Origin of the sequence: Jeotgalibacillus salarius (assembly GCF_004405125.1) — a bacterium.
GTDB classification, from domain to species: Bacteria; Bacillota; Bacilli; order Bacillales; family Jeotgalibacillaceae; genus Jeotgalibacillus; species Jeotgalibacillus salarius.
The window spans coordinates 173,015-230,685 of the sequence record NZ_SORX01000006.1 but is presented as its reverse complement, the minus strand read 5'-3'; the positions used below and the strand labels follow the sequence as shown (position 1 = coordinate 230,685).

At 37.9% G+C, this 57,671-nt stretch carries 60 protein-coding genes, 4 pseudogenes and 1 riboswitch (2 of these 65 running past the window's edge); of the genes and pseudogenes, 44 read left to right on the top strand and 20 right to left on the bottom strand.

Annotated elements, in window-relative coordinates:
- The 7 genes and pseudogenes from E2626_RS12075 to E2626_RS12055 form a co-directional block, all read left to right on the top strand.
- Positions 1-101, top strand: partial view of a hypothetical protein gene (locus tag E2626_RS12075; RefSeq protein ID WP_166786813.1) — the 3' portion only. Its footprint begins 70 nt before the window's first position; the window shows 101 of its 171 coding nt (coding positions 71-171); its start codon lies off the left edge, out of view; the stop codon is at positions 99-101.
- Complete coding sequence (locus E2626_RS12070) at positions 101-652, top strand: ABC-three component system protein (RefSeq protein ID WP_166786812.1); 552 nt, start codon at positions 101-103, stop codon at positions 650-652. The genes E2626_RS12075 and E2626_RS12070 overlap by 1 nt, the downstream gene beginning before the upstream one ends.
- A complete protein-coding gene (locus tag E2626_RS17555; RefSeq protein WP_424955132.1) occupies positions 636-875 on the top strand; it encodes an ABC-three component system middle component 6 in 240 nt (79 codons plus the stop codon). Before E2626_RS12070 ends, E2626_RS17555 begins: the two co-directional genes overlap by 17 nt.
- Positions 872-2,668 carry a DUF2326 domain-containing protein gene (locus E2626_RS12065; protein ID WP_134382017.1) on the top strand — a complete coding sequence of 599 codons (1,797 nt, stop codon included), beginning with the start codon at positions 872-874 and terminating at the stop codon, positions 2,666-2,668. The genes E2626_RS17555 and E2626_RS12065 overlap by 4 nt, the downstream gene beginning before the upstream one ends.
- Positions 2,669-2,828: 160 nt before the next feature.
- A pseudogene (locus E2626_RS17235) lies at positions 2,829-2,960 on the top strand (hypothetical protein); the annotation flags it as partial.
- A gap of 206 nt (positions 2,961-3,166) precedes the next feature.
- Positions 3,167-4,957 carry a hypothetical protein gene (locus E2626_RS12060; RefSeq protein WP_134382016.1) on the top strand — a complete coding sequence of 597 codons (1,791 nt, stop codon included), beginning with the start codon at positions 3,167-3,169 and terminating at the stop codon, positions 4,955-4,957.
- A 318-nt stretch (positions 4,958-5,275) separates the two neighbouring features.
- Entirely contained in the window at positions 5,276-5,737 is a 462-nt protein-coding gene (locus tag E2626_RS12055; RefSeq protein WP_134382015.1) for a hypothetical protein, read from the top strand.
- Between the two features lie 354 nt (positions 5,738-6,091).
- Here E2626_RS12055 and E2626_RS12050 read toward each other — a convergent pair whose 3' ends face one another.
- The 4 genes from E2626_RS12050 to E2626_RS12035 form a co-directional block, all read right to left on the bottom strand.
- Positions 6,092-6,502: an ABC transporter permease gene (locus tag E2626_RS12050; RefSeq protein WP_134382014.1), complete on the bottom strand. Its 411-nt coding sequence runs from the start codon at positions 6,500-6,502 to the stop codon at positions 6,092-6,094.
- A gap of 294 nt (positions 6,503-6,796) precedes the next feature.
- A complete protein-coding gene (locus E2626_RS12045) occupies positions 6,797-7,561 on the bottom strand; it encodes an SDR family NAD(P)-dependent oxidoreductase (protein WP_134382013.1) in 765 nt (254 codons plus the stop codon).
- Positions 7,562-7,743: 182 nt separating this feature from the next.
- Positions 7,744-8,004, bottom strand: coding sequence for a hypothetical protein (locus E2626_RS12040; RefSeq protein ID WP_134382012.1), 261 nt, complete (start codon positions 8,002-8,004; stop codon positions 7,744-7,746).
- A gap of 213 nt (positions 8,005-8,217) precedes the next feature.
- Positions 8,218-8,886 (bottom strand): DNA alkylation repair protein, encoded by a 669-nt coding sequence (locus tag E2626_RS12035; protein ID WP_134382011.1) that lies wholly within the window; start codon positions 8,884-8,886, stop codon positions 8,218-8,220.
- 348 nt (positions 8,887-9,234) lie between these two features.
- Between E2626_RS12035 and E2626_RS12030 the strand changes: the two genes are divergently transcribed.
- The 7 genes from E2626_RS12030 to E2626_RS12000 all read left to right on the top strand — a co-directional run bounded on the left by E2626_RS12030 (position 9,235) and on the right by E2626_RS12000 (position 15,765).
- On the top strand, positions 9,235-10,296 hold the full coding sequence (locus E2626_RS12030; protein ID WP_134382010.1) for a bifunctional transcriptional activator/DNA repair enzyme AdaA: 1,062 nt from the start codon (positions 9,235-9,237) through the stop codon (positions 10,294-10,296).
- A gap of 140 nt (positions 10,297-10,436) precedes the next feature.
- The gene (locus E2626_RS17230; RefSeq protein WP_166786811.1) at positions 10,437-10,574 is read left to right on the top strand and encodes a hypothetical protein; all 138 of its coding nucleotides are present in this window, start codon (positions 10,437-10,439) and stop codon (positions 10,572-10,574) included.
- An 812-nt stretch (positions 10,575-11,386) separates the two neighbouring features.
- Positions 11,387-12,079: a response regulator transcription factor gene (locus tag E2626_RS12020; protein WP_134382008.1), complete on the top strand. Its 693-nt coding sequence runs from the start codon at positions 11,387-11,389 to the stop codon at positions 12,077-12,079.
- Between the two features lie 83 nt (positions 12,080-12,162).
- Positions 12,163-13,086 carry an ATP-binding cassette domain-containing protein gene (locus E2626_RS12015; RefSeq protein WP_134382007.1) on the top strand — a complete coding sequence of 308 codons (924 nt, stop codon included), beginning with the start codon at positions 12,163-12,165 and terminating at the stop codon, positions 13,084-13,086.
- Positions 13,079-13,828, top strand: a complete 750-nt coding sequence (locus tag E2626_RS12010) for an ABC transporter permease (RefSeq protein ID WP_134382006.1) — start codon at positions 13,079-13,081, stop codon at positions 13,826-13,828. Before E2626_RS12015 ends, E2626_RS12010 begins: the two co-directional genes overlap by 8 nt.
- A 20-nt stretch (positions 13,829-13,848) precedes the next feature.
- A complete protein-coding gene (locus E2626_RS12005) occupies positions 13,849-14,745 on the top strand; it encodes a sensor histidine kinase (RefSeq protein ID WP_134382005.1) in 897 nt (298 codons plus the stop codon).
- Between the two features lie 168 nt (positions 14,746-14,913).
- Positions 14,914-15,765 carry a DegV family protein gene (locus tag E2626_RS12000; RefSeq protein WP_134382004.1) on the top strand — a complete coding sequence of 284 codons (852 nt, stop codon included), beginning with the start codon at positions 14,914-14,916 and terminating at the stop codon, positions 15,763-15,765.
- Positions 15,766-15,868: 103 nt separating this feature from the next.
- Here E2626_RS12000 and E2626_RS11995 read toward each other — a convergent pair whose 3' ends face one another.
- From E2626_RS11995 to E2626_RS11980, 4 genes are all read right to left on the bottom strand, one after another.
- On the bottom strand, positions 15,869-16,468 hold the full coding sequence (locus E2626_RS11995) for a hypothetical protein (RefSeq protein WP_134382003.1): 600 nt from the start codon (positions 16,466-16,468) through the stop codon (positions 15,869-15,871).
- 321 nt (positions 16,469-16,789) lie between these two features.
- Positions 16,790-17,359 (bottom strand): CotY/CotZ family spore coat protein, encoded by a 570-nt coding sequence (locus E2626_RS11990; RefSeq protein WP_166786810.1) that lies wholly within the window; start codon positions 17,357-17,359, stop codon positions 16,790-16,792.
- A gap of 407 nt (positions 17,360-17,766) precedes the next feature.
- The gene (locus tag E2626_RS11985; RefSeq protein WP_134382001.1) at positions 17,767-18,489 is read right to left on the bottom strand and encodes a cytochrome c biogenesis CcdA family protein; all 723 of its coding nucleotides are present in this window, start codon (positions 18,487-18,489) and stop codon (positions 17,767-17,769) included.
- Positions 18,490-18,904: 415 nt separating this feature from the next.
- The gene (locus E2626_RS11980; protein ID WP_244094311.1) at positions 18,905-19,867 is read right to left on the bottom strand and encodes a TRM11 family SAM-dependent methyltransferase; all 963 of its coding nucleotides are present in this window, start codon (positions 19,865-19,867) and stop codon (positions 18,905-18,907) included.
- 168 nt (positions 19,868-20,035) lie between these two features.
- On the opposite strand from E2626_RS11980, the gene E2626_RS11975 reads away from it, so the two are divergent.
- Complete coding sequence (locus tag E2626_RS11975) at positions 20,036-21,265, top strand: DUF418 domain-containing protein (RefSeq protein ID WP_166786809.1); 1,230 nt, start codon at positions 20,036-20,038, stop codon at positions 21,263-21,265.
- Positions 21,266-21,631: 366 nt separating this feature from the next.
- On the top strand, positions 21,632-21,844 hold the full coding sequence (locus E2626_RS11970; protein ID WP_134381999.1) for a hypothetical protein: 213 nt from the start codon (positions 21,632-21,634) through the stop codon (positions 21,842-21,844).
- A 150-nt stretch (positions 21,845-21,994) separates the two neighbouring features.
- On the opposite strand, the gene E2626_RS11965 is transcribed toward E2626_RS11970, so the two are convergent.
- The 4 genes from E2626_RS11965 to E2626_RS11950 all read right to left on the bottom strand — a co-directional run bounded on the left by E2626_RS11965 (position 21,995) and on the right by E2626_RS11950 (position 25,182).
- Entirely contained in the window at positions 21,995-22,324 is a 330-nt protein-coding gene (locus tag E2626_RS11965) for a hypothetical protein (protein ID WP_244094310.1), read from the bottom strand.
- 128 nt (positions 22,325-22,452) lie between these two features.
- Positions 22,453-22,755, bottom strand: a complete 303-nt coding sequence (locus E2626_RS11960; protein WP_134381997.1) for a hypothetical protein — start codon at positions 22,753-22,755, stop codon at positions 22,453-22,455.
- Positions 22,756-22,978: 223 nt separating this feature from the next.
- Positions 22,979-24,367: an L-cystine transporter gene (locus E2626_RS11955; RefSeq protein WP_134381996.1), complete on the bottom strand. Its 1,389-nt coding sequence runs from the start codon at positions 24,365-24,367 to the stop codon at positions 22,979-22,981.
- Between the two features lie 83 nt (positions 24,368-24,450).
- A riboswitch (SAM riboswitch) is annotated at positions 24,451-24,554 on the bottom strand.
- Positions 24,555-24,876: 322 nt separating this feature from the next.
- Positions 24,877-25,182, bottom strand: a complete 306-nt coding sequence (locus tag E2626_RS11950) for a hypothetical protein (protein ID WP_134381995.1) — start codon at positions 25,180-25,182, stop codon at positions 24,877-24,879.
- A 175-nt stretch (positions 25,183-25,357) separates the two neighbouring features.
- On the opposite strand from E2626_RS11950, the gene E2626_RS11945 reads away from it, so the two are divergent.
- From E2626_RS11945 to E2626_RS11885, 13 genes and pseudogenes are all read left to right on the top strand, one after another.
- Positions 25,358-26,587, top strand: coding sequence for an acyl-CoA dehydrogenase (locus tag E2626_RS11945; protein ID WP_134381994.1), 1,230 nt, complete (start codon positions 25,358-25,360; stop codon positions 26,585-26,587).
- Positions 26,584-27,357: an SDR family oxidoreductase gene (locus E2626_RS11940; protein WP_134381993.1), complete on the top strand. Its 774-nt coding sequence runs from the start codon at positions 26,584-26,586 to the stop codon at positions 27,355-27,357. Before E2626_RS11945 ends, E2626_RS11940 begins: the two co-directional genes overlap by 4 nt.
- Positions 27,358-27,409: 52 nt before the next feature.
- Positions 27,410-27,973 carry a TetR/AcrR family transcriptional regulator gene (locus E2626_RS11935; RefSeq protein ID WP_134381992.1) on the top strand — a complete coding sequence of 188 codons (564 nt, stop codon included), beginning with the start codon at positions 27,410-27,412 and terminating at the stop codon, positions 27,971-27,973.
- A gap of 237 nt (positions 27,974-28,210) precedes the next feature.
- Positions 28,211-29,089 carry a 3-hydroxyacyl-CoA dehydrogenase family protein gene (locus tag E2626_RS11930; RefSeq protein WP_134381991.1) on the top strand — a complete coding sequence of 293 codons (879 nt, stop codon included), beginning with the start codon at positions 28,211-28,213 and terminating at the stop codon, positions 29,087-29,089.
- Positions 29,090-29,104: 15 nt separating this feature from the next.
- The gene (locus tag E2626_RS11925) at positions 29,105-29,518 is read left to right on the top strand and encodes an acyl-CoA thioesterase (protein ID WP_134381990.1); all 414 of its coding nucleotides are present in this window, start codon (positions 29,105-29,107) and stop codon (positions 29,516-29,518) included.
- On the top strand, positions 29,515-30,570 hold the full coding sequence (locus E2626_RS11920; protein WP_134381989.1) for a phosphotransferase family protein: 1,056 nt from the start codon (positions 29,515-29,517) through the stop codon (positions 30,568-30,570). Before E2626_RS11925 ends, E2626_RS11920 begins: the two co-directional genes overlap by 4 nt.
- Positions 30,571-30,589: 19 nt before the next feature.
- Positions 30,590-32,365: an acyl-CoA dehydrogenase family protein gene (locus E2626_RS11915; protein ID WP_134381988.1), complete on the top strand. Its 1,776-nt coding sequence runs from the start codon at positions 30,590-30,592 to the stop codon at positions 32,363-32,365.
- 163 nt (positions 32,366-32,528) lie between these two features.
- Positions 32,529-33,380: pseudogene (locus E2626_RS11910) on the top strand (DegV family protein).
- 248 nt (positions 33,381-33,628) lie between these two features.
- Complete coding sequence (locus E2626_RS11905; protein ID WP_134381987.1) at positions 33,629-34,264, top strand: hypothetical protein; 636 nt, start codon at positions 33,629-33,631, stop codon at positions 34,262-34,264.
- A gap of 44 nt (positions 34,265-34,308) precedes the next feature.
- Positions 34,309-35,919: an SIR2 family protein gene (locus tag E2626_RS11900; RefSeq protein ID WP_134381986.1), complete on the top strand. Its 1,611-nt coding sequence runs from the start codon at positions 34,309-34,311 to the stop codon at positions 35,917-35,919.
- A gap of 315 nt (positions 35,920-36,234) precedes the next feature.
- Complete coding sequence (locus E2626_RS11895) at positions 36,235-37,044, top strand: methylamine utilization protein MauJ (protein WP_134381985.1); 810 nt, start codon at positions 36,235-36,237, stop codon at positions 37,042-37,044.
- Positions 37,045-37,240: 196 nt separating this feature from the next.
- Positions 37,241-37,798, top strand: coding sequence for a hypothetical protein (locus tag E2626_RS11890; RefSeq protein ID WP_134381984.1), 558 nt, complete (start codon positions 37,241-37,243; stop codon positions 37,796-37,798).
- Between the two features lie 5 nt (positions 37,799-37,803).
- Positions 37,804-38,121 carry a hypothetical protein gene (locus tag E2626_RS11885; protein ID WP_134381983.1) on the top strand — a complete coding sequence of 106 codons (318 nt, stop codon included), beginning with the start codon at positions 37,804-37,806 and terminating at the stop codon, positions 38,119-38,121.
- 159 nt (positions 38,122-38,280) lie between these two features.
- On the opposite strand, the pseudogene E2626_RS11880 reads toward E2626_RS11885, so the two are convergent.
- Both E2626_RS11880 and E2626_RS11875 read right to left on the bottom strand, forming a co-directional pair.
- Positions 38,281-38,893, bottom strand: a pseudogene (locus tag E2626_RS11880) (GntR family transcriptional regulator).
- 163 nt (positions 38,894-39,056) lie between these two features.
- Positions 39,057-39,509 (bottom strand): hypothetical protein, encoded by a 453-nt coding sequence (locus tag E2626_RS11875; RefSeq protein WP_134381982.1) that lies wholly within the window; start codon positions 39,507-39,509, stop codon positions 39,057-39,059.
- A 342-nt stretch (positions 39,510-39,851) separates the two neighbouring features.
- Between E2626_RS11875 and E2626_RS11870 the strand changes: the two genes are divergently transcribed.
- Both E2626_RS11870 and E2626_RS11865 read left to right on the top strand, forming a co-directional pair.
- Positions 39,852-40,655 (top strand): N-acyl homoserine lactonase family protein, encoded by an 804-nt coding sequence (locus E2626_RS11870; RefSeq protein WP_134381981.1) that lies wholly within the window; start codon positions 39,852-39,854, stop codon positions 40,653-40,655.
- A 14-nt stretch (positions 40,656-40,669) separates the two neighbouring features.
- The gene (locus tag E2626_RS11865) at positions 40,670-41,137 is read left to right on the top strand and encodes a MarR family winged helix-turn-helix transcriptional regulator (protein ID WP_134381980.1); all 468 of its coding nucleotides are present in this window, start codon (positions 40,670-40,672) and stop codon (positions 41,135-41,137) included.
- A gap of 434 nt (positions 41,138-41,571) precedes the next feature.
- On the opposite strand, the gene E2626_RS11860 is transcribed toward E2626_RS11865, so the two are convergent.
- Together E2626_RS11860 and E2626_RS11855 are read right to left on the bottom strand one after the other, a co-directional pair.
- Complete coding sequence (locus E2626_RS11860) at positions 41,572-41,784, bottom strand: hypothetical protein (protein ID WP_134381979.1); 213 nt, start codon at positions 41,782-41,784, stop codon at positions 41,572-41,574.
- 37 nt (positions 41,785-41,821) lie between these two features.
- Positions 41,822-42,907 carry a type I restriction endonuclease gene (locus E2626_RS11855; protein WP_134381978.1) on the bottom strand — a complete coding sequence of 362 codons (1,086 nt, stop codon included), beginning with the start codon at positions 42,905-42,907 and terminating at the stop codon, positions 41,822-41,824.
- Between the two features lie 188 nt (positions 42,908-43,095).
- On the opposite strand from E2626_RS11855, the gene E2626_RS11850 reads away from it, so the two are divergent.
- The 9 genes and pseudogenes from E2626_RS11850 (at position 43,096) to E2626_RS11810 (ending at position 49,942) form a co-directional block, all read left to right on the top strand.
- On the top strand, positions 43,096-43,806 hold the full coding sequence (locus E2626_RS11850; RefSeq protein WP_134381977.1) for a multinuclear nonheme iron-dependent oxidase: 711 nt from the start codon (positions 43,096-43,098) through the stop codon (positions 43,804-43,806).
- A 492-nt stretch (positions 43,807-44,298) separates the two neighbouring features.
- Entirely contained in the window at positions 44,299-44,745 is a 447-nt protein-coding gene (locus E2626_RS11845) for a YndM family protein (protein ID WP_134381976.1), read from the top strand.
- Between the two features lie 283 nt (positions 44,746-45,028).
- Positions 45,029-45,202: pseudogene (locus tag E2626_RS11840) on the top strand (GntT/GntP/DsdX family permease); the annotation flags it as partial.
- Positions 45,203-45,439: 237 nt separating this feature from the next.
- The gene (locus tag E2626_RS11835; protein ID WP_166786808.1) at positions 45,440-46,258 is read left to right on the top strand and encodes a multinuclear nonheme iron-dependent oxidase; all 819 of its coding nucleotides are present in this window, start codon (positions 45,440-45,442) and stop codon (positions 46,256-46,258) included.
- A 324-nt stretch (positions 46,259-46,582) separates the two neighbouring features.
- On the top strand, positions 46,583-47,011 hold the full coding sequence (locus tag E2626_RS11830; RefSeq protein ID WP_134381973.1) for a hypothetical protein: 429 nt from the start codon (positions 46,583-46,585) through the stop codon (positions 47,009-47,011).
- A gap of 46 nt (positions 47,012-47,057) precedes the next feature.
- Positions 47,058-47,342, top strand: coding sequence for a hypothetical protein (locus tag E2626_RS11825; RefSeq protein WP_134381972.1), 285 nt, complete (start codon positions 47,058-47,060; stop codon positions 47,340-47,342).
- 223 nt (positions 47,343-47,565) lie between these two features.
- Positions 47,566-47,988, top strand: a complete 423-nt coding sequence (locus tag E2626_RS11820) for a VOC family protein (protein WP_134381971.1) — start codon at positions 47,566-47,568, stop codon at positions 47,986-47,988.
- Positions 47,989-48,270: 282 nt separating this feature from the next.
- Positions 48,271-49,245 (top strand): LacI family DNA-binding transcriptional regulator, encoded by a 975-nt coding sequence (locus tag E2626_RS11815; RefSeq protein ID WP_134381970.1) that lies wholly within the window; start codon positions 48,271-48,273, stop codon positions 49,243-49,245.
- Between the two features lie 142 nt (positions 49,246-49,387).
- Positions 49,388-49,942 (top strand): GNAT family N-acetyltransferase, encoded by a 555-nt coding sequence (locus tag E2626_RS11810; RefSeq protein WP_134381969.1) that lies wholly within the window; start codon positions 49,388-49,390, stop codon positions 49,940-49,942.
- A gap of 70 nt (positions 49,943-50,012) precedes the next feature.
- On the opposite strand, the gene E2626_RS11805 is transcribed toward E2626_RS11810, so the two are convergent.
- The 3 genes from E2626_RS11805 to E2626_RS11795 all read right to left on the bottom strand — a co-directional run bounded on the left by E2626_RS11805 (position 50,013) and on the right by E2626_RS11795 (position 52,563).
- Complete coding sequence (locus tag E2626_RS11805) at positions 50,013-50,645, bottom strand: type 1 glutamine amidotransferase family protein (RefSeq protein ID WP_134381968.1); 633 nt, start codon at positions 50,643-50,645, stop codon at positions 50,013-50,015.
- A gap of 72 nt (positions 50,646-50,717) precedes the next feature.
- Positions 50,718-51,680 carry a helix-turn-helix transcriptional regulator gene (locus tag E2626_RS11800; protein ID WP_134381967.1) on the bottom strand — a complete coding sequence of 321 codons (963 nt, stop codon included), beginning with the start codon at positions 51,678-51,680 and terminating at the stop codon, positions 50,718-50,720.
- Positions 51,681-51,747: 67 nt separating this feature from the next.
- Complete coding sequence (locus E2626_RS11795) at positions 51,748-52,563, bottom strand: MBL fold metallo-hydrolase (protein ID WP_134381966.1); 816 nt, start codon at positions 52,561-52,563, stop codon at positions 51,748-51,750.
- A 148-nt stretch (positions 52,564-52,711) separates the two neighbouring features.
- Between E2626_RS11795 and E2626_RS11790 the strand changes: the two genes are divergently transcribed.
- Complete coding sequence (locus tag E2626_RS11790; RefSeq protein ID WP_134381965.1) at positions 52,712-52,915, top strand: NUDIX hydrolase; 204 nt, start codon at positions 52,712-52,714, stop codon at positions 52,913-52,915.
- A 91-nt stretch (positions 52,916-53,006) separates the two neighbouring features.
- Here E2626_RS11790 and E2626_RS11785 read toward each other — a convergent pair whose 3' ends face one another.
- Positions 53,007-53,198 (bottom strand): aspartyl-phosphate phosphatase Spo0E family protein, encoded by a 192-nt coding sequence (locus E2626_RS11785; RefSeq protein ID WP_134381964.1) that lies wholly within the window; start codon positions 53,196-53,198, stop codon positions 53,007-53,009.
- A gap of 407 nt (positions 53,199-53,605) precedes the next feature.
- Between E2626_RS11785 and E2626_RS11780 the strand changes: the two genes are divergently transcribed.
- From E2626_RS11780 to E2626_RS11770, 3 genes are all read left to right on the top strand, one after another.
- Entirely contained in the window at positions 53,606-54,427 is an 822-nt protein-coding gene (locus E2626_RS11780) for a helix-turn-helix domain-containing protein (protein WP_134381963.1), read from the top strand.
- 303 nt (positions 54,428-54,730) lie between these two features.
- Complete coding sequence (locus tag E2626_RS11775) at positions 54,731-56,092, top strand: cobyrinic acid a,c-diamide synthase CobB (RefSeq protein ID WP_134381962.1); 1,362 nt, start codon at positions 54,731-54,733, stop codon at positions 56,090-56,092.
- Between the two features lie 471 nt (positions 56,093-56,563).
- Positions 56,564-57,671, top strand: the 5' portion of a protein-coding gene (locus E2626_RS11770) for a cache domain-containing sensor histidine kinase (protein WP_166786807.1). The gene runs 689 nt beyond the window's last position; only the first 1,108 of its 1,797 coding nucleotides appear in the window; its start codon is at positions 56,564-56,566; the stop codon falls past the right edge of the window.

Below are 57,671 nucleotides of genomic sequence, written 5' to 3'. Positions count from 1 at the left end.
ATCAAGTTGTCAAAATAACAAATAACTTAACTCAAGATAATTCAAGGAAACAAACAGTATTTGGTAGAGATAATAAAACTGCAGGGAATGACATAAAATAATGTTTTCTAAAATTATGCAAGCAATTGTTGGAAGAGATAACAAATCAGCAGGTAGGGACATAAATGAAATTAATCACATATACAATTATAATCCTCATCCTATAAGGTTTTATGAAGATGATCTTAAGGAAATTATATGTGTGTTCTCAGACGACGTTGAGGTTATTAGTGATATTGTGGAAAATACAAGAGATTTAGAAAGACCTCACATAGAAATGAAAAATGATTTAAACAATTTATCCGAAAAATACTTCGAACACATAAAACAAGATAATCTAGCCTACTTTGATAAGGTAACCATTTTTCTCCAAGACCCAAGGAATAAAGGGTTTCTAGAAATGTATTTAAGCACTACAAGAGAAATAAATCGTAAAATTGTTTGTAACAGAGATGACTTTGAGCGTTTTGAAGTAATCTTCGATGCTATTTACACTTATGTAGTAGAAAAGGCAAGCAATGATTTACCTTTTGATAAAGATTTGATTTGGGTATTTCTCCATTTTATGTATTATAACTGTGATATAGGTGAAAAATATGATAAGACCTCATAAATATATGGATTTAAAACTTTCGATTTTTAACCTCAGCTACATTATAATTCACAAACTTAAAGAAAAAAACAAGTATCCATATGAAGATTTATACAGATCTGTTTCCAGGGAAATCGAAGAAGAAGGACTCATGGAACTTTTCAATCTGTCATTAACTTTTTTGTATGCATTAGGTAAAATTCATTATAATAAGGACTTAGACGTTGTGGAGCTGCTATTATGAAAATTTCAAAGATATATTCAAATAATAAAAAATTTAGAGAGCTAGATTTTAGTGACGAGTTAAATATAATTATGGGAAAAGTAATTAATAAGGAAAATTTAGAATCCGATTCCCATAATCTTGGTAAAAGCACTTTAATTAGTTTAATTGACTTTATGTTTTTAAAAGAAATCAAAAAGGGGAATTTTTTAAAAGATCATTTTGATAAATTTCAAAATCATATCTTTTTTATGGAGCTTAAGAAATCTGAAGATGATTTTATAACAATAAAACGAAAAGTTAAAAGTAATACCAAAGTTTCTTTTAAATTTCATTCTAAAGGTAAACAAGATTTTCGTTACGAAACTAATTGGGATCATAAAGATTTACCTTTAACTACAGAGGACAAGGAGAGAAATCCTAAGGAAGTTTTAAATAGGTATTGGGGGTTTGATGAGTTATTTCACTATAATTATAGACAGTATTTAAATTATTTTCTAAGAACACAGTATGATTATGATGAGGTTTTTAAATTAACAAAATTTAAAGGTTCAGACTCAAATTGGAAACCAGCAATTGCAGACTTATTTGGTTTCAATGGGTCTTTTTTGAAAGAAAAATATCTATTGGAATCTGAAATTGCCAGTTGTCAGCGTCAGTTAACTGAATTGCAAACTAACTTGAATTTAAATATTAACGAACTTGATCAAATACAATCACTGTTAGATATTAATTATTTGAAAAAAGAACAACTTGAAACTAAGATAGATAATTTTGACTTTTATTTAAAAGAGCGAGATCTAAATAGAGAATTAATCGAAGACATAGAGGCTAAAATATCTAATTTAAACAGCAAAGAATATAAAATTAAATATGAACTTGAGAAAACGGAAGATTCAATTAAAAATAGCATACCATTTGATATGAAAAAAGTTTATGATTTGTTCAGCGAAATGGAAATACTATTTCCCGGTCATTTGAAAAAAGATTATGATGCATTAATTAAGTTTAACCAAGATATTACAGAAGAAAGAAACCGTTATTTAATACAAAATTTAGCGGATTTAAAAAACCAACTTAACAAAGTTAACCAAGAACTAATTCTAGAAAATAGAAGAAGGAACGAAATTTTATCAGTATTAAAAGAAAAGGACTCTTTTGCTAAATTTAAGAAGTATCAAATGACTTTGGTAGAATTAGATAACGACATTAGCAATCTATTGAGCAAAATTGACAACTACGACATACTTAAAGATATAGACAATGATATTAGAGAAAAGTCTGATGTCTTAAAAAAATTGATTCAAAAAATTGAAAGCCATATAAATAATGGTAGTGATTTATTTAAAGCTATCAAAAAAGACTTTTCTCAATTGGTTTTAGAAATATTAGGTGAAACAGCTATCTTATTTTATGAAATCAATGGTTCAAATAATATTGATTTTAAAGTGAAAATTGTTGGTTTAGATGAAAATCAATTGACATCTAAATCTGATGGATATTCCTATAGAAAAATGCTCTGTGTTTGTTTTGACTTAGCAGTGTTAATTAACTATCCAACTAATAGATTCTACCAATTTGTTTACCATGATGGAAGTATGGAATCAATGTCGGATACAAAAAAAATCAAATATATAAATAAAGTAAGAGAATTGTGTAAAACTAAAAATATTCAATACATATTTACAGCTTTAGAAGAAGATATACCAAGAAATTCTAAAGATGAATTATTTAGCATAAAGGATGATGAAATAACAATAACTTTAGATGATAGAGAAAACAATGAAGGAAGGTTGTTTGGTACTAGTTTTTAATGCTTTATAGTCGCTCTTTTTCTTGAAAATGATTTTAATATTTATTTAAATAAATATTAAAATGTGAGCCTCTGCTGCACACAATTCCCTCATAATTCAAGGTATTTATATAATTGAACTAAATTGTATGGGATTTTTATCTGACACAGGGAACGCTTTAAAGGTTACACACTCAGCACTTCAAAACGCTGCATCAGTAGCAGCAATGTTCCTGACAACAGAAGCTGTCGTAGCAGACATTCCAGAACAGGAAAGCGGCGGCGGAATGCCTGATATGGGCGGAACGATGTAAGTCACAATTCTCATACAAGAGCGTCAAACTCTGTTTTATAGGGGGGGGACGCTTTTTTAATTTCTGTTTAATTAGAAAACTCATATAGTTAGTCTTATGAAGAATTGCTAATATCATGTTATGAATCAGTTTCTTATTGAATCATTAATACAGTTCGAAGAAAATATACATAGTTGGAATAGGTTGGGGTTGAAAGGAGAAATTTTATGACATATTGTGTTGCATGGAAAAAGAACGAACATGTATTTTTACTAGCGGATTCTATAACTTCAACTTTATTGGAGGAAGACTTTTTAACTGGAACATCCTCATTTGGTGAAATAGAAGGTTTGTATACCAATTATTGGGTTCGAGAAACTTCACAGAAAATAATTAAAGTAAATGAGAATACAGCTGTTGCTTATAGTTGTAATGATGAAAAATTAGCTTTAGATGTGATAAATAATTTTTATTATATAGATACAGTTAGTATTAAAGAAATTCTATATATGATTTGCAACTCATATACTAGCGATGAATTCGAACTTATTGTAATTTCCAAAACTGAAGATAAAAATAGAATATTTCACTTGAAAAATTCAAAGTTTAAAGAAATAGAAGAATTTATAAGTATCGGCTCAGGTAACTTAATTCCAAATTTGTCATCAGCTATAAAAGAAGTTATCAATGAGTATGATAATGAAAATCAAAACGACAATGGGATTTATTTAGCTAATGTAATCAGCACATTACAGTGTATGTCCTTAAAACATCATTATATTCAATATGGAGTTGGAGGGGCATATTTTGGTTTATATTTGGGGGATGACATAAAATGGTGTAAAGATCTTATGTATCATTTCTCAAATAATATTGAAAATAAAAATGTAATTTCGTTACTTTGTAGATACGATACAATCTTTTATGCTTCTAGTTACAATGGTGATTATAGATACTTCTTTGATAAAGCTATTCAAAAAAAATTAAAGGAAAATAAGTATGTCCTTGAATCTATTGTGAAGACTTTAAATACTGTAATCCCCCATTATGTAGTGTTTTATGATTTTCAGACTAATTCTAGAGTTTTTATAACTATTAATGCTTTCAGTGTAACAGATCAAATAAAACTGTGGATCAAAAGATGTGCAAACGAAGTTAAATATGCAATACTTCCTTCTTTGAATATTGCTACGTTTTTAAGAGATTGCTCTGCTAGTAATGAATTAATTCCTTTAAGATACATGATTAATTCTTCCCCAACTACCTTTATCCCTAGGGAAGAATTTATTATAGAAAACGGTTTAGAGAGTTTGGTTTTAGATTTAGATTTATTATATGATTTTGACTTTAAATATATAAGGCTAAGAAGTGACGCTCTTATTAAGAAAAGATTAGAAGGATCAATTTCACAATATAGGAATATTATTATTATTGATGCTCATTATTTAGATACATTAATCAATGAGAAAATTACTTACTATAGGCAAGCAAATATTGAAATGAAATTAGGATTAGATTTGAACTTAAGATTAGAACCAATAGTTAAAAAGTTTGCTACACAGATTGCTTCAGACCGATTTGAAGATTACTCAATACAATTACTAGTTAATAAGAGAATTAGTTCATATTTGAAAACAATAATTGTTGACTGGAAATTAAGGTATCATAATTTTTTTATAACTGAAGATAATAATGAGAATTATTTAACTAAGAATATAGTATCTACTATCAAGGACTTTTATAAAAATGAATCCTTTTTCCATATAGATAAAATTATTCTATTTTGCGAGGATCCAAGAGTAAATGAAATCCTCCAGTTAGTGCCAGAATCCAATTTTGAAATGGAAAACGTAGATATATTACTAATAAGGGAAATTAACCTTTTGACAAATATGGATGGGAGATTTAGATATATAATGTCGGATTGGTTAATTGGTGAAATGTATGACTTGCCCTACGATGCTATTGGTTATTCAGAAATGCTAATAGAAAAAACTCTAATTGCAAACGAAGAATAGTAAATTACACGGAGACAAAATCAAGAAATTTTTAATATAAACAAAGATACTCTTTAATGGTTGATAATATGGAGTGGATGGTGTAATCCCAATTTACATAAAAACACTTTTCGCAGATTGGTAACTTTAGTGACCGTGACCCTGTGTCGAACACAATTCTCACACAATTTAATTCATTTATATAAGTCGACGAAATTGTGTGGAAGTTGTTTCTGTCACAGGGAACGCTGTAAAGGAGTTGGCTTTACCACAAGTACTTCGAGTTACAACTGGCTATGTTGATCTTGCCACTTCAGTAAAATTATAAGGAGTGATTTTTTGAAATTAAAAGCAATATTAACTTTGCTGGTAGTACTTATTATTCCAATATCAGTCTACTTTATCATTGATAATGATAACCTAAATAAAGAAGTAGAGTTTTATGAAGAGATCAGTGTAAGCTTAACAACTCATTACAAAACTCAATTGCAGAATTTGAACGTTCAACAGCAGGAACTTATGAACAATGCAGAAGTGGAGTCTATGACTTTAAATGCTCAATATACAACCAGTCTGATTGATCACGGACAATCAATCCTGGGTATTTTGTTAAACGATCAAAGTCTGTCCAGAGAGTTTGAAGAATTTACAAGAAGAGTGATTGATAATTTTCAACAATTCAATTCAGCCTCTACGATTGAAGAGAAAACTGAAGTCAATCAGGAATTGCAGCAAATTTTATCAGAGTATAATGTGTTACTGTCAGAGGTAGAAGAAAAACTTGATGTTGAAGAAATTTGATTTTTAGATCCAATAAAGTAGCCTTCCATTCATAAATGGAAGGCTTTTTCTAAATGGTTGTGTAGATGTGTCCCTGTCCTGGACGATTCTCACACAATTTCATTTAGATCGTTAACGAAATTTTGTAGGAGTTTTAACTGATACAAGAAACATTTTAAGAGACAACCTGGCTCCAGAGAAATGATGATACATTTTAAAATATTTTGATCAATGATTGTGTCGGAACACAACTCAAAGTACGTTAATATGATTGAATATGTTGAAAGTTAATCTTGTTCTTTTGCAGCCTCTTCAACTAGCGTAAACTGTTGACTTAAGTGAAATATTTCGCAAATTGACCAGTACAGTATGTATTTAATCAACATTTCTTCCACGCATAGTACTGCTAATGCTATAAAATGCTGTGATTATAAGAGCGATAACGATTGGGTAGCCAAAATAAACTGTTGGGTTCATATATTCAAGCAAGCTATATTCGCCCCACTCAAGCCACAATCTCCAACCCATTCCAAGGCTACTTAATAGCAAGCCAATCATTAGAACTAACCATACTCTCTCTTTGAATAGACCGACAAAGATATTCGCTACCAGAAAGTACATCAATAGCGCTAAAATCATAAAGTATAGACTAAACCCCTTCAGTCCAGGAATGCTGAATGTAAATGTGATTCCAGAGAAAAATAGAATCGCTATAAAAGAGTATATTAAAAATACCTTAGGTGATTTTGCTACTTTATTATAAAACTGTTCCATTTCTTTTAACATTTATTTTATCCCCTATCCGTTATAAACCAGCCTATTTAGTAGAGTATGACATATGATTACTTTTGTAATTTAGACAACTTTAGCTTGAAAATTTGCCTTTGTACTCAAAACTTTGTACCTGACACGGGAACAAGCCCCAAAAACACACAAAGCCCTGTAACGTATCATACGACACGCTACAAGGCTTCTAACACAAAGACGTAATGTAATTCAATTGAACAACAGAACTACTTCAGCTTTACAAACATAATTATATCACTAATGTTAAAGTAATTTAAATGTTAAATGAAAAAATCAATCCGCCTTCTTCTTCGAAGTATACCCAAAAACCGGATCCATCAACTCAAACTCATAACTCTCACTATTTACCTTCCCCAGAACCTTCTCACTATCATAAAGCTCCAGCATAAACCCAGCCATCTCTTTCGCAGTATGGAATTTCTGCACGTTCTCACTGTAACTGAACTCATCAATCTCCCGTGCAGTCTTCACGAATTCGGTTTCTGTCATGGAAGGCGCCAGGATTTTCACTTTCAGGGCAGCTCCGTTATCCTGAAGCTCCTGTGCAAGTCCTTCTGTAAATGCGCTTACGTAAAATTTGGTTGCGGCGTATGTAACTGCATTTGGCACGATTCTGTACCCTAAGTCAGAGGAAACGTTGATGAGTTGTGCACCATCCCGGTCAGCATAATCATGTGCGTAAAGGGTGGAAAGGGTTGTGAGTGCTTCAACGTTTACACGGAGCATCTTTTCAGTTTTCTTTACATCCTGCTCAGCAACTGCCGCGCTGTTTCCAAAGCCGGCGTTGTTAACAAAGGTTTCAATATCGTATTCTTTGAGACTCTCGTAAAACGCATGAACCTGTTCACTTTCAGAAAGGTCTATTGTGCTAATGATGACGTCGAGATCAGCGTTCATACTTTGAATTTTCTCTTTAAGATTATTGAGCTCGGCTTCGCGTCTTGCCACAAGAATCAGGTTTTTGTCGCGAGATGCGAAAGCGAGTGCAGCTTCGTAGCCAATTCCCGAGCTTGCGCCTGTGATCACTGTATACTTCATCTGAATTCCTCCATTGAAATGTATTATGATGCTTCTCTTATCGTACTGTTAACTTTAACCAGGAAGCAAATGATGTGAAAGACAGCTTGAATTTTTTCCATGTGTTGATTTGTAAAACATAGGTTTAGCGGATTGTTTTATGTCACATCGGCCACACATCATAACCTGATCCACGATAAATTTTATGAGTTTGAGGAACGCTCTTGCAATAAACTCACCCAAACTTTATATCTTGTATCATTATTTATTGTCGTTTCTGTATGAACTCTGAATTCATTCACCTCAGCGAGTCTGAAGGCTAAGGCATAAGCTATTTTATAATCCCGCGTATCATAACCATCATACAGTCTTGCATACATTTCATTCCCAATCGAATCAGCCCATACATCTGCTTCGTATAAACTATCGAATAGTATATCTTCTCGTTTCCATCTAAGCGGCATCCTTTTTCCTCTCTTTCTATCTTTTAAATTTATTTTACTATACATTTAAAAGGGAGCATTCAGATGGAACGGGTATTTACTTAACAATGAATCCATCCGTATTCTATATGGTAAAATGATGTGATCGAAATTTTAAGAATAGTTGTACTGCACAGCTAATCCTATTACAATTTTCATTTTTTGCATTAAACCCTAATATGTTTTCAGAGGTAACTATTTATTAAGTCGTTTGTTAACTTCAATCGTAATGAACTCCGGTAAATAGTTGGGCGTACATCCTTTTGATACAAATTCATCTTTGTAAAGACCCGTTTTCTCACCAAGTTTAGTACAACGTGCACGATACTTTTCATCATAAACGCCTATCCAGCCTGCCGTGAAATTCATGGCCCATTGAACTTCCGGTTCTTCCTGCGCAATATTAGCTTCTATCGCAGCTAGCAAGTCTGCGGTGTTTTCAGGCGGTGTTTGTCCAGTCCATCTCAATCGCCCTTGATAATACCAGAAAACTCGCCTTTGAAGAGCAGAAGGGCTATTTTCCCATGACTCCATCAATGCAATTTTCTTCTTGTCTTTGGTGAGTTGATTAGCCATAAACCAATCGATTAAATGATTTCGTTCATCAAAAGTGTGAGTCTGCATATCCTGATCAAGCTTATTTATCACATCTTGTGAAAGAAGCTTTTTGTCCATAATTAAGATTGCTAATAGTCTGGGCAGAAACAATTCGGATGACCACAGTTCCATAGCTAGTTCGTGATCTTTTTTAATATCCTTCGCGATTTTTCGCAGGTCGCCTAGCTTAGTTTTATTATTGATCTGATGGAGAATGTTTTCTGCTTTCGAAGAGCGTTTTATTTCAGTACCTTTATTTTCATTCATTCTACCCAACTCCTTTATTAAAGTACTGTTTCAAACTAAGTCCTTAACAGATATACCAAGAACATAATGTGGATATAAGTCTCATGCCAGTGGTGTGTCTCCAATGTTTACCTTTTTTAATATTGTAGCATATATCGTATCAATGCTTTTTCTATTTATAGTAGAAGAGACACCGTCCTTAATATAATGATAAACAACTACCATAGCCAATCTTTAAGAGGGGATTTCTTATATATCTGTCTCAGTTACTGTTGAGGAAAGAATAAAATCAATGCCTGATTTCCGGCTGCGAAAGTTTTTGTTCTGATTATAATAGAGATAAGAATACGTAAAGATTGAGGTGTTCAGATGATGACTGGAGATAGAAAGCAGGAGTTTTATGATGCGTTGCTTGAGAGAAATACAGAGTACGAGGGCTTTTTCTTTGTTGGTGTAAAAAGTACCGGTGTTTTTTGCCGGCCGACTTGTCCTGCCAGAAAGCCGAAGTTTGAGAACTGTGAGTTTTATTACACTGCTGAGGAGGCGCTTCTGGCTTCATTTCGTCCGTGTAAAAGGTGTTCTCCGCTTTCTCATCCGAACCAGGTGTCTGAACTTGTGCAAACCCTGGTGCAGGCTGTGGAGGAAAATCCAGAGAAGAAGTGGAGGGAGAAGGACTTCCGGGAATTAGCTGTGGATGAATCAACGGCGCGCCGGCAATTCAAAAAGCGTTTTGGGATGACGTTTGTACAGTATGCGCGTGCAAGAAGAATGGGTCTTGCAATGAAGGAAATCAGATCTGGTAAGCCAATGATTGATGCCCAGCTGACCACAGGATATGAATCGAGCAGCGGTTTCAGAGATGCATTTTTACGAATAATGGGAGAGGCTCCTTCGTCAGTTCAGGAGGATCATATTCTAAAAGCATCCTGGTTAGATACAAGAGTAGGCCCCATGGTTGCCATTGCAGATGAAACACAGTTATTTCTCCTGGAATTTGTGGATCGGCGCGGTCTTGAAAAAGAGATTGAAGTACTCAGGAGCAAAACCCGTTCAGCGATTATTCCGGGAAAGACCAGCCCGATTGAATTAATCGAAAGAGAGCTCGATCTGTATTTCAAAGGTGAATTGTTCAAATTTAATACACCAGTCAGGCTGCTGGGAACGCCTTTTCAAATGATGGTATGGGACAAGCTGAAGAAAATACCTGCAGGTGAAACCCGGTCCTATACTGATATTGCCTGCGAAATCGGAAAGCCCACCGCTGTACGTGCGGTTGCCAGAGCCAACGGTGCTAATCAACTCGCACTCGTGATTCCCTGTCACCGGGTGATCCTCAGCGACGGTTCAACAGGAGGATACGCTGGGGGAAGTATAAGAAAGAAATGGCTGTTAGACTTGGAAAGTAAGAGTAACTACCAGGTAAATGAATAGGTATTTCTAAAAGAAGTTAAGGAGCGTTTGATCTTTAGCTTCTTTTTATATGGGTGGAACACCTTGAAAATTTTTTGTCAGGTCATGAGGGGTATGGTTTGGTAAACATTTATACAAATAAGGAGGGGGACTCAAGTCAATTGAAAAACACTTTAATTATCTCATTCGCCGCATTCCTATTCATAACAGGCTGCTCTTCAAACGAACAGGTTGAAGAAGGATCTGTACCTGATCAGGACATAGAAGTGATCGCAGAAAATCTTGAGATTCCATGGTGAATTGATAAACAGGATAATATGGTGTCCCCACTGTTTACTTCCGGAGATGATGCGACCTGGGCACCATCTGGAATGGGATATCATGAGGGGGAAATTGTATGTAGCAGCCTTAAGAGGAACGGCAATTTTGGAATTTAACCCTGAAACAAATGAACAGCAAACCCTCATATCCGCTCTGGGTAGAATACGTAATTTGTTCATTGAGGGAGATACGCTTTAATTTATTAGCAATAACACTGACGGCAGAGGAAATCCTGAGGAAAATGATGATCAGTTGTATAGAGTTTTGCTGTCTGAATCCGATTAAATAAACACTTTGCAGCAAAGTTGTATATATCAGAACAGTTCGCTATTTAAGAAAGAACTCTCTCAAAATTTGAGGGAGTTCTTTGTGTTATGATAGAAAAAATCCCAATAATCTTCCTATAATTGATTGAAACCTTCTTATCTTTATCCCCCACCACGGTCATTTTTGTACTTTTAAATACCATTACTTTTCTCTATATATCAGCAATTGGCGGATTAACACAGCCTGAAATTTTATACGATTTAGGTGGAATCTCATCAGAGTATATACGTAAAAAAGAGTATGACCGTTTACTTGCCTCAGTTTTTATTCACGATGGACTGATTCATAAAGACGGGATGAATGCTTCAGCTATTCGTGCGAATTCGGTTATGACAACGGGAAGTTTATTTTCACATTACTAAACCAGTGATTTCTTGTATAGTTGAAGCAGAATGCAACTTTGTGACAAGTATCCGAAATATGTCTCAGACACGGTAACATTTTATTAAAAAAGGGTGATGGTATGAATGAATCAATAGACATACTAATAATTGAAGATGACGAAGCGATTAACCGTTTACTTTGCAGTATTGTTAAAAGAAGCGGTTATCATCCTAAGCCGGCTTATTCAGGTACTGAAGCGATGATTTACCTTGAACAGAGAAGGTGGGACATGGTGCTTATTGATTTAATGCTTCCAGGCATGTCAGGAGAAAGAATTCTGGAAGAAGTGACTGCCGCTGGTGATTGTCCGGTGATCATTATATCTGCAAAGCTTGAAACACAATCCAAAATCAATGCTTTGAGGGGCGGTGCTGATGATTACATAACAAAACCTTTTGATGTTGAGGAGGTTTCAGCCAGAATAGATTCCTGCCTAAGAAGATATGGTGGCAGAACTGTTGAAAAACAACCTGCTGAAATTAATTATAAGGACATTAGAATAGTGCCTGAGGCAAAACAAGTCACAGTGAATAATAAGACAGTTAAGCTTACTGCCAGAGAATACGACATCTTATATTTACTGGTCTCTTCTCCGGGCAAAGTATATGCTAAAGCAGATTTATTCGAGCGGGTATGGAATGAACCTTATTATGGAGATGACAACACAATTAATGTTCATTTGAGTCATGTCAGAAATAAGCTTTATGAAGCTAATCCTGATGAAACTTATATTGAAACGATATGGGGCATGGGATATAAAATGAATTCTTAAGCTTTTCTTAAGGTTTGATTTAATAATTTCTTATGGTTTCCTTCTTATAATAAAGAAGTCGAATATATGAAGGGGGAAGCCGAATGAGTGATTATATACTGAAGACAAATCAGTTATCAAAAAAGTACAAAAATAAAATGGCGGTAGATAAAGTAAGTATGTCTATTAAAAGTGGGTCAATTTATGGTTTTATTGGACAAAATGGTGCTGGGAAATCCACTTTAATCAGGTTAATTACAGGATTGGCATATCCAACTGATGGCACATTTGAGTTATTTGAAAAAAAGAGCGGACAAGAGTTAATTGCCACCAGAAAAAGAATCGGCACAATTATTGAAGGGCCGGCATTATATCCTCAAATGACAGCTGTAGAAAATTTGGAAGCGCATCGTCTGCTTAAAGGAATTCCCGGAAAAGAAGGAATCATTAAGACACTTGAAATAGTTAATTTGCAGGATACGGGAAGAATAAAAGTGAAGAACTTTTCACTGGGCATGAAGCAGCGCCTAGGTCTTGCAATTGCATTATTAGGTGATCCGGAGTTTTTAATTCTCGATGAGCCTATTAATGGGTTAGATCCTATGGGCGTAGTGGAAATCCGTGAGTTGCTGAAAAAACTAAACCATGAATACGGGATAACAATTCTGATCTCCAGTCATATCTTAAGCGAGCTGCATCTGTTAGCTACCCATTATGGCATCATTCACAATGGAGAGTTAATTGAACAGCTGTCGGCAAAAGAACTCAACGAAAAATGTCAGTTATACATTCATATAAAAGTGGACGACCTTAATAAAGCTACGGCTGTTATTGAAACCCAATTAGCCACACGGGCATTTGAAGTCATGCCGGACGGAACGTTAAAGTTATTCGCCTTTACTGATACCCCAGGTAAAGTATCAAAAATCTTAACGGATGCAGGGCTGATTATCGAAGAATTTATGCCAATGGGGGAAGATTTGGAAACTTATTTCAGCCATCTTATAGGGGGTGTGAAGAATGGGTAACCTGATCAAAACCGAATGGTATAAATTGAAAAAAGACCGCTCGTTCAGATTTCTCACTTTGATGCTTCTTGCCTTGTCAGTCCTGTTTCCCCTCATTGAATTCGATAATGGAGGTCCGAATCTGCCACTGGTTAAGGATTACTATCTGGAAAGTATATTGGCGACACACAATAATATTGTAAAACTGATCCCGAGTATTCTTGCAGGATTTTATATATCAGCGGAATATGCAATGGGTACGATGAAAAGTATTGCCTCTTCCGGCAATAACAGAATTAAAATTTATTTTGCTAAACTGATTGTATTCTCGATTGGCACTGTCATTATTTCGTTAATCCTGCCAATATTTATGACTGGAACAAGTGCAATTTACTTTGGATTTGAAGAACTTCCGGCATGGTCATTTTATTTCGGAACGATCGGGTTAATTGTATTGTATGGTGCTGCTTTCGCTTCAATTATGGCCTTTTTTTCTATCATCTTTACGGATAGCGGAAAAACAATCGGTTTCCTGCTCATGTTTTTTATTTTTATTGACTGGCCTCTCCAGGTGCTGGCTGCAAAAGTTCCAATCTTTGAACCTGTGGTAAATCACTCAGTTTTTAAATTAATCTATGATATCAGTATTGTAAGCAGTCTCGGGGGTAGTGAGTTATTTAAACTCGTTCTCGTTCCAATTGTTACATTTTTTGTGTTTGGCATTTTAGGGAGCTTTATATATCTCAGAAAAGAAATTAAGTAAGCAGAAAGCGGTGAGGATATATGCTTTATCTACTTATATTGATAACAGTCCTTTTAATTTATGTCCTCATCCGTTTTCATTTGCTGAAAAAAGAAATGAAAGAGACCACCAATCAATTGCGATTGCTCAATCAAAAAGAATCTTCAAAAAAAGTTGATATTCATTTTTACGATCGGGATTTTGAAGCTTTAGCAGTAGAAATAAACCACCAGATTGACCACACAAAAAAAGCAATAGCAGAAAAACGGGCTTCGGAAAATGAATTAAAACAGGCAATCTCTCATATTTCTCATGATATTCGGACGCCTATGACATCAATCATGGGATACATTCAATTTCTTGAGTCTGATGCGATCAGTGAGGAAATGAAAGCGGAGTATATAGATACGATCAAAACAAGCGCTGTAAGACTGAAGGAATTACTTGAAGATTTCTTTGAACTTTCGATCGTTGAACAAGAAGATTATCCATTAAAACCCGAGAGAATTAAATTGAATGAAACCGTAATTGAAGTATTGTTAGGCTTCTACGAAGAATTTAAAAATAGAAATATAGAACCGGTTGTCCAAATACCAGATCACGATGTAGTGGTCCTTCTGGATTCATCAGCTGTGAAGAGAGTAATAGAAAATCTATTACTAAATGCGATAAAACATTCAAGTGGAGAGGTCACAGTCAGTATTCGTGTGGAAGAATCGGTCACTCAGTTTGAGGTTACAAATGCAATCCATACACTAAATGGGTTTGATGTTGATCACATGTTTGACCGTTTTTATAAGGCTGATCAGACAAGAATGGGAACAGGAACGGGATTAGGACTTCCTATTGCGAAAAGTCTGATGAAAAAAATGAATGGAACCATTTCAGCTGAATTAAATGATGGCGTTTTGAAGATGGTGTGTGAATGGAAAGCATGATCTTAACTTTATATAATTAAAGAGGAAGAACTCCTTCTCACATTGTGAGTAGGAGTTCTTTCAATATAATTAATTATACTTGTCACATTACTAAACCAGTGATCTCCTGTATAGTTAAGCATAATACTGGAAAAGTAAGCGCTTTAAAAAAACCAAGGGGGATTTAACATGAAAAAAATTATCTTTTCAACCGAAAGCGGTGCGGACTTACCGAAGGACTTAGTTGAAAAGTACAACCTGCAAGTCGTTCCCATGCACATCATTATGGATGGAAAAGATTATTTAGACGGTTCTTTACCAGTCCAGGACATCTATGATTACTACGACCGCACGAAGAAAATACCCTCCACGACAGCCACAAACATTCATGAGTACCAGGAGTTTTTTACATCCATCAAAGAAAAGTTTCCTGATTGCACGATTGTACATATCGGTTATACATCAAAAGCATCTTCATCATTTCAAAACGCTGTGATTGCTGCAGAAGAATTTGAAGATCTTTACCTGATCGACGCGCTAAACGTGACGGGAGGATTAGCTGCGGTTGTATTGTACGCAGCTGACTTATTGGAAAAAGAACCTGGCATCGAACCGGAAAGCTTAGTCGGAAAAATAGAAGCAGTCGTTCCAAAATCAAGACTCGCTTTCATCCCAGGCAGCCTGGAGTTTCTAAAAGCAGGAGGCCGGGTCAGCAACATGGCTTCTCTGATTGGTACTTTGCTGAAAATAAAGCCATGTATAGAATTGAAGGATGGAAAGTTGATGTCTACAAAGAAGTACCGCGGGAAAATGAGCGGAGCTACTGAGAAGCTATTTAGTGATTACTTACAGGAATTCGATATTGATCGAGAACAGCTTTATTTGATTTACTCGATTGGTTTTGATGAAGGGATCAAGCAGCGGATGGATGAAGTTGCGAAGGAGAATGGATTTAAGAATGTGAGATGGATTCAGGCTGGCGGGATGATTTCGACGCATTCGGGGCCTGGGGGATTTGGGGTTGCTGGGTTGGAGAAGTAGAAAAGCTTAAACCTTTCTCTGTGTAAAATACAACTCCCATACTATTCGCTTATATCATCAAAGTGAATAGTATGGGAGTTGTGTCTATTACAGGGTTCACAATTCAAACCGGTTTCCTTGCCCAAATGTTTATATATAAATCAGTCACTACTATATCAATCGTTCCGTTTTCTTCAAGGTCAGTCATGATATCGTTTGGCAATGCCAGATGAAAGCCAAACTCATCCTGGTCACTCTCGGTTAAGCCTGTATATGCTGAAGGGGTTAAATCATAGGTTTCACCTTGATGCACTGCTTCTGCTTTTGCTTGAAAATCACTCGTTAACCCATCATGATGCTGCGTGTGTTCCACACCTGATATGATGGTGGCACCTCCCAAATCAGAAACGCCGTTTGCCCTAAAGAAGAATTCATATTCCCCTGTCCGGGAAGAAGTTACTTCCGACACAATAATTTGGTTTTCCCCGTCGTCAAAAAGCACTTTACCTTTATTATTTTCCAGATGACTCAGATCAATCTCAATTGTATATTCACCCTCAAGAGCATGTGCGTTTTGATGATAATTTTCATCGTGTTCAATAAAATAATTGATTCCTTCTGTCTGAAAATCGATTTTATCAAAAATACGCGGAACGAATAAAATACTGAGGGCAATGATTGCTAATGCTATGTAAAACGTATTCAGATTAAAAAACTTTTTCATTATATTCCTCCTGCCAATTATGGGATGACTCTATGCATGAAATTCGTTCAGCCTTTTTAACAATTTAAAGTCTGATTGTTTTGTAAAATTAGGTACATTTATATTAACATAGATACTTATAATTGGGGTTCAATTTCCTTTTTTCTTACACTTTTATGTAATAAGCCATACGTGTGAAATGAAAAAGCAAAACTCGAAATCTACTAGCACTAGTAATCATGAAATTTCATAGATTAAGGTTTACTAGAATAAAAAGGAGCAAAAAGGTAATAAGTTGCCCCTTTTTGCTACCCCATTTCAGTCTTTGTAACGCTTTAGTACTTAGTCCTCGTCATCCATATTAAATTCAGATGCAGGTCGAGGTGTCAGTGGATCCAGACATACGATACCGCAGAAGCAATTCAAGTCGACAGTCAGGCAGATGCCAGTTGCTTGCAGGTTTCTGATGCTGTTACCCGGGAAAAAGTCACAAATTTGCGTCCCGTCGCCAGATGGTCCAGGAGTAGATCCTCCCATTGTAATTGGAAGCAGCAGCTCCAGCTGGACACAGCACTTATCTTTCTCTCTGTCTTTGTCTTTATCCACAAACTTTTTCGCACGAAAGATTGGTGTTTTGACACATCTTAAAGCGGTCATTCCTGATCCGCCGACAGGAGATCTGAACACGCCGCTTCCGATAAACGGTTCACAATCCCCCTTACAATAAAGCGCAAATGGGATGGTAGTGGGACCATTTCCATTCCCATTAGCCATCATTGGTGATAGCAAGTTTCTCAATGACTGATCACAGCCTGTTACACAGCATCCATTAGCTTCAGCTACCTCATCTTGCACGCGCACAATCTCTTGAACCGTATGACATACACATGAATCTTTTTTTCCGCAACTCAAAATCAATCTCTCCTTTTCATAATAGTAGTTGCATTAATACTATATGAAGGAGAGTGACTAAATGCCTGTACAATAGCCTTATAGAAAAGTAATAGATGAGATAACTTTTGAGAAGTGAGAATTAAACAGAGAAGTTAGAAGTTGGATGTTAGCTTTCTCTTATAATCCTTAAATCGTTGTGATAGTAAGATATGAAAAAAGGTTCCTGTGTTAAACACAACTATATTCGTTTATATAACAAAAATTATATATTTACCTCTGTTCTGAAAACGAATTTGAGTAATCACTGTAAATTTATATCTAGAAGTAAAAAACACTAAAATTTTAGCGCTTTTTATTTTTCTTACATATCTTAAACGCTGACTAAGCTCAAATACTTGAGCTTCTTTATAAAGTTGCTCCTAGAATTATTGGTTTAATAAGGATTCCAGAAAGAACTGAATTTCAGATGTCCATATATTTAAATAAAACATCTTATCGAAATAAATCATAACTCCTAGGATTACAATAATCGCCCCACCAAGTTTCATTAGCATTTCTGAATATTTTAAAATGAACTTGGTTTTTCCGATAAAAAAAGCCATCAGAATAAATGGAATACAGAATCCTAAAGAGTAAGCTGTAACAACTGCCATAGTTTGTGCAGGATTGACTAAACTACCGTACGTTATAATGGACCCAAAAATTGGACCGATACATGGAGTCCATCCTGCCGAAAAGATAAAACCAACGATGAAAGAGTTTAGATACGTTGCTGATCTTTTTGGATAATTAAAACGTTTTTCACTGAACATGAACTCTGGTTTGATAATACCCATCATAAATAATCCCATGAGTACAAGAAATATGCCACCTAACATTTGTATTAGCGTTTGATTAGCTGTGAATAAATTTCCAACAGCACTCAAAGAAAATCCTAGAATGTAGTAAACAAGAGAAAATCCGGCTGAAAAAAATAGAGAATGAATTAACGTTTTTTTCTTAAAAGAATTTCCTTTATTATCTTTCAATTCATTTATTGAAATACCTGTTATGTAAGAAATAAATGATGGGTATAGCGGCAAACAACATGGAGAAATGAAGGCTAATAAACCACCAGCAAAAGCTAAAAATATTGTAACGTTTTCCATAAAAACCACCTCTAGGGTAATATAACACAGAGAATAATCTAAAATTTCCCTATTTATTACGAATATATGAATAAGGCGTCAATTAAATAGATAAGAAAGTGGTTTCTCCCTGAAAACGATTTTAAACATTAACTACAATTGAATATTTAATAGTGTGAAGCAAGTAATATAGTTGGGCTTTTGAATGATAATTATTTGCAGTAAATATTAATAAATATGTCTTAGCCAGTGCGGTTTTCATAGCGGGAAATGAGTAAGGGGCCTTGATAGAGATTTGTCTTTTGAGTTTTTTGTGGAAGAAGATTTATTTTCGAATGTAATTTAAGGTCAATAAGTTTATTACTCAACGATTTACATAGATCAGGGCCAGTCGTCACCCGGCAGCAAACATTTCGCCGGAGGACTGGCCCTTAGTTTATTCACAAACGAGTATTTCTCTTGAAAACGCAGAGGCTTTTCCTTTTTTAGCGATGCAGCGGTCTTTGACGGTGAAGCCTGCCTGAGTGATCATGTGATCGATGTTTTCGATGGTGACCAGCACGAGTTTTCTGGTAAAATGCCGTGCATTTTTAAGGATGGCGAGCTGATCTTCTGGTGTTGCATGGGTGTAGAGATTGTATGGCAGGTCGATGATGGTGGCGTCGTAGGTGTCCTGGACGTCAGCGATTGCACCGAGTGTAACGTTGCCTGTAAAACCAAAATATTTTATGTTTTCGCGGGAACCTTCGACGACTAGCGGGTTGATGTCGCGACCGTCGATATTGATGCCCATCGAGAGTGCTTCGACCAGGACGGTGCCGATGCCGCAGCATGGATCAATCGCTTTTTTGCCTGCTGGATCAGGAACCGCGATGTTCGCGATGGCTCTCGCTGTGCGGGTGCCGAGGGCGGTTGAGTATTCACGCGGTTTTTTGACATGATTCAGCCAGACGGGTTCCGCTTTTGTGTAAATACCGAGATACCAGCGATCCTCGTATGGCACTAAGCCGAATGTGATGTCAGGCTCGTGAAGATCGAGTTCTCCTGTGATATGCATACCTGTATCGCGTTCGATTTGCCTTTTTTCATCGTATTCCACTTTGCCTGGCCCGGTTTGGTCATTTATTTTCACAAAGAGGACTTTGAACGTGTCATCCTGCATATTGATGAGGTGTAATTGATCGTATAAGTCCTGGAGGTCGTTGCCTTCAAAAAGGACTTCGATCCGTTCCTTGATAAACGGACTTCTGCTGGGATCAATATTGACGTCAGTTTTGAGGGTTTTTCCTTGCGTATGTGTTCCGAAAAGTGCACGCATTTCCATGTGGCAAAGCGGTGCATCTTCACTGTTATAGGCATATGTGTAAATTGATTGGGTTGTTTGTGGCAGCTGTTTCAACAGAATATCCAACTTTCTTGAGTACTTATTTTATGTATTTAGTATAGCAGGAGATGAGGTTTAGTTGTTTAAAGAAAAGAGTGTTATCGGGATTTCCAGAATTTGATTGTTTAATCAGACAGGTTGAATTAAGATAAATTTAGAAAGATCATTTAGGGGGATGGCATGATGAGTTCGGTTTCATTGAAAGAAAGGATTCATACACTGGATATCATTCGGGGGTTTGCGCTGTTTGGGATTTTGATTGCGAATATGATTGCGTTTAAGACGCCTGTTTTTACAAATATTAGTGATTTAGTAGAGGGAAGCAGTCTGCCGGAGGGCGGGATGAATGCGGCTTTGACACTGCTCACAGCAATTTTTGTGGATGGAAAATTCTATCCGATGTTTTCGATGTTGTTTGGACTTGGATTTTATATTTTTTACAGCAGGCTGATGAAGCGGGGACTGCCGGCGAAAAAAATGTTTATGCGTCGTCTGGTGTTTTTGCTACTGATTGGACTTGTTCACCTTATATTTATTTGGACAGGAGATATTTTACATACGTATGCGATTACAGGCTTTTTACTTCCATTGTTTATTGAACGTTCCGTAAAAGTAATCAGAATCTGGGCGATATCTTTGCTCGTTTTTAGCACTTTTTTTATCACAGCACTGATGTTGCTTAATAGCGTTGGGATTAATTTTATGATCAGCGAGGGTATGGATACGCTTCAAAATCTGAATGCATCTGCAGTTAGTGCGAATTCAGTTATGGCAAATGGGAGTTTTGGGGAGATACTGGCTTTTCGTTTTATAAATGAAGTGGTGCCGGTTCTACTTCAAGTGCTGCTTTACTTACCGACGATTTTACCGCTATTTCTGATTGGGCTTTATTTAGGAAAGACAGGGATGTTCACTGATATCGAGCCGCATATCAAGCGTTGGAAAAAAGTGATGTGGGTTGGACTTGCAGTTGGTGCTCCGATTGTGGGACTGTCGGTAGCGATTGGGTACAATGTGTTTGGCTGGGAACCCTATTTAACCACGCCCATTGCGGAAGGGTTAAATACTTTTGGCGGACCATTTTTGATGTTATTTTACGTAGCTTCAATCGTGTTAATCACGAGAAAATCATCTATTGAAAAGATGCTGATGCCGTTTGCTTCAGTTGGCCGGATGGCGCTGACGAATTATTTGATGCAGTCGATCATTGCAGTCATTATTTTCAACGGCTATGGCTTTGGTTTATTCGGTCAGGTATCAAAAACGCAGGGTGTGCTGATTGCAATTGCCATTTACACCGTCCAGGTTGTGTTGAGTCATGTGTTGCTGAAGCGATATAAGCAGGGGCCGATGGAGTATGTGTGGAAGAAGTGGACGTATTCGGGTGGGGAGAAGCATTCGAAGGCGGCTTGATGGGTGATCATTTAGAGGTTGGTTCTTATGGTTAAAACATAACCGTAAAACCAACCTTTAATGTACTGGAAACGATGCTGCACAGTTACTACAAATGTATTCTCAAAAGCATACAAGCACCAACTGAATCAATTAACGATGAATGATATGATAGTTAAAAGGAATTTAACTCTAATTATCGAGACATTTGATCAACTCAGGTTAACTAGGTTCTCGACATAATCATTGTTTCTGATTCAACTTCGCATACGAAATATGGTGTACGCCTAGTTAAATAGGAAAACACTCAAGATGCCATAACAAGCAAATATCAGCCTTTAAGTAGTTTTTTCGTGTTATTGAAAAAACAATAAGGGAGGTCTTAGGATGAACAAAAAAACTTTTTTGATTTTAGCGATTGTTTTTACAGCTGTGACCTTTATCTTAAATCATGTCCTGCAAACTGCTGTTGGGGGATTTTTGATGACCTTAAGTTTATTAGCATTTGTAGTGGTCATAACAGGGTCTGCATACTACATAATTAAGTTTTACGTTAAACAATTTAATTATAATCGAAAGAACCGGGAAGAAATTGAATAGTTCATAATCCTCATATAAATGTCGATGATATGAAGATTATTTTTTATACACTAAAGCAATATTAAGATTTAACAGATCCAGATCATTAATCTAAATTGTGTGAGAGTTGTATTTGTCAGAAGGAGTGTATGACAACTTTCTAGTTAGTGTTTACATTCTTAGAAAAATATAAATAACAAAAATACTAATATAAATCACATCAGCGATTATTACATATAAACCAATATTCGCTTTTCTCAACTTTTCCAGTGTGTAATTAAATAAAATGTCATACAGACTTACGATAAACAGGACAATTGAAATCATTAGAACCATCATACTTTCTGTCATAATGACTGCCAGCAAATAAATTAACCATCTTCTGAAAAAATTGAATGCCAATCCCATGGTTGCGATGGATATATCATGGGGGTTAAAAAGCAATTCATCTTCAGAGTAAATTTCATTTAGACCTTTTTTTATATTTGCATGGTCTCTCAAATAATCGATATTAATCCACAAAATTAAAAAACAATAAATGAGTATGTACATTTCTTCTAAGCCCGCAACCATTTCTGTAATTATGACGTGCCTCCATTCATTAAGACTTTATATTACAGTTAGCTGCTCTAAGAAGCGGCGTTAATTTTCTTTTTCTTATCTCTCCGCTCTATAAATACAGGCAATACATTTATAAAGATAGAAGCACCAGTCAAAGCCCACAATGCCCGTTGAAAATGAACGACTTCCCTCACAGCTGACCAGTCTTCCCTTGCTGCCTGACCCGCTATAAAACTGATTTCTGCACAAAGCGTGAGGGCTGTAAATGATAACCCTGCCGCCATGGCGAGCTTATAATCCTTTCCTGCTGAAAACAAGTAAATATTGAGCAGTGTTGCCGCGATTGCAATAAACCCTAATATGATCCACATAACGAAGTCCCTCCTGAATTTATCAATAACCTTTATCTAGTAAAATTAGACAATGTTAGTCTATCATAAATTTCCATCTTAAAATGATGATCTTAAATATTGGTTATTGAAAATACTTCACTGTCCTAAATAAGATTTTAAACATTCACTACAAATGTAGAACACGAAAAATGTTTGAAAAGAGAGCAACCAAATGGCTGCTCTCTTTTAATGTGTTATTCACTTAAGCCTCAACACTTACCCGTGTAGACCGATCATTATACATATCAACATCTAACTCATTTGTTACCTTACTCGTTAACACACCGGCTGTCATACTTCCACTCACGTTCACAGCGGTTCTTCCCATATCAATTAATGGTTCAATGGAAATCAACAGACCAGCCAAGCCGATCGGAAGGTTCAGGGCTGACAGGACAAGAATTGCAGCAAATGTTGCGCCGCCTCCAACGCCTGCCACACCAAAGGAACTGATTGCAACAACGGCGATGACCGTTAAGATAAACGTCGGTGTAAGGGGATTGATTCCGACGGTTGGCGCAATCATGATGGCGAGCATGGCAGGGTACACACCTGCACAGCCGTTTTGTCCAATTGACAATCCGAATGATCCCGCGAAATTAGCTGTACCATCTTTTACACCTAAGTTCTGCTGAGTCCGGATGTTCATTGGCAAAGCCCCGGCACTTGTACGGGTTGTAAACGCAAAAGCGAGAACAGGAAATGCTTTTTTGACAAAAGTCACTGGATTTAAGCCTGAGATTGTCAGCAGAATCAAGTGAATAACAAAGACCACACCCAGTGCAACATATGAAGCAATCACAAATTTACCGAGATTCACGATGGCATCAAAGTTTGTTGTTGCAACCGTTCTCGCCATGACCGCAAGCACACCATAAGGCGTCAATCTTAAAATTAATGTAACGACACGCATCACGATCGCATAAAGAGAGTCGACAATCTTTGAAAATAACTCTGCCTGTTCCGGCTGCTTTCTTCTGACCCCAAGAAACGCCAGACCAAGAAAAGCTGCGAAAATGACAACTGAAATCGTAGAAGTCGGGCGGGCGCCTGTGAAGTCCAGGAAAACATTTGACGGGACTAAAGAAAGAATTTGCTGTGGAAACGTCACATTTTCCACTGTCCCATACGTCTCTTCCAATGAAGCAGCACGACCTGTTTCTGCTTCACCCTGTTCGATTTGAATCGCTTCAAGATTAAAACCAGCCGTTGTGGCAATCCCAACAGCAGCTGCAATCGCGGTTGTTCCAACTAAAATCCCAATAATAAGTGCACTGATTTTCCCGATATTCTTTGTTAAAGTCAGCTTCGTAAAAGCCGCAAGAATAGAAATGAATACGAGCGGGATGGCGATCATCTGTAATAGCCTGATGTAAGAACCACCAATTAGATTAAACCAATCAGCCGTAGTCGTAATAACAGGGGACTCGGATGAATAGATCCATTGCAATGCGAATCCAAATACAATACCGAACGCTAAACCAAGTAAAACCCTTTTTGAAAATGATACGTGCTTCTTTTTAAGAGCATAAAGAAAAATAATGAGACCAACTAACACAAGTAAATTCAGGCTAACTAAAAAAATGTCCACACAACTTCCTCCTCTAAATGAATTTTCAACATAAAAAAACTCCCAGTCAGAAAAATAAACTGGAAGAAAAAAACGTCAATCCAGTCTTATCTATCAAGAAACACTTGCTGGAATTGGCACAGTACTGACGAGTCAGTCTGCTGCCGAGGTGTCATTGGGCCAGTCCCTTAACCTCTCTTGATAAGACGATCTATTGAGTTTATAAAGTATTCCGATAAAAATACTTGGTTTTTATGTTATCGAATCGCAAAAAAGATGTCAATATTTATTTTATTTGTTAAAAAATCCTTTTATTAACATTTTTCAGGGATCTTATGTTGACTCGGGTTCGGCTGAGATGGTTTGCCCTCCTTTAATAAAAGAACCTTTACTAAAATGAGAGGGAGAGGTATCCAAAATATATTCAATAAAATGTTCCTGTAGAACAAATATGTACATGGGACGGGGAGGTTATTCGAAAAATCCAGTCCTGTATTGAATGCAGTAATAAAGAGTTAATATGATAAAAATTATCGTTGTTGAACACGAAGTCTTTTCTTCTTATCTTTTCGCTCAAAAAATATCGGCAACACATTGATAAAAATAGAAGCGATCGTCAACGCCCACAATGCCCATGCATAATTCACTACTTCGCTGACAGCTGACCAATCTTCTCTGCCTGCCTGCTCTGCTAAAAGGCTGATATGTCCACAAATCGTGAGGGCTGTAAATGATAACCCTGCCGCCATTGCGAGTTTGTAATCTTTTCCTGCTGAAAATAAATAAATATTGAGCAATGTTGCTGCGATTGCAATAAGTCCTAATATGAACCACATAAACCGAATCCCCCTATAAAAATAGTTAATCTTTATTTAGTAACAATATTCAATGTTAGTCTATCATATATTTCCATCTTTAAAATGAATTTAATTTGATTATTCAAACAAATCCGTTATACTAAAATCATACATACCGACCGGTTAGTTAGTGAATTCAAAAGGGGATGGAAGTATGGATTTTTCGTATTCTGCAAAGGTGAAAGATCTTGAGAAAAAGCTCACCGCATTTATGGAGGAACATGTGTATCCGAATGAAGCGTTGTATGAGCGGCAGGTAAATGAGGGGGAGAACCGCTGGAGCACAGTGCCGCCAATCATGGAAGAGCTAAAGGAGAAAGCAAAAGCTGAGGGGCTGTGGAATCTATTTTTGCCTGAAAGTGAGTACGGGGCTGGTCTCAGTAATGTTGAATACGCACCGCTATGTGAAATCATGGGGCGTTCGATGATTGGGCCTGAGGTGTTTAACTGTAATGCGCCTGATACGGGGAACATGGAGGTCCTGGTGCGTTACGGAACAGAGGAGCAGAAGGAGAAGTGGCTGAAGCCGTTGCTTGCTGGTAAGATCCGCTCGTGCTTTTCGATGACAGAGCCTGATGTGGCTTCATCTGATGCGACAAATATTGAAGCGCGGATTGAGCGGGACGAAGATGAGTATGTGATTAACGGCCGGAAGTGGTGGTCGTCCGGCGCCGGGGATCCGCGCTGTCAGATTGGGATCGTGATGGGGAAGACGGATCCCGGTGCTGATAAGTATGAGCAGCAGTCAATGATTCTTGTGCCGCTTGATACGCCGGGTGTGACCATTGAGCGGATGCTGCCGGTGTTTGGCTATGATCATGCGCCGCATGGTCACGGAGAGATTACATTTGAAAATGTCAGGGTGCCAGCTGAGAATATGATTTTAGGTGAAGGAAAAGGCTTTGCGATTGCGCAGGGAAGGCTTGGTCCTGGAAGAATTCATCACTGCATGCGGCTGATCGGGGCGGCAGAACGTGCGCTTGAGGAGTTATGTAAGCGCGTTGTTGACCGGCATGCATTTGGCAAGCCGCTTGCGAATCAAGGAGTGATCCGGGAGTGGATTGCGGATTCGCGGATTGAGATTGAGCAGGCGAGACTGCTGACATTAAAGGCTGCTTATATGATGGATACAGTCGGCAATAAAGTCGCAAAAGCGGAGATTGCGATGATTAAAGTTGTGGCGCCTTCGATGGCATTGAAGGTCATTGACCGGGCAATTCAGGCGCTTGGTGCAGCAGGTGTCTCAGAGGACTTTCCGCTCGCTGCGCATTGGGCGAGTGCGAGAACGCTTAGGCTCGCGGATGGACCGGATGAAGTGCACCGCGCGCAGATTGGCAGACTTGAGCTGAAAAAATATCAGGGGAACGGGAGGAATGAAAAATGAAGGTAATGGAATTGTTTGATCTGACGGGAAAGACAGCACTTGTGACTGGTGGAGGCCGCGGACTTGGTGAGCAGATTGCAGAAGGGTTTGCTGAGGCTGGTGCGAATGTAGTCATTTGTTCAAGAAAGCTTGAGGCGTGTCAGGAAGTTGCTGACCGTTTAGCAAAGCTCGGCGTCAAAACGCTTGCGCTGCAGTGTGATATTTCTGATCCGGCTGACGCGCAGCGCGTAGTGGATGAAACAGTAGAAGCATTTGGTTCGATTGATATTTTAGTGAATAACAGCGGGGCGACGTGGGGTGCGCGTGCTGAAGAGATGCCGCTTGAAGCGTGGAAAAAGGTAATGGACGTCAATGTGACAGGCACATTTTTAATGAGTCAGGCTGCAGGGAGAAAAATGATTGAGCAAAAGTCAGGTAAGATCATTAACATTGCTTCAGTTGCAGGGCTTGGCGGAACGGATCCTCGGGTGATGGATACGATCGGCTACAACACGAGTAAGGGTGCGGTTATTACCATGACGAAGGATCTCGCTGTGAAATGGGGCAGACATAACATCAACGTCAATGCGATTGCGCCGGGCTTTTTCCCGACAAAGATGTCAAAAGCAATCATTGATCAGGGGAAGGATCCGATCATGGAAGTAACACCGATGAAGCGGTTCGGGTCAGATGATGACCTGAAGGGAGCAGCGTTATTCCTTGCATCAAAAGCATCTGCTTACGTGACAGGGGACGTGCTCATTGTCGATGGCGGCACGCATGCGATGTAAGGGCATATGATATACTTTTAGCCATACTTTTAAAAACAGAGGCGTGAAGACAGTGAAGGAAAAAATTACGGAACATAGCATAAGATTATTTGAGAAAAAGGGTTTCAGTGAAACGTCGATTCAGGATATTGTGGAAGCAAATGGCGTAACGAAAGGAACCTTTTACTATTATTTCTCCAGTAAAGAAGAGCTCCTCATGGATATTCAGCTGCGCTATATCAATGAGCTACTTGAGCAGCAGGAGAAAATCATGCGTGATGACGCGAAAAACTGCAAAACAAAGCTCTATGATATGGTGCATATGCTGATCGGCAACATCAAAACGCAGGGTGCAAGTGCCAAAGTGTTTTTCAGGGAAATGCGAAACCTGAATGAGGAAAGACTCGCAGAGATTATTCCAAAGCGTGATCAGTTCCGCCTGACGATTGAAGAGCTGATTAAAGAAGGCATTGAAAAAGGCGAATTCCGTTCAGATCTGAATGCTTCTATCGCAACGTTCGGCGTACTAGGCATGGCAAACTGGAGCTACCAGTGGTACAACCCTGAAGGCGACCAGTCTGAAGAAGAGGTAGCTCGTCTATTTACAGACATGATTTTAAAAGGAATCGAACTGTGAGGTCGAAAAGTATTTAGCAGCTTCATATTTAAAAAGTTATCTTAGTGTAGCGGAGCGTAAGGCGGCGACTCCGGGACGATTAGTTGGAAGCTGAGACCCCGCAGTGCGAAGCGCGAGGAGGCTCAGCAACAACCGTCCGGAAAGCGTCCGCCTGAAGCACAGCGAAACGGTTAGCAGAGGCAGTTCAGTTTTTTTACACAAAACATACCAACCGGTCAGTACAAAGGAGGAAGCAATATGAGTAAAGTGAAAAACGTAACAGTAATCGGATCAGGCAGTATGGGACATCAGATTGGCATGCTATGTGCACTTGGCGGGTACGAAACAGTCATCCAGGACATCAACGAAAAAGCACTGCAGGACGCAGAGTCAAAGCTACATACCATCATGGAACGCTGGGTATCAAAAGAAAAAATTTCTGAGAACGATAAAATGAAAGCGTTTCAAAGGCTGCGTTTTTCTCAGGATATTGAAGAGGCCGTGAAGCACGCAGACCTTGTCATTGAAGCAGTAACAGAGAAACTCGTTGTAAAAAGAGAAGTCTTCAGAAAGCTTGAAGCCTATGCACCGCCTCATACCGTATTTGCGACAAACAGCTCAACAATCGTCAACAGCCTGATTGCAGACGTCACCGGGCGTCCGGATAAAGTCGTCAATATGCATTTCTTCTTTCCGCCGCTTGTGATGGACTTGGTCGAAGTCGTAAAAAGCGATAAGACGAGTGATGAAACGGCTGCACTTGCGATGGAGGTGTGCCAAGAGATCAACCGGACGGGCGTGCTGTTAGAAAAAGAGATCTCAGGATTTGTCGCGAACCGCATTCTAGGCGCGCTGCAAAAAGAAGCAGTCTCACTGTATGAACAGGGTATCGCAGATTTTAAGGACATTGACCTGATCTGCAAAAAAGCGCTGAACCACCCGATCGGACCGTTTGAACTGATGGATCTGTCAGGACTTGATGTTGCGCAGTTTGTGATGGAGCAGCGCTATCAGGAGACGGGTGATCCGGCAGACAAACCGTTTGCGTGCATTCTTGAAAAAGTGGAAAAAGGCGAGCTCGGCCGGAAGACAGGCAAGGGTTTCTATGACTATTCAAAAGCAGCAGTGACTAAATAGAAGGGAGACAGGTGCATGCATACGAATGAAGTGACGGTCAGATTTTGTGAAACAGATGCATTAGGTCATGTGAATAATACGAGTTATTTTATTTATTTTGAAGAAGCGCGTGTGCAGTTTATTGCCTCACTCGGCTACGGTATGGACGTCAAAGACTGGCGGTTTATCCTTGCTTCAACGAAATGTGAATTTAAGAGTCAGGGTTATTTTGATCAAAAGTTAAAAGTGGAAAGCTATGTAACCCGTATTGGCACGAAAAGCTTTGAGCTTGAACACCGGGTATCCTGTGCGCAGACTGGCATTCTGATTGCAGTCGGGAATGCAGTTGTCGTGTATTTTGACTTTGACAACCAGGTAAGCGCGGCCATTCCAGATGAGATGAGAACCGAGCTTGAACAGCATCTCGTCACTGAGGAGGGACGCGTATGAAGCAGGCCGATACAACCCAGGTAAAAGAAGGCGAAGGACTCGACCTTGGCGTACTGGAAACCTTTCTCCGGAGGAAACTGGATCTGCCGGATGGAACACTTGATTTAAAACAATTCTGGGCTGGGCATTCAAACCTAACGTATCAGTTGACCATCGGTGATTGGGAGGCGGTACTCAGACGTCCGCCGCTCGGACCGGTTGCGCCGAAAGCACATGATATGAATCGTGAGTTTAAGATTTTATCAGAGCTCCAGCCATTGTTCTCACCTGCACCAAAGCCGGTTCTCTTTTCAGATGATGAATCGATTGTCGGCAGTCCATTTTTTATCATGGAAAGAAAGCGCGGGATTGTGCTGGATACATCATTCCCTGAAGGCGTTGAAGTCACGCCTGAGATCTGCCGCGGGCTGTCACAGACGATGGTCGACCGGCTGGTGGAGCTGCATGCGATTGATTATACGAAAACGGGACTGGTTGAGATCAGTAACCCGGACGGTTTTATGGAAAGGCAGGTTCACGGCTGGATCGGGCGGTATGAGCGTGCGAAGACAGATGAGATTCCAGAGGCTGAGCGGCTGCAGCAGTGGATGATGGAACATATCCCAGTGAGTCAGGCGCCAACAGTCATTCACTACGATTATAAATTGAATAATGCGATGTTCACTGATGACTTAACTGAAATGGTTGGGCTGTTTGACTGGGAGATGTCGACGGTCGGGGACCCACTCGCTGACCTTGGCGCTGCGATGAGCTACTGGATTCAGCATGATGACCCACACCTGTTAAAGCATGGATTAGGTAAGCCTTCTGTGACGGTCAATGAAGGGTTTATGACGCGAAACGAATTTATTGAAGCCTATGCGAAAAAAAGCGGGCGTGACGTAAGCAATATGGATTTCTATTTAACGTTTGCCTATTTCAAGCTTGCTGTCATCTGCCAGCAGATCTATTTCCGTTATCAAAAAGGACAGACAAACGATCAGCGGTTTGCTCATTTTGATCAGTTTGTTAAAACGTTACTCGTGCACGGTGCAAGTGTAATTGAAGAATAAACTTCAGGAGGTTTTTGAAATGGAAAAACGGACTGTACTACATAAAGGGGCCAGCTATTTATATACCTCATCTGATCCTGAGGAGATCTTCACACCGGAGGATCTGACAGAGGAGCACAAAATGATCGGCGCGACAGCCAGACAGTTTCTAGAAAAGGAAGTCGCACCATATGCTGAGCGGATTGAACGTCAGGAGTTTGAAGTCGTACCTGAGCTCATGCGAAAAGCAGGGGACCTCGGTCTGCTCGCACACAGCATTCCTGAAAAATACGGTGGACTTGGACTCGATAAAATCAGTAAAGGCATTGTCGGTGAAATGATCGGTTCAGGCGGCGGTTACGGGGTCGCGCATTCCAATCATACGTGTATTGCGACGCTGCCGATTACGTACTTTGGTACTGAAGAACAGAAGCAGAAGTACCTGCCGAAGCTTGCGTCAGGTGAGTATATCGGGGCGTACTGCTTAACAGAACCAAACGCCGGATCAGACGCACTTGCCGCTCAGACGACAGCAGTATTAAATGAAGAAGAAACGCATTTCGTATTAAACGGAACGAAACTCTACATTACGAATGCAGTCTTCTCAGACACCTTTATCGTTTATGCAAAAGTGGACGGCCAGCACTTCACAGCGTTTATCGTGGAAAAGGATTTCCCGGGATTATCGCTTGGACATGAGGAAAAGAAGATGGGGATTAAAGGGTCGTCTACAAGGTCAGTCATTTTCGAAGACTGCCTGGTGCCGATTGAAAACCTGTTAGGGGAAGTCGGCAGAGGGCATGTCATTGCGCTGAACGTACTGAACCTCGGACGCTTTAACTTAGGTTCTGCAGGTGCAGGCGTTTCAAAAACTGCCTTAAAGAAAACGATCGGATTTGTAAAAGAGCGCAAGCAGTTCAAACGGGCGATTGCTGAATTCCCAGCGACAAAGCAAAAGATCTCCTGGATGGCTGCACGCATTTACGCAGCAGATTCCCTGCAGTACCGGACGGCGAGTCTCATTGAAGATGCACTCGGTGACTTAGCTGAGACATTTGACTATAAGCTGATCGGCAAACAGATGGGTGAATACGCAGTGGAGTGTGCGGTGTGTAAGGTGTTTGGCTCAGAAACGCTTGATTATGTTGTGGATGAAGCACTGCAGCTGCACGGCGGCGCCGGATTTATCCAGGAATACGGCATTGAGCAGATGTACCGCGATTCAAGAATTAACCGGATCTTTGAAGGCACGAATGAAATCAACCGTCTGCTGATCCCGACTCATTTATTCAGAAAAGTGATGAAGGGCGAAGTGGATCTGGCAGCTCGTGTGCAGGAGGCCTTTAAAGGACTTGGGAACATTGCACCGAGTAAAGATGGTGTTCTGACGCAGGAGCGGGCGGCAGTTGAAACAATCAGGAATCTGTTTCTGGTAAACGCAGGACTTGTCTATGAAGCGTACGGCGAGTCATTAGTGGAGGAGCAGGAAGCATTGATGAATCTTGCAGACCTGGCGATTATCCTGTTCGCAGCAGAGTCAGCAGTAGCGAGAACGCAAAAGGCTGTTATGAAAAATGGAGAAGAGAAGGAATCACTGAAAGTTGATCTGATGAGAACATACCTTGGCAGCGCAATGTGGGATGCAGAGCGGATTTCGCGGGTGATTGCCGGGAATGTGTGCACAGGTGAGAAGCGGGAAGAGATGATCGCATTGACGGTACGGGCATGCAGTCGTTTTAGTTCTCTTGGCGGATTGATTGAGAAGAATCGGAGGATTGCGGATCGGCTGGTTGAGAAGGGTGAGTTTGTTTGTTGAATAAATTCATTTGAAACGGAAGAGCTCTTTCTCATATAGCTGAGAGGGAGCTCTTTTTCTTCCATAAAATTATATTTGTCACATCACTAACCCCACAATCTCCTGTATAGTTAAAGCAATAACTGGAAAAACAAACGCTACAAACAATCAAGAGGGAGTTCACATGCGTAACATCATCCTATCAACCGAAAGCGGCGCCGACCTGCCGAATGATCTCGTTGAAAAGCACAACCTGCAAGTCGTTCCGATGCACATCATTATGGACGGGAAAGATTATCTGGACGGCTCTTTACCAGTCCAGGACATCTATGACTACTATGACCGCACGAAGAAAATACCCTCCACAACTGCCACGAATATTCACGAGTACCAGGAATTTTTCACATCAATCAAAGAACAGTAGCCTGACAGCACTATCGTACATATCGGCTATACATCACAGGCATCCTCATCCTTTCAAAACGCAGTCATCGCTGCAGAAGAATTCGAAAACCTTCACCTGATCGACGCGCTAAACGTAACCGGAGGACTAGCAGCAGTTGTCTTATATGCCGCAGACCTACTCGAAAAAGAACCTGACATCGAACCGCAACGCCTAATCGAAAAAATAGAAGCAGTCGTTCCAAAATCAAAACTCGCCTTCATTCCAGGCAGCCTCGAATTCCTAAAAGCAGGAGGCCGCGTCAGCAACATGGCATCCCTGATCGGCGCACTGCTAAAAATTAAGCCATGTATCGAACTAAAAGATGGAAAGCTCGTCTCCACAAAGAAATACCGCGGGAAAATGAGCGGAGCGACTGAGAAGCTTTTTAGTGATTATTTAAAAGAATTCAATATAGATCGAGAGCAGCTTTACCTAATTTACTCTATTGGACTTGATGAAGAGATCAAGCAGCGAATGGATGAGGTTGCGAAAGAGCATGGATTTAAACACGTGAGATGGATTCAGGCTGGGGGGATGATTTCGACGCATTCGGGACCTGGGGGATTTGGGGTTGCGGGGTTGGAGGAATAAAACAAGTTTTAAAGGAATCTTGATCTTTTGATGATAAATCTGTAAAGATAATTAGAGAGTAGATACTAGAATATTTTAATGAAAATAAATTGAGAATTATAAACAAAGATAAATTATTTATATGATATCATTAATTATTGGAAAATAAACGAAATTTTAATAATATTTATCTCTTTTCAATTGAAAAGCTAAAACCTTATTTAGAATTAAAAGTAATAAGAAATTTAATACAGTAGAGGGCGGGACTATTGATTGAAAAATACTTAGTATCAAATTGCTTATTTATTTTGGATGAATTTAATGAAAGGTATAAAGCTTTATCAAGACAAGAATTAAAGGATATATCTAATAATGAATACTCTGAGGCAGATATAGTTGTAAGGTTAGGATACCCTTTTAAACATATGGCAACATTTAATATGCAGGGGAAATCGAAGGCATCAGGTAATGACATTGTGGTGAAAGAAAAAGATTTTAATATAGAAGTTAAGCTTTTGAAAAATTATAAAAGCAAAGGTGGAAATTCTAATAGTACAGGATGGAATGAGATAGAAAGAGACTTTGATTGGCTTCTAAACGAGAGAAAAGCAGGGAAAAAAGGTAAAAGAGCTTTTGTCATTGGGTGGTTTAATGTTGTTGATAGATTTAGCCAGATTGTTCAATTAGGAAAGACTAGGGGTGCACATCCAGAAATCGATTACAGAAGAATGAATTATTTTCCTTTTTTGAATTCAACTGGTGAGAGAACTAAAGATATTATTTATATGTATAGTGAAGCATTTGAAGAGACTTCAGTAAAATCTTTGCATTATGGTGAAGATAGTGTGAAATGTATGTTTTTTGGGAGAAAAGCAGATGTATTTCATATTGCTATTTATTGGTGAAGTTACTCGTCAATATATCTTTTTAATAGTAGGAGGGGTTGTCATTGTCTATTTTTAAAAAATTGATGGAGAAAAATGAATTTCCTATATTGTTTATCGGTTCTGGGTTGCCTAGAAGGTATTTAATAGATTTTAAGAGCTGGGATGAACTCTTGAAACATTTTTGGGATCAAGTTGAAGTTTTAGATTTTTACGGCCAATTAAACATTTTAAGAGAAAGCATTAGAAGAGAGAAAAAAGATATTTTAGAAACAGAAATAGATTATTTAAGTAATATAGAAATGAGTTCAAAAATCGAACAAATATACAATAAAAAATTCAACGAAGGTCAAATACAAATTGATGATTTTTCTCCTAAAGATGTTTATGCAACAGGTATTTCTCCTTTTAAAATGGCTATAAGTAAGGCTTTAAAAAGATATGAAATTCGAACTGAAATGTCTGATGAAATTGCAGTATTTAATAAGGCAATAACTAAATCTCAGATTATGATAACCACTAACTATGACTCTTTCATTGAAGATAGTTATAACCAATCTAGTCAATATGGAGTGAAAACTTATATAGGCCAAAAAGGTTTTTTTGAACAAACAATGGGTTATGCTGAATTATTCAAAATTCATGGGTCAGTAGAGCATCCAAATTCTATTGTTATTTCGTCTGAAGATTATGATAACTTTAGTAAAAATTCTATATTAATTAGTGCTAAAGTTATATCCATGCTAATTCATTCTCCAATTATTTTCTTTGGATATTCATTAACAGATCTTAATGTTAGAGGTTTTATAAAAGATTTTGCATCGTCTTTGAGTTCTGAAGATCCGGTTTCTCTTGAAGAAAGGTTGATAATTGTGGAATGGAAAGAGGGAGAAGGTGAGCTTTTAGAAGAAATTACTTTTGACCAAGAGTTAAATTGTAGGTTTACAGTTATTAAAACAGATAATTATAGTAAAGTTTTTGAGCACTTACAGCAAATTGATCAAGGTGTTGCTCCATCAGAAATCAACAAGTATCAACGCATTATTAAACGACTTATAATAGATAAAGGTAAAGAGGGAGCATTAAAATCTGTTCTTCTTTCCCCTATCGAGTTAGATGAACTCGAAAGAAACTTGACCAGTGGAAACGAAATTAAGGAAAAAGTTGTTGTCGCATTAGGGGATTCAACTGTAATTTTCAAAATTCCAAATAAGTTGACATATTTAGAAGATTATATTTTTGAAAAAGATGAATTAACTTCAGATGTAGTTTTACGCTTTTTAGCAAATGAACCTGTTTCAGGGCGATACCCATTTATAAAATATGTATCAGAAGAAAAAATAGAAGAATCTAATTTACATGATTATGAAAAAGAAAAACTGAGGCAGAGGTTGAATAGTCATGGAGATTTAGAAGCTCAAGTTGAGAAAATTAACAAAACTTATAGGCAAGAATTTGAAAGTATTGAGAAAATTTTATCAAATAGTCATGTTAATGACAGAGAGTTTAGCTTAATTTCTTATAATATAAATAGGTTAGATTTTAGCGAAGTTGAAGACTATATAAGAGAGAAAGTAATGGATCTTGTAGTAGCAGGAGAAAGCAAAATAAATACAAATTTAAGAAGGCTGCTTTTAATTTATGATTTAAAGAAAAACAAAAGAAGTGACGCCTAACCAATACAGGTTGCCATCACTTCCTTAATCTTATAACAACATCATATTCGAAATGAATAGGAATGTCTACAATCAATTATACCTATTTTTAAATGGTCTAAAACATTCTGTTCTTTGATTTTTTTGGCAAAGTAAATATCTCTCTACATTTTATAAATCCTTATAGATTATATACAGCAGACTTTATGATATAAAAATTAGATGCTAGAAGATGGAGATTAATTATCAACGATCTTAATTCCTCCCTGTCCTGAGAAAGATTTGGAACATTCACAAGTGCGTTTTACAGGGTATTTTTTAAGGAGATGTACAACAATGACAAATTTCAAAGTTTGGGAAATTGATTTTGACGTTATAGGTCCAATTTCAATAGTGAATAATATTAATTTCCGACAAGAAAAAGGGTTTGAGCAACAGCAATTTTACAGCGATATTAGCTTGAGGAAAAGTAATTATGGACTTAGAGCTACAATCACTGCATATGCAGACACTTTGCATATTGCTGAAACAGTTGCTTTTGTTTATTTCGGCAGGATGAGGGATGTACTCTCACTAGAAAATGATATTCCAATACAAATAAATAAAATTAAAAAAGATTATTATAGACCAAAAGGTTCATTCAATAATTTTAGGTATAATAATCAGGAAGTTTATAGAAGTAGAAGGTTATTAGATAAATCTGACATTATATCTGCGTTCAAAATGGCAAGAGAATTTGAAGTTAACCAACCAAAATTATTAAGAGCTATTGGTTGGTACTCTAAAGGGAAAATATCTGAAAATACATTTGATCAATTTTTAGCATTTTGGAGTGTAATTGAAATATTGGGTAAAGAATTCCATACAGAGACTGAACGGACATCTATAGGAGTCAAAAATAAAATATATCAATGTTTTATTGATTATTTTGGAGATATTAACACATGGGAGTTGCCGGACCAATGGATAGATCAAATGCATGATAGAAGAAGTAACCTTGTTCATGGAGGAGAAGATTATACAATAGAAGCGATCAATGGTATTTCAGAGTTAATTCCACTTCTCGAACACACATCAAAAAAACTAATTGATAAAATAATCGACACTACCTATAACCGTCAAGACTTTATTCATTTTGATTTTTAACTTTTAACTTATTAATTAGATTTGTAGAATTCAATAGAGTAGGAGATGAATCAAAATAGACATAATTACTTACAAAAAAATAATTTTAAAAAATAAAAAACTCCTTTACGAAGCTGGAATTCGTTCAATTAATGAGGCACATTCAAATACGCTTAAACTATCTAAATCACCTCAAGAACCAGATTTTATAGCTAAAATGGCAACTGAAGGAATAAAAAACATAGCAAATTCATGGAAAGAAACCTTAGAACTTTATGGGATTTCCACGTCAATTGTATCTGTATTTTGTCACCAACGACCTATTGTAAAGCATAACTTGTCAGAAAAAAATCCAGAGATCGGAGATTTATTAATAGTTCATGTATATCATCCTAAAAAAGGAAAAAGTAAAAGAACAGCATTATTATTACAGGCAAAAATGAAAACCTTGCACACGGCAAATGTTAAATCCAACGACCATCAATTTCTACTGTATAATAATTGGCCAGAATTTAGCTTTGTAAAGCCAATAATTAAAGGAATTAATATTAATATAGTTCCAAATCAAGCTCATCAAGGAGCAAAATACTTGTTAATTGACAATAAAAATCATATTAGTTCTTTTTCTTTTACATATACAACTGCCGAGGTAGATAATACTTTAATCCCACTGCATAACCTTGCACATACAATGCTCAAGATATTATTGTTTGAAGAAGGAAAAGAATTTATAGGGAGAAAGCAGCTAAAAATAAAAAAGATTGGTCAAAATTAGTATGGGTGTTACTAGAGAATACTCTTAATAAAAACTTTAAGAGGAAGAATATAAAAGTTACCTCAGCTCCAAGAACAAACGGAAGTAATTTACAAGAATTATCTGGATTATACATGTGTTCACCAGGTAAGAAAGAAGATGAGAATCGTTTAACTATCACTGAGTTAATAGGAAAAAATAAGTATAGGGATTTAATTAATTATGCATCTGATGCACATTCTCAACCTTTTTTAAAGGTAAATGGTGAAGAAGGAATTTCTACTATATTAATTGAAACTTCTCATATAGATGGTCATGAAGGACTAAATGATTTTTTGACATAAATATACAATTAGGATTATTATTAAACTATTTACAATTGAAATTAACATTCTAGAATCTTAAATCTTTCTTTCATAAAGTTTATGAGTAGTTGATAATATAATTGTGTTAACGAGAAAAGCACTGATCCACGTATCAGCGCTTTTCAAATTATCTTTAAATCATAAAACATGCACCGAAAAATCCAAATCCGCCTGCAAATGCTTCTTCATCAATTCCTCAGCCTTCTCGGCATCTCTACTCTTAATCGCTTCATAAATCTCCTCATGCTCATCAATCAATCCAGGTCTCTTATGATATACAACCGTTTTTCTGAACAGATAAATAATCGACTGCATCTGATCAATGATATCGATCATGACAGGGTTGCGACTCGCTTGAACAATTAAATCGTGGAATTGTTTGTTGGCTTTCATGATTTCTTCGATAGTGCCTGTGCGGCCGATATGGACGCATTCGGCGAGTGCGATGAGCTCATCGTCTGTCATATAGGTAGCTGCGGTTTTAGTGGCATGTCCTTCTAGGATCGATCATACGTACCTGGAACATGTGGCGCAGGTCGCTTTCGGTTGGTTTGACGACGCGTTTCTTTTTGATTAAGCCTTCCTGCTCGAGCCGCCGGATGGATTCTCTGATTGGGGTGCGGCTGACGCCGAGTTCTTCAGCAAGACGTTCTTCTGTTAATTTTGTTCCGCCTTCTAATTCTCCGTTTAGAATTCTGTCACGGATCGTCTCGTAAGCGAGTACGTAGGCAGATGATGATGGTTTTGACATACGCTTCGGGGCTGCTGCAGGGGTGATGGATCTGGATGTCTGGATGTGTCAATCCAATCGATTGTCTGAGGAAGCGCTGCTCATCATCTAACTGCAGAGGTTAGGTAGCATCCCTTATTAGAGAAGGCTTCTTTCGTATAGATTGTGGTTTTCTTGACCGTTATTATATTATCGGTGATTTTCTTAACTTTTTATTTCGCAATACAACTCCGACTATAATAAGTGCAATTATTATAACAGCAGATATGAAATAGAAGTTAGAGATTACATTCATTATGTGAAAAGGTGCTTTATGAACATAAACAGCCTTTACCCACTGGTTCTCTTCTTTTACTGCAATTGCAGTAGAAGTTGAAGTCCCTTTTATTTCATAATATTTTGTTCCTATTGGATAAAAGTTTGAAGCATCTCCATAGTAATCACCAGTCATATCATCAGGCTTGGTCTTTACTTCTCCAATGATTTTACTAATTTCACTATTTTCGATAATTTCTTCTTGTTTAACTTCATAAACTTTTCCTTCCCATACAACAAAAGTAATAGCCCAAGACAACGCTTGAACAGAGTAAGAAATCATAAATATAAGTAATAGCGATAGCAACATTATTCTTTTCATAAGCACCTCCAAGTATTAACCAGTTTACTTTATCATAACAGAAAATTCTTTAAATAGTAAATATTTACAAAAAACAATCTATACGAAAACTGCCTTAAAGAAAAAGCGATTCATTATATCTATGCACCAGTGTGCAGTGGGAGCCAAACTGAGTGATGATGACACGCTTGGAATTAAAGCGGTAGTCAGCAGCAGGTTTATTTTTACATAAAGAACTTCACTGTAACGTTATTGTCGATCACATTTAAATAATTTACCTCGCCACCGGCCTTATTGACAATTAAATGACGTGTCATCTATTATATTAAATGATACGTCATTTAATTGAGAAGAGGTTAATCTATGAAAGTACATATACTACACACAGGTGAAGTCTACATCGATCAGGCACTTGCATACAAAGAACAATCACTCCATCCAATTCCTTATTCAGGTTGGTTAAGAGGAAAAAAGAAGAAGATGTGGGTGCCTGTTTCAGCTTATCTTATAGAACATCCGAAAGGGTTAATATTAGTTGATACTGGATGGAATGAAGACATCAGGGGAAATCAGAAAAAACATCTTGGATTTTTAGCGCACTCTATGTTTAAAGGACGCCTTCCTGAAGGAGAGTCAGTTTCAGAGCAGTTGCATGCTTTAGGTATAAAGGTTAGTGATTTGGATTTTGTATTACTTACACATTTACACGCTGATCATGTGAGTGGGTTAAGCCGGGTGAAAAATGCGAAGAAAGTCTTAACAAGCGAATTAGAGTGGGAGGCAGCTTCGAACAGAGTAGGTTATATTAAATCAATGTGGGAAGGCATTCACGTCGATAGATATATGCTGTCAGATATTCCATATGGTCCATTTGAAAAAGGACATGATTTATTCGGAGACGGTTCGGTATACTTGGTACATACACCAGGACATACTGACGGGATATTTTGTGTATTGGTAAAACATCAAAATGGCTGGCTGGTATTAGCCAGTGATATTGGGTATGCAGAGAGATCCTGGAAGGAAATGATGTTGCCCGGGTTAACAACAAATCAGGATGCAGCCTATCAGTCATTAAAATGGCTGAGGGATTTTTCAGAGAGAGACGATTGCTACCGGGTAATAGCAAATCACGACACTACAATTAAACCGGGGATTATAACTTAAAAAGGGTGAATTAAGTGAATAAGAGATTTAAAGAAGCAGAAAAGTTTCGGTATCTGATTCTTGCAGTCCAAAGACATGGAAACAAGCTATTGAAGGATTTATTAAAAGAAATCGGCATAACTCCTTCACAATCTGAAGTGATTAGTGTACTAAAAAACAATGAAAATATTACGTTAAAGCAATTAGGTTATCTCTTGATATGTGAGGAAGGAAGTCCTTCAAGACTGATTGACAGGATGGTAAAGGAACAATTGATTGAACGAATTAAAGATTCGGCAGACAGTCGATTTGTAAGGTTAAAGCTGACAAAATTAGGTCAGGAGAAATATTCATCTATTCTTGAAATTGAAAATGGTGTTTATCAGCAGCTGGAGAATATTTATACAAACACTGAATTACAAAAAACTAATGAGCTTTTGGACAGGTTCATTTCAGATACTTCTTTATCTGAGGCTTTGAACAAGCGAGGTTTTAGTTGTTAAACAAGTAAGCGGTGTTAGAGGTAAATTACATACAATTTTATATAGTCATTCCCTATGTTGAATACAATTTTAATTATTTAGAAGTTGAACGTAATACTGGGAAGGTTTTTATTGTAAAACTGATCATTGCTCAGACATTGGAGTCATGACAGTTGGAGGAGTCTTAGCGGAGCTGACAGCATTAGCAACTTGTATATGATGAGCTTCTTCTTGCAAATGTTGCCTGAGCTATAAGAATACTTCTACAAAAGAACCTCCAAGTTTACTAGAGGTTCTTTTGTATTGATAGAATCTTACTTACATAAAAAGTTGATTAATAAATCAAGTAATAACATTCCCTACTAATTTCTTGTTTCAAAAAGAAAGCTAACGGACTCTCATTCTCTGTTAAAAAAGGTGGTTAAGATTTTAAAGCGGTCCATTAATGCAAAGGTCTATAAAGAAGTTAAGTAATAATTCATCATATACTGGTATCCAACAACTCCAGTTATAATAGTAGATACAAACCCGCACAGCCATCTAGGGGCTCTCAATGATCTTAATACTAAGTATGGCAATGCATAAGCAGCGATGATTACAACCCTAAGAAATGCCACTCTCATTGCCATTTCATTTAATAATGCAGATACACTTTCACTGATTTCCATGATCCAACTCCTCGAAACAGTATTCAATTTAAGCTGTTCAGTTATTAAATTTCTCAATTACCGCCAAAATCCTATCTTTATACTGCAGCACATCCGTCACCCGATCAATCTGAACTTTAGATTTATCATCATCGTTAAAAATAATCGTCTTTTTAGCCCGATCAAGATCCAGCCTGACTATCCATTTTCGAATGTTGTCATCGAGCAGCACGTTAAAATAGCTCTGGTTGTCCCGGTAGAATACACGATCAGCATCTATAATCTCGCTGGCGATGACCTTTATGACAGTGTAACCCTGAATTTCATCCTCAGTTGTAATGATAAGTGGTTCGGTTGGGAGATCGATCGGTTCGTGCTCTGGTAATGATGTGGCAGCAGCTTCCTGGCTGACCTGATCAGCAGGAGTAGTCGTTGATTTTAATGCTTTGCTCAGTTTTTCGTTCACCTGCTCGTTAATAAACTGGCTAAATGATTTTTTAATAATTGGGTCAAACTTCTCAAGCGTGTTCCTCGTTTTCATCCCGTCATATACTTCTCCAACAATGTATTTAATAAAATCCTCTGTCGGGTTTTCCCACTGCTCATAAAGAAACGACTTCACTTTATTTAAGTATTTTAAATCAGAAGCGGTTGTAAATATTTTTTCAAGATCAAAGCTATCTTTACGGAACTTTGCCAGCTCAATAATGTGGGTTTCTTTTAAATCTTCCAGGTTGATTTCAAAGAAGGGGGCGGAATCCATTTTATTTTGCTCTTCTAAATCCGTATAGAAGCGATAGATTAAACCATTAGTAAGAATAGCGAACTTAGCAGCCGTAGTGCCGAAATATCGGAATAGCTGAGAATCGTGTTTGGATAACTTTTCACTCACTGATTTTGCTTCTATGAGAATGACAGGCTGACCTTCATTCATAATCGCATAATCTACTTTTTCACCCTTTTTAATCCCAACATCTGCAATGAACTCAGGTGTAAATTCTGATGGATCAAAAATGTCATAGCCGAGCGCCTGGAAGAAAGGAAGGATCAAACTTGTCTTGGTGGATTCTTCAGTAGAAATATTACCTTTAATCTTTTCAATTCTTTTCGAAATCATCTTAATCTGGTCAGAAAATTGTTCCATGGTGGTTCCTCCTATACGGTTTTTAGTGGTATTCATTTACAATCTTAATATTTATTAGTAAATTGGTAATAATCAGATTTTAACATAGATCTATACTAAAGTAGGATTTAATAAGGAATAAATGTTATTTTTTATCCTGCTTTTATTTGAGGATTAAATGAAACGAAATTTATAAACGAGGTGTCCAAATGAAAGTTGCCGTAAATTATTCAGTTGAAGCTAGGAATTTATTAACCAATTCACTCATAGACATTGATCTGTTCAAATGCCCTGATTTCAGCACGGAACTTATTCAGGATGCCAAAGAGATGATACCAAGTTACATTCACTTTGGATTAAATGCAGAGAACGGCCAAATGAAGAATGTTGACTGGGGACTGATCAGAGAACTGCAAAGTCAAACTGAGACTCCCTATATTAATGTTCATGCTGTAGCTATGGCAAAGCACTACCCTGAATATGATGTTGAAACGAGCCAGCCCTCCCACATTAATGAAATGACGGATGCGATTCTTCGGGATATTGAAATTCTTGATAGGGAAATTGGGGCGGAAAAGGTCATCGTGGAGAATGTTATTTACAGGGGACAGGGTGAATACATGATGCGTGCAGCGATTGATCCTGAAGTGCTTTCACGAATTATAGAAAAAACGGGCTGCGGCTTTCTGCTTGATACTGCCCACGCTCAAATGAGTTCAAAGAGTCTTGGTTTTGGTGTGAAAGAGTATATTTCAAGACTTCCTGTTGATCATTTGAAAGAACTACCTATTACGGGTATTAAACCCGACAATAATGGTCGGTTAAGAGACAGTTTGCCGATGACAGATGATGATTGGGCACTGGCATCATGGACATTAGAGAAAATAATCCACAACTCCCTGTCCGCCACACATTTATGAATATTTACACTTACAAATAACTATTCAACATAACCACACTAAGATACTTTCATTACTCACTTCTTACTTTCACTTATACAATTGACTTGAATTGTCAGAATCGTGTTTAGGACAGGGAGTGGTTTTTAGACATATCTGTAGAAGAAGACAAGGTGTAACAGATTGAAGTTTATTAGTGCGAACCTATAGCTAACATAAATATACAATTGTATTCGCACCTTATTTTAAATGTTTTCGAGAGGGAAGTTGCGTTAAAAGCTCTTTAAATTATATTACCCCTCCTTAAGAGCGATTTTATGCGTATATTTTCCTTTCTTTATGCTGAAAATCGCTGGCGCACTCTCCTTGAGTGCGTGGATTGAAATACCTTTACGACGTGGTTTTTTCGGAAAGAGTCATTACAAAGCATTCATTATCCAATTTAAATTTCATTAATTTTTTGGTTAAAACTCAATCAAATGGAGAACCTAATATTGATTGGAGGTGTTTATAATGACACATTTAAAATTATTTGCCCTTAAGTTTATTGCTACCTTACTCGTTTTAGGTATTATCCTAGGTGCTGGTTTTGATGTATCGTTTCAGAATATCTTGTGGATCACTATCGTTTTAACTGCAGCAGCATATGTCATTGGCGATTTATTAATTTTGTCTAAATCGAACAATGTTGTAGCGACTACTGCTGATTTCATCATGTCTTTTGCGGTCATTTATTTTATGACGGATGCTTTGACTGTTGGAGATGATGTTTTTATTGCTACGAGCATTTCAGCTATATCACTGACCGTATTTGAGTACTTTTTCCACCAATCTGTTGCACGAAGTTTGGATCATGAAAAAGTGAAGAGTAATTCTGAAAAACAAACAACAAACTCAACAGGACAATTGCAGGTAGAATCCTCCAACGAATTATTTCCATATGAAAAAGATGAAAAATAATTTTGCTTATTGAATATTTGATTTAGCAATTGGAGAAATTGTTATTGACGCAGACAACTTCACTGTAGACTGGACCTGTCTGCTGAGTTATACCCCTCCTAAAGTCAGGGCGATTGCTCTGACTTTTTTAAATTTTTACATTCTTTTACTACTTTTCTTGTGTCAGATATGTCTGTGGCACTCTACACTAGTGTATTAATTGAAATAGTGAACATAAAACAGATGAGGTACACCGCACATTATCGGCTCAACCTTGCAATACTTTACTATCTATGATGTCGCAATCGGACTCTCACTGCCAAACGACTTAGGCTTCTGGGTTGTGAATAAATTTGGTAAGCTGACCATTCCTCAGACGCTGAAGGCATGGACAGTTGGTGGATTCTTAGCTGGACTAACTGCTTTAGGAATGGTCTATGTATTGAGCTTGTTTTTTGGTGTGTTGCCAGGGATTTAAGAATATTTGATGAGAGAAACCTCCTGGGGATAGGGAGGTTCTTTTTTACGGTTATTCAAATGTAATTAATATAATATAGTAAGAATTTTCTATAAATACGTTGTATCTGATTCTGCTATTTGAAATAATTGGTACTAACAACTTAAGTGAATGGACTAAAGTAAGCTATGATGATTCATTTAAAACGTATAACTTTAATCCTTTACATATAAAAATATTATTATGCGAGGTGTTCAAATGAAGGTTGCCGTAAATTATTCAGTTGAAGCGAAGAAATTACTGAGCAGTTCAGCGATAGAAATCGACCTGTTCAAATGCCCAGATTTCAGCATGGAACTAATCCAGGACGGGACAGAAATAAAGCCAAGCTACATCCATTTTGGCTTAAAAGCAGGAAACGACCAAATGAAGAATATTGATTGGGGACTGATCAGAGACCTGCAAAGCCAGACTCAGACTCCCTATATCAATGTTCATGCTGTAGCTATGGCAAAGCACTACCCTGAATATGATGTTGAAACGAGCCAGCCCTCCCACATCAGTGAAATGACTGATGCCATACTTCGGGATATTGAAATTCTTGATGGAGAGATTGGTGCTGAAAAAGTCATCATAGAGAACGTCATCTGCAGAGGTCAGGGTGAAAATATGATGAAGGCAGCGATTGATCCTGAAGTGCTTTCAAACATTGTGAAGAAAACTGGATGTGGATTTCTACTTGATACAGCTCATGCTCAGATGAGTTCAAAAAGTCTTGGTTTTGATGTGAAGGAATACATATCAAGATTACCTGTTGATCAATTGAAAGAATTGCATATTACAGGTATCCAGCCGGACTCTAAAGGTAGGTTACGTGACAGTATGCCTATGACAGAAGAGGATTGGGAGCTGGCATTCTGGGTATTAAAGAAAATTAAAAATGGTGAATGGCAGGAACCGTGGGTAGCTGCATTAGAATACGGTGGAGTTGGCCCTGCTTTTGAATGGCGATCGGATGAAGCCGTGCTGGCAAAGCAGGTTCCGGAGTTTTATGAGATGGTGAAAGGTGCACGTTAAGGTAGCTCGGTTTTGTGTATCTTTTTAACAATAACGATTGGTAACTTTGAAAGGAGCGGCTGAATGAAAGCTTTGAAAATCGGTGCCATTATCATCGTTCCTTTCCTCATACTATTTCTGACCTTCAGTACCTGAGTCGGCTACATCGCTGAAAATTACGGGAATTATTATGATTTTAAATGGCTTGCGATTGTGGGCATCGTTGCAGGATATATTCTTCAGTTTTATAAAACATGGGTGGGTATAACACTTATCGTATTAAGTATATTTATCTGGTTCTTAATATAAGTTGCTCAGTCATTAAATCGAGAAGGGGAGTTATGTTTGTTTGATAAAGAATTTGAAAAGTTAAAAAGAAATGATTTTGAAACTTACGATTTTACACGGTTCATGCGGACTTCGAATTTAGAATTCTTTTTTATAATGGGGATTAATAACGGTGATAACTTTGATGAATACTGGGATGGGCGATCAAGAGAGGTGTTGGGCTACCTTGTTACTTATACTGATTCGCAAAAAGAATTGTTCAATTACATCTATCTAATTGAAGATGAACAGAAAAACTATGAGCACATCATTAAATATACAAAACGGTTCGCCAGTGGCATGTACGCCTACACGGAACATCTTGAATTGGAATTTGTGATTCTGAAAACAGATGTTTATCAAAAGAGCATACTGCCAAGTAAGAGAATTGAGTTTGTTAAAAGGGTTGTTAAGCAGGATCTGCCTGAACATGTATTCGCAGACTGAAACATTACAAGAAACTGATGAAGTGGTAGGGAGAAGGAGGGTGGAAATGACTCAACGAGAGTTAAAGTTAAAACTGATTTTAATTTTATCTGCGATTTTGATTGTATGGTTTTTATTATTTGGCATAAGATTAGTTGGTTATTTTTCAGCCATCAGTGATAGGGGCTTAAGAGAAGTGGCTTGTACGGGCTGCAGTGATCTAAATGTATTTTTCAGTACAGCTTTTACAGTCTCTGTATTTATTATTATTCCGCTCATTACCCCAGTTGTTCTTGCATTTCATTGGTTCTTTAAAAACAAAAAGCTACATACAAGAATTCATCAAAGCTGATAATTGACCCACAACTCTATGCTGAAAACATATTGGGGGGTATAAATAGATACTTCAAAGAAGATAATTACCGTGACAACTATAAATTTAATAATTCCTTCCTGTCCTAAAAACGATTCTTAACATTCATAAGTGTGTATAGGACAGGGAAGATTTAATAGATTTTAATGAAGGTAAAGCTTAATGATAAAATATACTCATTACATATAAGAGGTGATTTTAAATGAAACCAAGAGTATCTGTCATTACTATTGGAGTAGATAATCTTGAAGAATCTTTACATTTTTATCGTGATGGCTTAGGGTTTCCTACTGATGGTATTGTAGGTGCAGAGTTTGACCACGGTTCAGTAGCATTTTTTGAATTGCAACCTGGTTTAAAACTTGCTATATGGAATCGGAAAGATATTGCACATGAAACTAAAGTTAGTGTCAGCAGTCCGAGTCCTACAGAGTTTACTCTTGGACACAATGTAAATAGTAAGTCAGAAGTTGATGAGGTCATGGATAAAGCAAAAAGAGCTGGCGCTAACATCACTGATCCTGCCCATGAGACGTTTTGGGGAGGATACTCCGGTCACTTCCAGGATCCAGATGGTCATCTGTGGGAGGTTGTATGGAATCCTGCATGGGATTTCGTAGAGTAACTTCCAATCAGGCTGGCTAACTCCGGCCTGAGTTAGTTCGTATCTTGTGTCCGCACATGATCGGCTCAACCTTGGAACATCTTGCTATCAACCTGAACCCTGTGTTGAACACAACTTCCGCACAATTTAATACATTTATATAACGAAATGGTGGAGAGATTGCATCTGATAAAGGAAACACTTTAAAATAAGTACTACTATTACTATGAAATCAATCACAAAAGTAATGACACAGGTGTCTATTCACAATCAACACAAGGGAAAAAACTGGAGGAAACAAAGTTGCCTACTATTAAAGATATTGCTGCAGCAGCTGGTGTCACTGTGACGACTGTATCCAGGGTATTAAATAATCATCCATATGTATCAGAGGAAAAGAGACAGGCGGTTCGTGAAGCAATTAAGCGGCTTAACTATATTCCGAACGCGTCTGCTGTGAATCTTAAGAAGCAGAAGACAAATGCGCTTGCTGTGATATTGCCAATCATTGATCATCCTTTCTTTGGTAAATTAATTGAAGGAATGTCAACAGCTGCATTAGAGGAGCATTATCATCTTATTTTGTGTCAGAGGGAAAACAGCATTGAGAAAGAGCAGGAGTATTTGAATATGCTGAAGACAAAACAGGTTGACGGTATTGTCATCTCTGAATTAATACAACCGTGGGATTTAATATCGCCGATCACTCAGTACGGACCGGTTGTGCTTTGTCATGAATATGAGCTTGATTCGAATGCGCCGTCTAATTATATGAATCACTATAATAGCGCCTATGACGGCATGAAGTATTTAGTGAATCAGGGCTATTCTAAAATTGCGATTTGTATTGCTCCTCCGGCGGGGGTTGTTTCCCGCGATCGCGAAAAAGCCTGCAGACAGGCACTCGAGGATCACGGTATGGATGCGAAATGGGTTTACACGACCTCTCATTCAATACTGGATGGCGAGGAGATCGTGAAGCAGATCATACAATCAGATGACCGTCCGGATGCGATCTTTACAGGGAGTGACCAGCTCGCAGCGGGTATCATGATTGCAGCAGCAAAGGTTGGACTTGATATACCCGGAGACCTTGCAGTACTTGGGTTTGATAATCAGCCAATTGCACACGCACTTGATATTACAACCATTGATCAGCCGGCCAGAGACCTTGGTTACAGATCTGTCAAAACGGTGATTTCATTAATCAATGGAAACCTGCTAAAGGAACATGCGGTTGAACTTCCTTATACGCTGGTTGAGAGGAAGTCTACTTGAAAATAGATCGTGCTGTGAATGAAACCAAAACTCTGCGTTGAATACAATTCCCGAAATTGTACCTGACACAGGGAGTATTTCAGTGATTGTTTTACGTATATTTGGATGTTTTTATTTTAATGATGAAAGGAAAGAAACATAATTGAATAAGACCTATTGCACTGATCGCCTTGTCTTAAAACAGCTGGATTCAAATGATGCAGAATTAGTATTAGATTATTACATAAGAAATAAAGAATTTTTAAAAGAGTGGGAAGCAGAAAGAGAAGATGACTTCTACACATTAAAGAGTCAAAAACTTCAACTGGAGCAAGACGTTGAGTCTTACAAAAGAGGTAGTTCGATAAAATTTTGGATATTTAAAAAAGGGGACGAAGAAAATATAATTGGATGTGTTTCTTTTCAGAATATCCTTCGTAGTATTATGCAATCTTGTATTCTAGGGTATAAATTAGATTTTTCAGAAACAGGAAAAGGGTATTTGGGCGAGGCGTTAAAGAAGGCGGTACATGTGATGTTCTCTGAATATTATTTACATAGAATAGAAGCACCGGTAATGCCTAAAAATACTTCATCAATCAATGTCTTGAAAAGACTGGGTTTTGTAAATGAAGGGATAACAAACAAGATGATGAAGGTTGATGGGGCTTGGGAAGACCATATCAGGTGGTCTTTGTTGAATCCCGCACATGAGTGACAACTATTTCATTTTAAAAAGCTCAACTTCTCTACAAATCTAAATAGAGAAATTGAGCTTTTCAGTTACTTCATTTATTCATTGCACTCATCAACTGAAAAAAGTGTTCATCTTCATGCGTTTTATTCAGGCTATACCATGAATGTAATGTATTAGGTGTAAATACTTCTAATTTTTTCAGTACCTCCATCGCAAATTCCAGAGGAGCTATTCCTGATGCAGTAACTAAATTCTCATCAGACACCGCAGATCCCATTTCATAATACTTTTCTCCTTTATAGTTAGGACATACCATCCTGGTATATTCTAAGTTATTACTTGTATGACTTCTTGTATCTAAGTACCCCATATTCGCAAGGCCCTCAACTGCACCACAAATTGCCGCAACAATCGTGTCATTTTCTAGCGCCTGCCCGGTTCTCTTTAAGATAGGCTGTTGAATGTCTTCACTCCACGTAGTCCCTCCCGGCAGGATTAAAAGATCCTTACTCTCAAAAGAACATTCATCAAGAGAAATATCCGGTTTTATACTCAGTCCTCCCATAGTGGTAACCATTTCTTTATTAGCTCCTACTGTTATTACTTTTAAAGGTGCTAATTCCTCTTTGAAATACCTTCCTGAGTTTAGTTCAGCCATCAAATATCCATATTCCCAGTCTGACATTGTATTAAATACATATAGAAAAGCTTTTTTCGTTTGCATCCAATCACACTCCAATCACTTAATATAGCCAGTATAATAAAACATCCCTGACAGTTAGCGTCAGGGAAGTGATCATGATTGATGAAATTTTATTAATTCCGATAGAACTTCAACTAGTCTTTCCTTAAGACTGATTGGCTCTATCACTTTAATAGATTGATTGTATGGTAAAAGTAAATAAGGTACATAAGTATGTATCACATCTTTTTCAAGAAGAAAAACGGCTTGATTGTCAGTTCGTTCTTGTAAATAATGTCCTAAATACCAATGCTGGCAAATGTCAGCTAATACGTTTTTATCCCCGGTAATAACCAAAGAGAGAACCTCTTCCTTATCATCTATCGTTGGAAGAAGGCTTTCTGTAAAATAGTCACGTGCTGAAAAATCATCCGGCCGTTCAAACTTATTTTCGGTTAGGGTCAGGTCTTCAATTCGATCTACTCTAAAACTACGGATATCCGTTCTAAGATGACAATATCCAATCACATACCACTTATGATTCCAATAGATCATTCTGTACGGATCAACTAATCTATCATTTAAATGCTTTTCACCACTTTTAGGGTAAAGGATTTTTACTGAGTACCCGTCAGCTACGGCCTGCCCCAATTCCTTCAAAAAAGGTTCCATAGAGTGCGAACTTAATCCACTGATTACTTCAAGACTGGTTAAATGCTGGTTTACCTTTATTTCCTGTTCTTGATTTGAATAGTTACTTAGTTTTGAAATGGCTCTATTGAGTGCTTCTCCTCCATAATATCCGGCTTCTTCTGCAAAAACAGCAGCGTGAAATAGTGAAGTCTGCTCCTCAGAATCAAAGAAGAGAGGAGCATCAATAAAATTGTCTAATAAAGTGTATCCACCGTTATGTCCTGGTTCTGAAACGATCGGTACGCCACTTGTTGAAATCGTATCAATATAACGATACACAGTCCTTATATTCATCTCCAGCTTTTCTGATATTTGTTTCGCAGTCATTTTTTCACCTGAACGAAGCATCCATAGAATCGCTAACATGTTGTCGGTTTTAGGCATATAATTTCACCTCTATGTAAATTTCATTTTCTATATGACGACGAATACTAAATACTAAGTTCTTCGATTAAAACAACCGACCCTCCAAAGCCGCCACATACCTCTCAGCCGACCGCTGTACAGCAACATCCGCCTGTCCTGATACTTCTCTGTGAAATGCATTATACAATTCACTGAACTTCAAAGGCTTCAGTTTTAAAGCAATCTCTCTCACTGTCTCTGCCGGCAGCGGAATCATATTAGGGTAACTGTACATAAAGCTGACCCACTGACGATCTGCCGCGACCTGAATAATATCACCGGTTAGCAGTACAGCCTCGCCGTCAGTTTTTGTCCAATGCAAAACAGCACCACCGTCAAAATGTCCGCCAAGTCTGTGGAGGGTTAATCCTTCTGAGAGCACAAGCGATTCACCGCTCCAATAAATGATGCGGTCGCTTGGCTCCTGCACCCATTGTTTATCATCTTTGTGTATGTAGATCGGACAATTGAATGTCTCAGCCCACTCAACCTGCGTTGTGTAGTAATGAGGGTGGGAGAGTGCAATCGCATCAAGTCCGCCTGCCTCATTTATACGGGTGATGGTCTGATCATCTATGTAAGCCATACAATCCCATAAAAGTCTGAAGCCTTGTTCTTCTATTATGTATACTGTTTGTCCGATACCGAATTCAGGACTGGTGGTGATACTCTTCAGGCCCTTTTGTTCTTCAATCAATTGATTTGAGTATATGCCTGACTGTTGCATCTTTTCTAAAGTCGTCCACTGTTGCCCATCCGGGTGCACGTACTGTCTTTCTTCCTCACAGATCACACATTGCTCAGGTTCCCGAGAAGAAGGCGGGTACTGTGTACCACAAGTGATACAAATATACTTTTCCATTGTTCATAACCTCCAAATTGCTTCTTGTCTAATCCATTATATGGTCATTTTGGTCAAGAATATAGTGTAAGATAAGGGAAGGATTTACTTTATGGATAAATGATTTAATTTGATCTGGTACATCATCCCATATAAAGGAGTGAAGACAATGCTGACATTCGGAGAAAAAGAAAACGGAAAGACCTACATAACAAGACTGGCCGTATATGGTGTGATGTTCAATTCTAATAAAGATAAGATTGCAGTCATTCAGGTTCGAAATAAAAATCATTTCCTTCCCAGTGGAGGATTTAACACGGTGAAACACATGAAGAATGACTGGAAAGAGAAGTGCTGGAAGAGACAGGAATAAAAGTGAATGTCAATTAGACAGGGTTCATAAAAGGGACGTTAATAACAAAGCCATCGAGGGTTTCTATTCGATGGCTTTTCTATATACTGATTTAAACTTTCTGTGTTGTACTCTGTTTAGAAACTCGTTGTTTTCTTTTTTGGGATTCATAAATTAATTGGTCCAGCTCCCGACTTAGCTTGAGCGTTTCTGTGTGCAGGAGCCCGTTTAATAATCCGCTTTTGATCATGGCCTCGCGTTTACAACGGATATTAACCTCTAATTCACTTTCTGATTTGTTCATGTGATTAGCTCCTTATAAGTTAGACGTCATATTTAGAAACTATAAAACTGATACAAGACGAGTAGAACGTATGTAGATCTTTTTGTTTAGAAATTAACACATATTTCAAGTGATCTATTTTCCTAATTTTAGTTTCTATTTCTTCACCATTCTACATATTTTCACGAAATAATGTGGCAATTTGTAACAATCGGTCTTTAGTGTTTCTATTTGCCACATTCAATCTATCAGGTGCAGCTTTGTGATTTAATAAAGTATTAGTAGATTGTTTATGAGCGTTTTAAATAAGATCAATATCATGGTGGTTTTAATTACCATGGAATTAGCAGTTCGATATATGTTTTATTGAATATATGAGTATGAATACATGATTGGATTTTTTAAAGGTTAGGAAATCGGGGGATAGAATGAAGCGGGAATGGTTGATCGAACTTAGGAAATCTACAGGGCTTACGCAACAAAAGGTTGCAGATCAATCTTTTATTGACCGGTCCTATTATTCTCAGCTGGAAAATGGCTTGCGCGACCCTAGTCCATCAGTAGCTGAGAATATTGCAAAAGTATTAGATTTTAACTTTTTAAGGTTTTTTACGGACTATATTTATTTTGGTGACTTAAGTTCCCCCTTAAAAAAAACGGTACATTTAAATCATGATGGGTTTTCTCATTTGAGATCCAGAAAAAATGGTTATGTGATGTACCATTACGGCAGTAATGAGGCGTCTCATAACAATATGATTAAATTTATCCTGTCAAAAGTAGAACAAAACGTTCATTGCATCATCATAGACCAATACAAAAACTATTCAAGAGTTGTCAGTGAGTTGAAATACTTGCTTCCGAAAAGTACAATCGAAAAATATGTACATTTTTTTGAGCATAATATCAGTCTTGACGAACTCCCTCAGCACCTGTTTACATTTATACATGAACAAGTAAAGCCTGATACATATTTCAGTATGTGGATCAATGATACTTCCTCAGATAGAAAAGATTCTTTTTACTATATCAAATCATTTGTTGAAACCTGTGGCAAAGAGCTGAATGAATATGAGTGGCTGATGGTATGTTCATTTGATGCATCTAAAGTAACTGCAGATGAGTATATTCAAGTCATGAAGTTATTTCACTACATCATGACTGATCAGGAACTGGTCATGTCACCATTCTATAGTGAACATGCTAAGATGTTATCTTTATTTCACCTTTTGGAAGATCAGGAGTCCTGAATGATGTGAATGTGACAATAACGGTGATCGACATTTGCGATCAATGATGATTCAATCATTTATATATTAATCCGGGCAGTGACTAGTCGTCGCTGCCCGGATTTTTAATATTGATGACTGATTATCTTGAGGAAGAATAGTGAAATAGATAACCTGTGATTTTAAATAAATTCTGCATTATAATTTATTTATAGAAAAACGAAAACGAGATTGATATACAGGAGGAAAAACGATGAACAGGAAAAGGTTTGATTCACCAGTATTCAACATCCATTCGCGAATGATTTGTTTTGGTGATCAGTTGTGACCAGCCACCGTATCCTCATCGCAGGCGTATCAAGCGGAGTTGGCAAAACCAGCATCACACTCGGGTTAATGGCAGCTTTTATGAAAAAAGGTCTATCTGTTCAGGGCTTTAAGTGCGGTCCCGACTATATAGATCCTGCTTATCACACTGCAATCACGAATCGTCCTTCACGAAACCTGGACAGCTGGATGCTTACTTCTGATGTGATGAAGGAAATTTTCGTCAATGGAAGTGAAGGTGCTGATATTTCGATCATTGAAGGCATGATGGGGCTTTATGATGGAGAGTCACCAACATCGAACAGGGGATCTGCTGCAGAAATCAGTTCACTACTTAAATGCCCGGTCATTCTGGTTGTTGATTGTTCAGCGATGGCCCGGAGTGCAGCTGCAGTTGTGAAAGGATTTCAGCATTTAGATCCGGACGTGAATATCGCTGGTGTCATTGCCAACAGAGTAGGAAGCGAAGGTCACTACAAACTGATTAAAGAAGCGGTGGAGCAGGAATGCGGCGTTCCAGTCTGCGGATATCTGACTGAAAATGAGCAGATTCATATGCCGGAGAGGCACCTCGGTCTAGTGCCGTCAATTGAACGTGGTGAACTGAATGAACAGCTTGAAAGATTAGGGGAAGCAGTTGCAGAGACAGTCGATCTTGACCGGATTTATCAGATGAGTTCTCAGTCATCTGTGACAACTGAGAACTCATTGTTCAAACAAAGAAGTCCCATGAACGTTAAAGTAGCAGTTGCCTATGATCAGGCGTTTAATTTTTATTATCAGGAAAACCTTGAATTGATTGAAGCATTTGGTGCTGAAGTCATTTACTTTTCCCCGTTAAAAGGAGAGGTGCTTCCGCCTGAAGCAGACGGACTTTATTTAGGCGGAGGTTTTCCGGAACAGTTTTTAAAAGAGCTGGCAGATCATAATGAAGTAAAACAGTCGATTAAAGACGCGATTGAAAAAGGCCTTCCGGTGCTGGCGGAATGCGGCGGATTAATGTATTTGTCTGAATCGATCACGAATGTTGAAGGTGAAACGTACCCGATGGCCGGTGTGTTGCCCGGAAAAACTGAGATGCAGATGAATATCGCTGCGATCGGTTATCGTGAAATCACAGGAGCAGAAGGCAATAAGTTTTTTAAGAAAGAAACGGCAATGCGCGGACATGAATTTCACTACTCAACCTTCAAGCCTCACGAAGAACTTTCAAGTGCTTATCATGTGAGCAGCTTTTTTGGAACAGCGGAGGAAGGATACTTATATAAAAATGTTGTTGCGGGATATACACATCTTCATTTTGCATCTAATCCGGAGGTGCTGGAGAACTTTTTAGGTGAGTGTATAGCTGATGAGTGAAACTGGGACCCTGTGTTGAAAAAATTTCTACACAGTTGAGTTCATTTATATAACGCATCTTAATTGTAAGAAAGTTATATCTTCCAAAGGGAGGGGGCTCATATGGTTCTCGTTGGAATGCTCATATTGCTTGGCGTCATTGGGATTATTTATGGTGCAATCAAAAAAGAAAAAAATTAATCATCGGATCGATTACTTTATTGATTGTTGTGAGCATTTTACTCATCATTTATATGTATCTGTACGCTCAAAACCCCTATTGAATAACTAAGTAGACTATAACTCTCTGTTGAACATTCAGGTTATTATAGAAGAAAACTGCAAGGTATGGGGCCCTTGCAGTTTTTCTTTGTTTATTTGTAATTTCCTCGTATTTCCTGCGTCACTACGCACGATACTTATTTAACCCATATAGAATATTCCGAATAAGTGTGCTAAGTTCTTAATTGAATGCAGAGGGTGGGGATGAGTATGTTTTTTTCGCTAAGAAATAGGTTGTTTATTATTTTTACGATTTTATTAACCATACCTTTTTTAGTGTTGTCTATTTTAATTCCTGCCTGGTTAACTGAGTCGATCAAAGATCAAACAAGGGAGTTATCAGTCGAAGTAATGGATCAGTATTCTTTATATATTGAGTCTATCGCTACCCAGGCTGAAGATATCGGTAAGCAGGTGCTGCTTAATGAGCTGACGCAGGATTGGTTGAGGGTGAATGGCAATCCGGATGCAACTGTTGGAGAAAAGTTTCTGGCTGAGACGAATCTGGAATCTCAATTAGCAGCCATGATGATCAATAACTCTAATTCAATGTCAATTAACGTTTTTTTAAATGATGGTGCAACAGTATGGGGAGAAGGGTTGGGCTGGACAGCTGAAGGCTGGTATAGCGAGTATTTGAATGATGAACGTATTTACACAGGTGCGCATCTTGACTCTTTCCAGCAATCTTCTGAAATGATCAATCAGCAGGTGAATAGTTTTCTGGTGCCTCTTTTTGATCTGAATACGATGATGAACGGAGGCGTCATTAAGGTCAGCTTTCCGACTCATATTCTTGAAAATGCCCTGGATAATCAGGCAATCGTTCAAACAGGTTATACATATTTAGTGGATTCGAATGCTGAAAAGGTATTGAGCCAGCGGGTTCCTTCTGAGAAGACAGATTTAACTCAAACGATCGGGGCGATCAACCTTTCAGACCTGGAGAAAGGCATGATTGAGCGGGTGGAAGAAGGGGAAAAGTTTCTGATCTTTTATCAGAAACTGCCTTTTGCAGATTGGGTACTGATGAACGAAGTAGCAGAATCAGAGCTGTTCAGTGAGGTTAACGACCTGCAGCGGACTTTATTATTCATCTCATTTGGCATCTTTATCTTAACCATGATTGCATCATTTATTTTCTCATCAACGATTATCCTTCCTGTGAGCGGGTTAACAAAAGCGATGTCTTTTATTGAACGCGGGGATTTTAAAGGCGCAAAAAGCGCTCTTCCATCAGTGCGATCAGGAAAAGACGAGGTCGGGTACCTGATTCATGCAGCTGATCATACGATAGACCAGCTCAATCGCATGATTG

What these genes read in the sequence shown, in the direction of transcription:
- E2626_RS12020 (WP_134382008.1), top strand. Translation starts at nt 11,387, where the DNA reads ATGAATGAATCAATAGACATACTAATAATTGAAGATGACGAAGCGATT.
- E2626_RS12030 (WP_134382010.1), top strand. Translation starts at nt 9,235, where the DNA reads ATGATGACTGGAGATAGAAAGCAGGAGTTTTATGATGCGTTGCTTGAG.
- E2626_RS11975 (WP_166786809.1), top strand. Translation starts at nt 20,036, where the DNA reads ATGAGTTCGGTTTCATTGAAAGAAAGGATTCATACACTGGATATCATT.
- E2626_RS11855 (WP_134381978.1), bottom strand. Translation starts at nt 42,907, where the DNA reads ATGGAACAATTTTCTGACCAGATTAAGATGATTTCGAAAAGAATTGAA.
- E2626_RS11890 (WP_134381984.1), top strand. Translation starts at nt 37,241, where the DNA reads ATGGCAACTGAAGGAATAAAAAACATAGCAAATTCATGGAAAGAAACC.
- E2626_RS11925 (WP_134381990.1), top strand. Translation starts at nt 29,105, where the DNA reads ATGCATACGAATGAAGTGACGGTCAGATTTTGTGAAACAGATGCATTA.
- E2626_RS11860 (WP_134381979.1), bottom strand. Translation starts at nt 41,784, where the DNA reads ATGGAAATCAGTGAAAGTGTATCTGCATTATTAAATGAAATGGCAATG.
- E2626_RS11785 (WP_134381964.1), bottom strand. Translation starts at nt 53,198, where the DNA reads ATGAACAAATCAGAAAGTGAATTAGAGGTTAATATCCGTTGTAAACGC.
- E2626_RS11915 (WP_134381988.1), top strand. Translation starts at nt 30,590, where the DNA reads ATGGAAAAACGGACTGTACTACATAAAGGGGCCAGCTATTTATATACC.
- E2626_RS11940 (WP_134381993.1), top strand. Translation starts at nt 26,584, where the DNA reads ATGAAGGTAATGGAATTGTTTGATCTGACGGGAAAGACAGCACTTGTG.
- E2626_RS11835 (WP_166786808.1), top strand. Translation starts at nt 45,440, where the DNA reads ATGAAGGTTGCCGTAAATTATTCAGTTGAAGCGAAGAAATTACTGAGC.
- E2626_RS11825 (WP_134381972.1), top strand. Translation starts at nt 47,058, where the DNA reads ATGACTCAACGAGAGTTAAAGTTAAAACTGATTTTAATTTTATCTGCG.
- E2626_RS11870 (WP_134381981.1), top strand. Translation starts at nt 39,852, where the DNA reads ATGAAAGTACATATACTACACACAGGTGAAGTCTACATCGATCAGGCA.
- E2626_RS11875 (WP_134381982.1), bottom strand. Translation starts at nt 39,509, where the DNA reads ATGAAAAGAATAATGTTGCTATCGCTATTACTTATATTTATGATTTCT.
- E2626_RS12015 (WP_134382007.1), top strand. Translation starts at nt 12,163, where the DNA reads ATGAGTGATTATATACTGAAGACAAATCAGTTATCAAAAAAGTACAAA.
- E2626_RS12065 (WP_134382017.1), top strand. Translation starts at nt 872, where the DNA reads ATGAAAATTTCAAAGATATATTCAAATAATAAAAAATTTAGAGAGCTA.
- E2626_RS12060 (WP_134382016.1), top strand. Translation starts at nt 3,167, where the DNA reads ATGACATATTGTGTTGCATGGAAAAAGAACGAACATGTATTTTTACTA.
- E2626_RS11805 (WP_134381968.1), bottom strand. Translation starts at nt 50,645, where the DNA reads ATGCAAACGAAAAAAGCTTTTCTATATGTATTTAATACAATGTCAGAC.
- E2626_RS11950 (WP_134381995.1), bottom strand. Translation starts at nt 25,182, where the DNA reads ATGTGGTTCATATTAGGACTTATTGCAATCGCAGCAACATTGCTCAAT.
- E2626_RS11780 (WP_134381963.1), top strand. Translation starts at nt 53,606, where the DNA reads ATGAAGCGGGAATGGTTGATCGAACTTAGGAAATCTACAGGGCTTACG.
- E2626_RS11895 (WP_134381985.1), top strand. Translation starts at nt 36,235, where the DNA reads ATGACAAATTTCAAAGTTTGGGAAATTGATTTTGACGTTATAGGTCCA.
- E2626_RS12040 (WP_134382012.1), bottom strand. Translation starts at nt 8,004, where the DNA reads ATGCCGCTTAGATGGAAACGAGAAGATATACTATTCGATAGTTTATAC.
- E2626_RS11790 (WP_134381965.1), top strand. Translation starts at nt 52,712, where the DNA reads ATGCTGACATTCGGAGAAAAAGAAAACGGAAAGACCTACATAACAAGA.
- E2626_RS11960 (WP_134381997.1), bottom strand. Translation starts at nt 22,755, where the DNA reads ATGTGGATCATATTAGGGTTTATTGCAATCGCGGCAACACTGCTCAAT.
- E2626_RS12070 (WP_166786812.1), top strand. Translation starts at nt 101, where the DNA reads ATGTTTTCTAAAATTATGCAAGCAATTGTTGGAAGAGATAACAAATCA.
- E2626_RS11820 (WP_134381971.1), top strand. Translation starts at nt 47,566, where the DNA reads ATGAAACCAAGAGTATCTGTCATTACTATTGGAGTAGATAATCTTGAA.
- E2626_RS11930 (WP_134381991.1), top strand. Translation starts at nt 28,211, where the DNA reads ATGAGTAAAGTGAAAAACGTAACAGTAATCGGATCAGGCAGTATGGGA.
- E2626_RS12000 (WP_134382004.1), top strand. Translation starts at nt 14,914, where the DNA reads ATGAAAAAAATTATCTTTTCAACCGAAAGCGGTGCGGACTTACCGAAG.
- E2626_RS11795 (WP_134381966.1), bottom strand. Translation starts at nt 52,563, where the DNA reads ATGGAAAAGTATATTTGTATCACTTGTGGTACACAGTACCCGCCTTCT.
- E2626_RS12035 (WP_134382011.1), bottom strand. Translation starts at nt 8,886, where the DNA reads ATGAATGAAAATAAAGGTACTGAAATAAAACGCTCTTCGAAAGCAGAA.
- E2626_RS11985 (WP_134382001.1), bottom strand. Translation starts at nt 18,489, where the DNA reads ATGGAAAACGTTACAATATTTTTAGCTTTTGCTGGTGGTTTATTAGCC.
- E2626_RS11800 (WP_134381967.1), bottom strand. Translation starts at nt 51,680, where the DNA reads ATGCCTAAAACCGACAACATGTTAGCGATTCTATGGATGCTTCGTTCA.
- E2626_RS12045 (WP_134382013.1), bottom strand. Translation starts at nt 7,561, where the DNA reads ATGAAGTATACAGTGATCACAGGCGCAAGCTCGGGAATTGGCTACGAA.
- E2626_RS11995 (WP_134382003.1), bottom strand. Translation starts at nt 16,468, where the DNA reads ATGAAAAAGTTTTTTAATCTGAATACGTTTTACATAGCATTAGCAATC.
- E2626_RS17555 (WP_424955132.1), top strand. Translation starts at nt 636, where the DNA reads ATGATAAGACCTCATAAATATATGGATTTAAAACTTTCGATTTTTAAC.
- E2626_RS11920 (WP_134381989.1), top strand. Translation starts at nt 29,515, where the DNA reads ATGAAGCAGGCCGATACAACCCAGGTAAAAGAAGGCGAAGGACTCGAC.
- E2626_RS12005 (WP_134382005.1), top strand. Translation starts at nt 13,849, where the DNA reads ATGCTTTATCTACTTATATTGATAACAGTCCTTTTAATTTATGTCCTC.
- E2626_RS11970 (WP_134381999.1), top strand. Translation starts at nt 21,632, where the DNA reads ATGAACAAAAAAACTTTTTTGATTTTAGCGATTGTTTTTACAGCTGTG.
- E2626_RS12050 (WP_134382014.1), bottom strand. Translation starts at nt 6,502, where the DNA reads ATGTTAAAAGAAATGGAACAGTTTTATAATAAAGTAGCAAAATCACCT.
- E2626_RS11850 (WP_134381977.1), top strand. Translation starts at nt 43,096, where the DNA reads ATGAAAGTTGCCGTAAATTATTCAGTTGAAGCTAGGAATTTATTAACC.
- E2626_RS11945 (WP_134381994.1), top strand. Translation starts at nt 25,358, where the DNA reads ATGGATTTTTCGTATTCTGCAAAGGTGAAAGATCTTGAGAAAAAGCTC.
- E2626_RS11845 (WP_134381976.1), top strand. Translation starts at nt 44,299, where the DNA reads ATGACACATTTAAAATTATTTGCCCTTAAGTTTATTGCTACCTTACTC.
- E2626_RS12010 (WP_134382006.1), top strand. Translation starts at nt 13,079, where the DNA reads ATGGGTAACCTGATCAAAACCGAATGGTATAAATTGAAAAAAGACCGC.